Genomic DNA, 57,211 nt, shown 5'->3' on the forward strand with positions numbered 1-57,211 from the left:
TGATAGTGTGGGGCTTCCCCATGTGAAAGTAGGTCAACGCCAGGCTCCCCATTCGAAAAACCCCGTCTCGGCTCCCGCCGGACGGGGTTTTTCATTGTTCAATGCCTAAAGGTCCCGCGACGAGCGTGGGGCACATCGCTGGGTTGCGGTATTGGCATCTCCTCACGCAGCTGTTATACGAAGGGGCGTCCTTCGTTTCAGCATTTCTCAGGCGGTGTTGTGGTGGGACGTCTCCGGTACGGGCCCTGGCTGCGCGCTGGTAACTTGTAATCCGATTCCTACAAGAGAAACGGAATCGGCCTACAGCGCTTTCAGCATATTCCGATATGCGTATCCGGCCACCTTCCGTACAGTACGAAGCGTCCCACGTGTACAAGGAGGTAGGACGATGAAAGGACTCACCCTGTTTTCGCGTGCGGCTGCAATCGCGGCCGCACTCTGGATCGCGGCACCGCTCGCCATGGCGGCCGGGATGCTCAACGTGAATCAGGCTTCGGCCGACGAGCTGGTGTCGCTCAACGGGATTGGCCCGGTTTACGCGGAACGCATCGTCGAGTACCGGGCGGAGCATGGAAGCTTCGAGTCGGTACAGGAGCTCACCGAGATCCAGGGCATTGGTGACAAGACCGTCGCGGCAATCAAGGACCAGATCACCGTCGGCGAGTAATCTTCGAGTATCAATGAACGCAAAAGGCCCCGTGGCGACATTCGCCACAGGGCCTTTTTTTTTGATACATGTCGCCGACGGGCGGCGCGCCAAATGAGACAGGGCGTATCTGGTGGCCCGAATATTGCTACCATTCTGGAGCTGGCGATGTAGATCGTCGGCTCGGTTACGCGACAGGCCGTCAGCGCAAAGCTGTAAATTCCAATATCGAGTCAGACGTCCGCCAATCCGGGCGACTGAAAGTCACAGCAGGTAAGCGCAGTTGGGCATGGATGCCTACGCGTGAAGTTTTGTGCCCGTAGTGTCGGGGGCGCTTCGCGTGGTGGCTTTTCTCGAGTCGCGGGTTGTGAAACTGGACAGATCGTATAACCACGACCAGCGGAGCCCGTGTATGAGTGCAGTCAGCGCTTCTTCCCAGAAGGGATTCACCTTGATCGAACTGATGATCGTTGTCGCGATCATTGGCATCCTCGCCTCGATCGCAACCGCCGCCTACCGCGATTACGCCATACGGACTCAAGTGTCGGAAGGCATCACGCTCGCGACAAGTGCGCAACGTGCGCTCGCGGAGTTCTACATGCAATCCGGTCGCTTGCCGAGCTCCAATGCCTCAGCCGGGTTGCCTCAGCCCACGTCAATCGTGGGTAACTACGTCGTTCGGGTCGAGGTGCAAAACGCCGGTGGTGTGGCGGTGCGTTATGGCAATAATGCCAATGCTGCGATTGCGGGGCAGCCTAACGAGTGTCTGTTCTCCCCGATTACTTCGGCTTCAGGGGCCATTCGCTGGGATGCTGCCTGCGGCTTCCCCGACAAATTCTTGCCACAGGCATACCGCTAGGGCGTGTCCAAGTGTGACACTGCCCCGGCTGGATGTCGGCGGAATGTGACAGCCAGAGACCCAACCAGTCGCGCGATTTTGACAAGTTGCCGAGCCTTGTATGATCTGGACCATGCGGCCGGGCGCCGCACGTAAAGGTTGCATGCGATCTGTTTTCTTGTTGGCATGAGCATTGCAACCCTATTGGCGGCCAAGGGCCAGGAGGCCCGGTTGATCAACGCTCCAAAGGAGAAATCTCAATGATGATGAAGCAAATGAACAAGCAGGTTCAGAAGGGTTTCACCCTGATCGAATTGATGATCGTTGTTGCGATCATCGGTATCCTCGCCGCTATCGCCATCCCGGCGTACCAGGACTACACCGTCCGCGCTCAGGTGTCTGAGGGCATGAGTCTGGCGTCCGGTGCCAAGACTGCAATGGCCGAGTACTACAACTCCCGCGGTGTCTTCGCGACTGCTAACGCTTCGTATGGCCTGTCCGCTCCGGGTGACATCACTGGCTCCTACGTGACCTCGGTCGATACTTCGACTGGCGCGGCGGGCACCGTGACCGTGACTTACGGCAACGACGCCAACGCAGTTATCAACGGGGACACCATGGTGCTGTCGGCCATCACCAACACCGGCTCCGTCGCTTGGTCTTGCCAGGCTGGCACCATCGATCCCAAGTACCTGCCGACCAGCTGCCGTTAAGCGCTGATCCTAGGTATGTGGACACACCCCGCTCAGGCGGGGTGTTTTTTTTTGGGTAGGTCAAAGACATGTCCACTAGGTCATATTCATTTAATTTTGTTGCGTTCGCGCTGCTCGCGCTCGCGGTGCTTGTGTATTGGCCCGGGCTGACTGGTGGCTATGTCTTTGATGATTTCCCGAACCTGGTTAACAACGACCGCACAATCCTTGACGACCTGACCCTGCCGGAACTTTGGCAGGGGGCAATGGCGACCGATTCCGGACCGCTAAAGCGTCCGATCGCCATGTTGAGCCTGTCCGTGGAGCGCTACTTCTTCGGCCTTGATCCTGGGCCAATGAAGTTTACGAACCTGGTCATCCACTTGGTCAATGCCTTCGTGTTGTTTCTGCTGGCACGTTTGATCCTGACCCGCTTCGAGCAGCAACAGGGACGGCCATTCCTGATAGCTGCGCCGATGCTCGCGCTGCTGGTGTCTGTTGCTTGGGCCGTGTCTCCCATCAACCTGACCGCAGTGCTGTTCGTCATCCAGCGTATGGAGAGTCTGGCCACACTCTTCATGCTGTTGGGGCTGCTGGGATACTGGCGGGGGCGAGATCGCCTGGCCCAAGGACAACGGCAGGGTCTGCGCTGGATGTGGGGCAGTCTGGTGCTGGGCGGTGGCTTCGGCGTGCTGGCCAAGGAAAGCGCGGTGATGTTGCCTCTTTATGCCCTGCTCCTTGAATGGATGTTTTTCGGTTTCGGTCGCAAGGGCTCTGCCGAACGAGGTGCGGTCCTGCGACTGTACGGTCTGCTTCTCGTGATTCCGGCCGTAATGGGGCTCGCATGGTTGCTGCCCCGTGTCCTCGGTCACCCTGAGTTTCCCGGCCGCCCCTTTGACGTTTACGAGCGCTTATGGACAGAGGCGCGAGTGATCTGGCATTACCTGGCGTGGATCGTGGCGCCCAACCCGGGAGCTCTGAGTCTCTACCACGATGCCTTCCCCCTTTCGCGCGGTCCGTTGACGCCTTGGACGACGTTGATTTCCGTGTTCGGCCTGGTTCTCGTGGTGGTCGTCGCAGTCGCCGCTCGCAACAAGTGGCGACTCATCAGTTTCGGGATCCTGTGGTTCTTCGTCATGCACTTGCTGGTGTCGACGTTCCTGAACCTCGAGCTCGTCTACGAGCACCGCAATTACCTTGGGTCGTTCGGCATCCTGCTTGCCGTGTTCGCGTTCGTTCTGGACGGGCGGAGATGGGAGCTCGCCGGTGTCCGGCGCTTCTTCGTCGTGTCCTTGGTTGTCCTGTACGGCTTTCTTACCTTCCTCCGCGCAAACGAGTGGAGCGATTCGGTTCAACTGGCATATTTCGAGGCCAGCCGCCACCCCGACTCCCCCCGAGCCTCGTATGCTCTTGGGCAGATTCTGTTGGTAACTAACGAACCCGGGAGTCCAGGGTACAGTCTGGCGTTGGCGCAGATTCAGGACGCGGCGAATCTCCCCAACGCATCCTTGCTGCCGCTTCATGCGCTGATCTTCGAGGCAGCTAAACATGGTCGGTCGATCGATTCGGAATGGTGGGAGGCCATGAGGGATTATGCCGGCCAGCGAGTGCTTTCGGCACAAGACATCAATGCGCTTTTTTCTCTGGTGAACGCGCACGCGAAAGGGGTGATAAGACTGCCGGCCGAGCCCATGATTCGTGTGCTCGATGCTGGTTTGGAAAGAACTCCGGCCCACGCCCAACTGATCACCCTCAAGGCGAACTTCTTGTTGAATGTCCCTGGAAACCAGCAGGTGGCAGAAGTCCTGCTTCGGGAGGCGGTCGTGCTTCGTCCTTCAGACCCCGACAAGTGGCGTAACCTGATCGATTACCAGATCGCCAGTGGCCAGTTTGCGCAAGCGGCGGCTGGGTTGCGGATACTAAAAAATCTGGATTGGCTGGGAGAGCAGAGCGATATGATCGCTGACCTGGAGCGATCGCTCTCGGAAGCCGTGGCCTCCGCCGGTGGGATCTCGGGGCATGCGTATGACTGAGCGGGCGCACACGCCGTCAACGTTATCCGTCTCCCAGTTGCTGGTTGTCTTGTTGTTATGGGGGATGGCTTGGCTGGTCTACTGGCCCGGTCTGTCCGGCCCCTTCCTGTTCGATGACCACAGCAATCTATCGCTGCTCGGCCAGTTCGGTGAGATCGATAATTGGCAGAGCTTCTGGCTTTACCTGCTTTCTGGTTTCTCGGGGGCCAGTGGCCGGCCGGTTTCCTACCTTTCATTTCTCGTTGATGCTAATAATTGGCCTGCCGATCCATGGCCGTTTAAACGCACCAATCTCGTGATCCACCTGCTCAACGGCCTCTTGCTGTTGGGGTTGGGCCGGGCCATCTTGCTTTCTCTCGGTTATTCGGCCCGCCAGGCATTCTGGATGGCGTGCCTGGCCGCAGCTCTTTGGTTGTTGCACCCCTTCTGGGTCTCCACCACGTTGTACGTGGTCCAGCGGATGGCCCAACTGTCCGCGTTTTTCACGTTGGTCGGCTTGTGGGTATGGGTCGCCTGGCGCCGGCAGCACGTTCCCCGTGCCGATTGGCAAACCTGGGCGGTCGCCCTGTTCAGTGTCGGTGGGTGCGGGCTGCTTGCTGTGTTGTCCAAGGAAAATGGTGCCTTGCTGCCGGCTTTCGTGCTCGTTCTCGAGGCAACGATCCTTGCGACGCTGGATGCCAGGCGCGGTACGACCCCGACTCGCGGCTTCCGTCGGCTGCGTTGGATCGTCTTGGGTGTGCCCTTGTCGCTGTTGGTCGTGTATCTGTCTCGCGAGCTGCCCGCCCTTTTTTCAGGAGACATGGGGGGGAGAGCGTTCACCTCCTTCGAGCGGCTTCTGACCGAAGGGCGAATCCTCTGGGATTACATTGCTCATCTTGTCTTTCCCCGGCCCTACACCGGAGGGCTTTTCAACGACGGTATCGATGTGTCTCGTGGCTGGTTGACGCCATGGACGACCATCGTTGCCTGGCTGGCGCTGGGGGCGCTCGCATTCTTGGCCGTGCGGATGCGTCGTCGTTGGCCACTGCTTGCAGCGGCGATTCTGTTCTTTCTCGTCGGGCACGTGCTCGAGTCCAGCTTCCTTCAGCTGGAGCTCTATTTCGAACACCGGAATTACTTGCCCGCCATGTTGCTGGGGCTCCCGTTGGCTGCCTGGTGGGTTGGATGGAAGCGGGTGCCGAGCGATGTTCGTCTCGCCATCCCCGTCGGCGTGCTTCTCCTCTTGGCCGCCATGACGTTTCTCCGGGCCGACATATGGTCGAGTCCGTACCTCCAGGCATTGAAGTGGGCACAGGTGAATCCCGAGTCACCTCGGGCCCAGCACCATTTGGCCGGTTTCTGGTGGGAGATCGGGAACGTTGAGGAGGCGCGCCGGCTCAATGATCGAGCCATCAGCCTCGATCCGGACGGACTGCCGTGGCTCATGACCCGTGTCATGTACCAGTGCTCACTAGACGAGCGGCCCGCGGAGGCCCTGGCTGAAGTGGAGTCCGCGTTGAACGAGAAGGGGCGCATGGGCCCCGTGGGCACTTATCAGACCGGCAAATTGCTTGATTATCTGATGTCGGGCGGCTGCGGACGCCTGAGCAGGCCGAGCGAAATCCTGATGCTGATAGCACGTCTGGAAAGGGCGGCTGATGGTTCGGGCCGTCTGCAGGCGCTGCTTCTGCAGCGGCGTGCCGCATTGCTGTTGAGGGAAGGCGAGGGGCGCCCGGCGTACCGCAACCTTCGTGAGCTGGTTCAGACGACCGGGCGACCCGGAACACAGCTGCGAGCGGCGGCTATGCTTGCGAGTGCCAGCCATTATGAGTGGGCTCTCGAGCTGCTCGACGAGGACATTGTTACGCTTGGCGAGGCGAGCGGGTTCTCCATGCAGCGGCTGCGAGCCTGGTACCTGGACCAGACCGGATACTACGATCGCGAGCGAAGGTCTCTCAAGGAGGCCATCCGCCAGGATTTCAACGAGCAAGCGGAGCGAGGGGAGCGTGAGATCCTGCCCGCCTTGCCGTAGCGATCTCGATCGGCATTGCCACACGGCCACCCGAATCGCCCTCTGACGATCGGTTCCGGTATGCTAGCCCCACCTGCCACCCATGCTTTTCTCAATCGATGGAGTCCAACCCCGTGTCCGATGGAATGGATTCAGGCCTGAGTCTTTCAATTGTTCTGCCTGCCAAAGATGAGGCGGGTGCGGTCGGCCAGACCGTCTCCCGCATACGGGCGCATTTCCCCGACGCCGAAATTCTGGTCATCGATGATGGCTCGACCGATGCCACGGCAGAGTTGGCTCAGAGCGCCGGAGCGCGAGTGATAAGCCGGCCGTACAGCATGGGGAACGGTGCAGCGATCAAGGCCGGGGCGCGCGTGGCTGCAGGCGAAGTGATTGTCTTCATGGATGCGGACGGCCAGCATGATCCTGCGGATATCCCGCGCTTGCTTGCGCGTCTGGATGACGGCTATGACATGGTGGTTGGTGCACGGGACCGAGGATCGCAGGCGAATGCCGGGAGGGGGCTGGCAAATCGGTTTTACAACCAGCTGGCTTCCTGGATGGTGGGCCAACGAATCCAGGACCTGACCTCCGGTTTTCGCGCCGTCAGGGCCGACAAGTTTCGCGAGTTCTTGCACTTGTTGCCGAACGGGTTTTCCTACCCCACCACAACGACCATGGCCTTCTTCCGTGCCGGTTACCTTGTGGCATACGAGCCAATTTCTGCGGCTAAGCGCATCGGGAAAAGTCACATTCGGCTTGTGCGTGACGGGATCCGCTTCTTGTTAATCATATTCAAGATCGGGACGCTGTATTCGCCGCTCAAACTGTTCTTCCCCGTTGCTTTCGCGCACGCCTTGGTCGGGATTGGTTACTACCTCTTTACCTTTGTCGCATATGGCCGCCTTTCGATGGCTACAGTTTTCCTGCTTACCGCGGCAGTCACGATATTCCTAATCGGGCTCGTTTCCGAACAGATCACTCAACTGATGTACAAGGAGTGACTGTGGTCCGTTTCCTGAGGAGAAGCCGGCAACGACAGGTGAATGCCCTGTCGATTGCACGTCACGAAGCCGTTCGACTTTGGTGCCGGCCAGATAGAAATGGCGAGAAAGTATTTTGTATTGGTCGAAATAAGACAGGCACCACTACCTTGGCCGCGACGCTGCGAGAGCTTGGCTACCGTGTGGCGCCGCAGAGGCGTGCCGAGATAATCGCTGACAATGCATGCCTGCGAGGCGATTTCGATTCTCTTGTCGATTTTTGTGGCTATTATGAAGCATTTCAGGATGCTCCGTTCAGTTGGCCTGGAGCCTACAGAGTTCTCGACCGGGAGTTTCCAAACGCCAAATTCTTGCTTTCTGTTCGTGATTCGCCTGACCAATGGTATGAGTCGCTGTTAAGATTCCACGCCAAGATGTTCGGTCAAGGTGGGAACTTGCCAACGATGGAGGATCTGAAGAAGGCTGAATATGTCCACCCTGGTTTTATTTACAGATCACAGGCAGGTTGGGGGCACGCTTGCAGTCAGTCTCTTTATGATCGGGGTTGCTTGGTTCAGTCTTATGTTGATTACAACAGTAGTGTCGAAAGGTATTTTTCCGGCAGGCCAGGTAAGCTCCTAATCATCAACGTTGCAAGGCCGCAGGATTGTGAGCGTTTGTGCGTGTTTTTAGGCCGGGGCCCGAAATGTATCGACGGGTTTCCTTGGGAAAACAAAACATGAGTCCTGCCCTCCTCCTCCGTGCCCCCCCCCTCTCTCTCTTTTTTGATTGCTTGATGTTGATTTGCGAGCGAGTACGCGATGGCTAGTGATATTGAGAACGTGTCTGTTGGAAAGGGGCTTCGCTCTCAGGGTGAAATTGTTGATTCTTGGGGGGCGGGTGGATTATCTCCTATGGTCAGCGTGTGTTGCACTGCTTATAATCATGAGAAATATGTGGCTGATGCGATTCATGGTTTTCTAAACCAGGTCACTAACTTTCCCATAGAGATCTTGATTCATGACGATGCTTCCGTCGATGGTACTGTTGGCATCATTCGAGAGTACGCGGCTCTTTATCCCAATATAATCAAGCCCGTATTCCAGTCTGTTAACCAGTATAGCCGTGGAGTACAGACGCTAAGTTTTAATTTTCATCGTGCGAAGGGTAAGTATCTGGCTATATGTGAAGGTGACGACTTCTGGGTTGATCCGCTCAAGCTGCAAAAGCAGTTTGATTTTATGGAAGGCCACGAGGATGTGGTTATTTCTTACCACGATTGCGATGCAATATCGGAGGGGGGGGAGGTGTTAGAAAAGCCTGTGGCTGCGCGCTGTGATCTAAGCTCGTTTGCTTTGAAAAGAGCAACCCCTCTGTATACGCTGACCACATTTTTTAGGAATCACGTTTCGGATATGCCTCCGGAGTTCAATTGTGCGAGGTATGGAGATCTTTTTCTTTGGGCTTATCTTGGGCAGCATGGAAGCGGTGCTTACCTCGGCGATATCCGGCCGGCTAAGTATAGGGTTCACCAAGGGGGAATTCACTCATCTCAGACAAGTCGGCGTCGTTCAGAAATGAAGCTTTCAACTATGGCCGCTTTGCTCGCTTATTATAAAAGAGTTGGTAGCGCTGAGATGGCAGAGTTTTATAAAAACCGGGTTTTGGCGTCTTCGGTTTCGTCGTTAGGTACTCTGGGTGTTCTTCGGTCTATTTGGCTGGCATTGAAGAGAGTTGTATTTTTGCGGCATGTGTTCTTCGGTCGGGCTTCATGATGGAGTATGACTCGGTGTATTTTGTCATTGCTGTGCTTGACTAATGCAGTGGTGCGGTGCGTGATTTTGGTCAATCTCGTGATGAGGTGAACTGTTCGCACAGTTTTAATAGACCTTTTTTTCTCGGCCGAATGGCTTTCACGGGTATTCCGCCATACACAGTCCAAGGCCGCAAGTGATCCTTTATCAAGCTGAGAGAACCGATGGCGACCCCGTCGGGGATGGTGCTTCCAGGTAATACCACAGATCCACTGCCGATAATTACATGTTGGCCGATCGAAACTCGCTTGTGAGAAACGTCTTTGAATGTGTCAGGGATGGTTGGGTTGGTCATGGTTTCTCCACTGTAGTCATCATTGCTGCTGTAAATGGATACTCGGGATGATATGTTAGAGAAGTCATCGATTGATATTTTTTCGTGCCCAATGAGTGATGAAAATGCGGCAATGTGCACGTTGGCTCCTATGAGGATGCCCTCGCTGCCCGCTGAAATGATGCAAAAGTCATCTATTCTGGTGTAATCGCCGATGGACACTCGTGTGGCCCCATATATGCTGGCTTTGTCGGAAATCCGCACACCTTTCCCGTAGCGTGCGAGTCCTAGGTCCATTAATTGGCGTTCTGTTAAAAAAGCCACGTTTTTACCTTCAATTTCCCGTTCCGTTGGCCGTTATAATTCTAGTTGCTCGCTTAGTCATTTCCTCTGACATGTTGGGTGAAAGTGGCAGGCATATGACCTGCTTCGATGCTTTGTTTGCGTTCTTCCATTGGTCTCGCTTATTGCTAGGCAGGTTCCGATACATTGGGAATTCGGGAATCAAGGGATAGAAATACCTGCGACCATAGACTCCGTGTGCTTGGAGCTGCAGGTATAGGTCGTCCCGGCTCAGAGGGTAACCCTCTTCGACGAATATCGGGAAATATGCGTAATTGTAGCGGGCGGCTCGGCTGACCGGCGGACAGCGGATTCCTTTCACATCGGCTAGGGCCTCGCGGTAGGTTTGATCGAGTTGGGCGCGGCGGATGATGGCATCGTCAATGTGGTGTAACTGGGCCAAGCCAATCGCGGCCTGAAACTCATTCATCTTGGCGTTGATGCCGGCGGCGACCACTGTGGTCTCGTTGGCGAACCCGAAGTTCTTGAGGTAGTCCACCCGCTGCTTGGTTTTGGCGTCCGGGCTAACGATGGCGCCGCCCTCGAAAGTATTGAATACTTTGGTGGCGTGGAAGCTCAGGATCGACATGTCGCCGTGGCGCAAGATACTGCCGCCCTCGTCCTCCACTCCAAAGCAGTGAGCTGCGTCGTATATCAGTCGCAGGCCGTAAAGGTCGGCGACGTGCTGGAGACCGTCTACGTCAGCCGGCTGGCCGTAGACGTGTACCGGCAAGATCGCGCTGGTCTTCGGGGTGATAGCGGCCTCGACCTGTGCCGGGTCTAGGTTCAATGTCACCGGGTCGACATCAACGAAGACTGGGGTGAGGTCGTTCCATAGCAGGGCGTTCGCGGTTGCGACAAAGCTGTATGGCGTGGTGATGACCTCGCCGGTCAGACGCAGCGCCTGCATCGCTGTGACTAGAGCGAGCGTACCGTTGGCGAACAGCGAGATGTGCTGGACGCCAAGGTAGTCGCACAGCGCCACCTCAAGCTGTTCGTGGAAGGGCCCCTTGTTGGTGATGCGGTGGCTGTCCCAGATCTGCTCAAGGTAGGGGATTACCTCTTCGAGTGGAGGCAAGTGTGGCTGGGTGACGAAGATGGGGTCGTCGCTTTTATCCGATGGTGTCGTCATGATGTGCTCTTTGCCTTCCTTTGCTGCGGCCGTGAGCCGAATCACACGAAGTCAGTCTATCTGAGCTGTGTGGCTTGGTGCGCTAGCGTTTGTGTCGGAGTCCATAGCGATGATCAAGGTCGGTTCAAGCGGTTAGATGCGTGTTCTTTTGCGCCTTTAGCGGGTCAATCGTGGTAATCCGTGTCTGAAGAGCATCTGAAGTTTGCGAGGAAGCCAGAGAAAGCTCCGTGCGTATTCCGTTGCGGTTGCGGTTCTTGCTTGCTGGATGTGCTTTCGTTCCTCCATCAAGCGGCAGTGGTTGCGGTATACGCTGGAAAAAACGTTGCCGTAGATTTCTTTCCATACCGTCAGGTCCCGTTTGACCAGCGTGAGTGCTGCACCCTCGGCAGCTAATAGTGTGAGATGTGTCGGCAAGATAAACCAGATTCTCGAGAGAGGGGTGCAGAGGATCAAAGCGTATGTCTTGTTACGCTCGGAAAGACGGCGACGTCGGAATGTGGTGGAAAGGCGGCTTTCTCTTATCTTGTTTCCACCGAAGCTGATGCCTTGGTGATGGCGGTAGTGGCTGCTCGTGGTGACCTGAACTGTATTGCCTTGGAGTCGGGCCCGGCAGCATAACTGAAGGTCTTCTCCGATTGATTCAAACCATTCGGGAAAGCCGCCTACCTCATTCCATAGCCGCTTTGGCGCCCAAAGGCATGCGCCGATCACATAGGCTACGTCTTTCCGTCTTGGATCCAGGTTGGGTATCGGATTGTAGAAGGGGTCCAGTAGACAGCCTCGGTCAACGAGTTGCCCGCTCTCCCAGTCGATCTGGGGGAGGGTGAGGATGCCGGGAGGCGATTGTTGTTCTGCCGCGCGTAGAAGGGTGGATAGCGCGTCGGGTGCAAGCGCAGCATCGTTGTTGAGCAGAAGAATGTATTTGCCGCGTGCGTTTTCGACTAGCCTGTTGTTGCTAACGCAGAACCCCACATTCTGGTCGCTTTCTAACAGGCGAATTTCTGGGTGACGATCTCGCGGGTAGCGACTTGCGAGAAGCTCGATGGACGAGTCGGTCGATGCGTCGTCGTGAACGAGGATCTCTACGGCAATGTCTCCTTGTTGCTCGAGGACGGAGTCAATGCAGTCCGGGAGTACGCCCTCCCCGTTGAAGTTCGCGATGCAGACGGATACGAGTGGTGATGTCATGGCTGCCTCTGCCACCATTCCCAGGTGGCGGAAAGTCCATCAACTAGCCGTGTATCTGCTTGCCAGTTGAACTGTTGTCGGGCGCGAGACGCGTCGAGCTCCACTTTTGAAACATCTACTGTCTGCCCGGTGTCTCTTCGAACCGGTAGCGGCGACCCGGTCACGTCGCGAATGATGCCTAACAGGTGATCCAGGCTTACGGCATTCTCGCTCGCCGCATTGAAAGTGGAGACTCCGGGCGAGACGGGGGCGTCGAGTGCCGCACGGATCAATTGGATAAAGTCGTCAATGTACAAATAGTCCCGCACACTCATACCCCCTCCGCGGAGTGGCAAGGCTGCCTTGCGGTCCACGTGGTCGAATGCCGTCGGGATGATGCCGAACCCTTGCTTGGGACGTTGCCCCGGCCCGTAGAGGTTTGACGGGCGCAAAATGACGGCATCCAGATTGAACTGAATGCTTGTGGCTTGGATGAACTGCTCGATAGCGGCCTTGCCTGCCCCGTAGTAAGAGCGGGGACGAAGAGGCGCTGTTTCCGCCGCCGGCGTCCCGCTTGTTTCTCCATACAGCGTGCCGCCCGACGACAGGTAGATCAGGCGGCATTCCGGTACGCGTTGCAGCCCCTCCAGCAATGCCAGACTCGGCCGAAGATTTGTGAGTTCGGCGCGGGGGCGGCCCGCTGTCTGGAGGGGCGTGCTGCATGATGCGGCATGGACAACGGCTGTTGTGTCAGCAAGAACGTTGGCAAAGTCATCGGGGTGCTCGAAGTCCCCGGTTAATACCCTGGCTTCGTGCGGGATGTCCGGGGCTTCGTGGCGGGTCAGGGCAGTTACTCGTTTCCCATATTCCAGTAACTGTCTTACGAGACGCTGCCCGACAAAGCCGTTGGCACCAAGAACGACGATATGGTCAGCCATGGCGAGGCATTCCTAGCATGCTCCGGTAAATGCCCGCATATCGTTCGGCACAGTCATTCCATGTGCCAATTTCGTTCGCGGTCCACCGGTGCGCCGAGTCACTCATGTGCTTCCAGTTCGTTTTGGTTTCCATGTAAGAAAGTCCTTCCTGGACGTCTGTGGCGCTGTCGCACAGCCAGCCTGTTTCCTTGTGCTTGAGCATGTTTTCGTGTGCGGGGATGCGCGAGGCGATCACCGGTAAACCGGCCGCCATCGCTTCGAGCATGACTTGCGGGCGCCCTTCCGCGTGTTGGCTCAGTGTGATCAAGCCGCGTGACCCGGGGAACCACTTGTGAGCCAGTGCATCGGGAGAGGCCGGGCCATGGTAGTGAACCCACCCTGGCAAATCTATGGGCTCCTGCATCGGTCCGAACAAATGGAGCTCCCGACTCGTATTGTCGAAATGGGGGGCGCACCAGTCGAAGAGGGGGCCTAGTTTTGCACGGGTCAGGCGGGTGACTGCCAGCCAACGGGGCGGCGTGTCTGGACGGTGTTCTTGGTGCAGCTGGAACCATGCCGGATCTATGCCGAACGGCACGAACTGGATCGTTGCCAAGTGGCCGAACGCTTTTTTTAGCGGCGCTTCCATCCACTCGGCGTTGGGGCAGATTGTCGTTGGATGATGCTTGAGGGTTCGGCGAAGCAATTTCCGGATTAGGGGCGTGGCTAGCAACTTGATGTCGGTGCCCAGGGCGTTGATGACAACAGGCTTGCCGTCGTCAGGGAGAGGGAGGGCATTCTGCAGCCAGTTCACGTGGTATATGTCCGTATCGGGAGTGCGGCGATAGGCGCGTCTTAATCCGGCAAGCAGGCGCAGTGGTGCCGAGACTCTTTTGACACCGCCATGACGAAGAAGGTGCGCGATGCCCCCCTGGTCCATGAGGTCACCGAGAAAGCGCGCCTCTTTCGGCGTTTCTATTCGATTGACAGCAACATGGGCTTCGCCCGGTGGAGCCCATAGTGACAGGCTGATCTGGTTGTGATCAGCCAGCGACCAGACAAGGTGTCTAATGAACAACCCTTTCCAGTCCTCAAGACTGGCTGGGTATGAGGTGCTGGTCATCAGGACTCTGATCCGTTTGTCCCGCATGCCTCCTCCTGAGGTGGGAGTGCGCATTTGGCGTGTCCGTCCCTGTGGTGTGCGCGGTTAATCGTGAGCCGGCTTTAAAGCGTACAGAAAAGTGACGTGTTGAGCCCAAAGAGTGGCTCTCAGGGCGTCCGCGAGTACTCCATCCGCTCCAGCACCGCGTTGGTTCGAACCTGCAGGCCCCGCGCATTGGGATTGTCCTGGTAGAAGCGCGGATTGGGCAGCATGGCCGCCAAGTGGGCGGCTTCGCCACGAGTGAGCTGTCCGGCCGACTTGCCGTAATAGCTGCGGGCGGCCGCTTCGATGCCGTAGAGCAGATTGCCCCATTCGGCGTAGTTGAGATAGAGCTCGAGGATGCGTTCCTTGCCCAGGGCGGCCTCCAGCATCAGGGCGATCAGTGCCTCTTCGCCCTTGCGCCACAGGGATTGTTCCGCGGACAGGAACAGGTTCTTGGCGAGTTGCTGGGTGATGGTCGAGCCCCCCTCGACGATGCCACCGGCCTCGATGTTCCGTTCCATGGCGCGGCGCAGGCCTTTCAGGTCGAGCCCGAAGTGGTCCATGAAGCGGTCGTCCTCGGAGGCGACCACCGCGCGGCGGGCGGCCGGGCTGATGCTCTCGTAGGGCACGTAGATCTGCCGGGCCGTGATGTCGGGGCGGATGCCGCGGAGCAGTTCGAGGCGTTCGCGCATGAACGCGGTGGTCTCGGGGTTGTGATCCCGCAGGTGCCAGACCTGGACGAAGAACCAAAGCTGGGCAAGCAGGAAGGCAAGCAGCGCCAGGCCGATCAGCCGCCACAGCCAGCGGCGGATGGGGCGGTTCGGGCGCTGTGCGGTCTTGCGTCGGCTCATTGCTTTGGGGGAGGGGTGGCGGGCGGTTGTGCGCGTCACCCGTCTCGAGGGGGGTAGGGGTTACTTGACCCCGTCCTGGCCGAAGCGCTGCGCCAGGCGATCGAGCTTCTCTTCCATGCTCATGTTCTTGAGCGCCGGGTCCGGCTGGTTTTCCTTGCGCTGCTGGCTGCCCTTGTTGGACTTGCTGCCGCCACGCCCCTTGGCGCCTTCGCCGCGCGGTGCGGTCTTCGCGCCCTTGCGACCGGCGGGCTTGCCGGTCCCTTTCCGCGGGCGGCGCGGCTTCTTCTCGCCACCTTCCTCGCTCTCGCCCTGCTCGGCGCGCTTGGCATCACGCTGGGCGTGGATGGCCTTGATCTGCTCCTCGGCGTGCGAGCGGGCCTTGTCGTCGATGGGCTCGGCCGGCTCGCCCTTGAGGTCGACGCGATGCTCGGCATCCTTCATGGCGAAGTGATACGACAGGCGCGAGGTATAGAACTTCATCGCCGCCCGGATGGCCTTGGAGTTCAGGCCGTCGAGTTCCGGCGGGCGCTCGGCGAGAATCTGCTGCAGGATGCCGATCGCCAGCGGTTTGACCTGCTTGGGATTGGTGGAGAAGGCTTCCGGCCAGGCCGCCTCGAACTGCTTGACCGCATCGCGCGGGTGGACGCGCGGCTTCTTTGCCTGATGGCTGGCGCCCTTGTCGCCTTCGTCAGCCGAGGGTGTGGCCGCCGGCTCTGCCGACTTGGCTGTCTCCTCTGCGGCAGGCGTCGCGGGCGCGGCGCTGTCGGCCTGGGTCTCTTCCGTGATGGGCCCGGTGGCCTCGGTGGCGTTGGGATCGTCTGCGGTCATGTCTTGGTCGGCTTCGCAACAATAAAAAACAAGACCGGCGTAGGGGTTGCCTCGCCGGTCCCGGTCAATCCCAAATCTTAACGGTTTAGCACGCCGTAGACCACATCGCTGACCACTTCGCCTGCCATGTCGGCGATCACGACGTCCGTGCCGACGCGGTAATAGCGCATGTGATCGGGCAGGGGCGACAGGTCACGCACCAGTTCGCGCGGCAGCGGCTCGTACTCGACGCCGCGCGGCGGCCACGGCGATCCACGCTCGAGGCGCTTGGCATGGCCCGGCGGGATCTTGCCCTGCTTGGCCAGACCTGGCGGCAGGTTGCGGCTGTACCAGTCACGGATGTAGCTGCGCTCCCGTGTGGAGATGTGATAGCGCTCCCGCTGAGGGGCGTTACCCATGGCGCTCTGCCCTTGGTTTCCCTGAGCGTGCTGCCCCGGGTTGCCTTGCGCGTTCTGACCCGCGTGTTCCGGCGGTTGGGCCATGGCATTCGCCTGGCCGATCAGCAGCCCGGCGCTGGCGGCTATCAGCAGTTTTCCGAATCGACGCATCATTCCCTCCCGTGGAGTTGGCAACGTTTGGAGTGTAGTTGAGGAGACAGGTCGTGCAGGCTCGGGTTCCTGGCGAAAGGATAGAGCGTCACTGGTCCAGCGCGCGGATGGTGTGCCGCGCCCGCCATAGCAGCCACAGGCCGGGCAGAGCGGCGAAGAAGGTGAGAATGAAGAAGATGGTCCAGTCGACCGCCTCGACGATGAAGCCGGCCGTCGGGCCGAGATAGATGCGCCCCAGCGAAGCGATCGCCGAGAGCAGCGCGTACTGCGTCGCCGAGTACTTGCGGTCGCACAGGGACATCAGCAGTGCGACAAAGGCGGCCGTGCCCAGGCCGCCGGCAAAATGCTCCAGCGAGACCACCGCCACCATCAACCCATAGGCGTTCCACTCGTACAGCCAGGCGTAGCCGAGGTTGGTCACTGCCTGCAGCACGCCGAACAGCATCAGTGCCCGGTAGAGCCCCAGTCGCACCATCCACAGCCCGCCGAACAATCCGCCGATGATGGTCACGATCAGCCCGGCGCCGTTGTTGATCAGTCCCACGTCGGTCGCGGTGAAGCCCGCGCCGCGGATCAGGAACGCCGTGGTCAGCGTGCCGGCGAAGGCATCGCCGAATTTGTAGAGGATTACCAGCAGGATCAGCATCCACGCCTCGGGGCGGCTGAAGAAGGCCTTCATCGGCCCGACCACCGCCGCGCCCAGCGTTTGCGGCGCGAGGTCCCGCGTGTCGCGTTCCGGGGCGAACCAGGCGGTGATAAAGCCCACGCCCATCAGCGCGGCCATGATCGCGTAGGTAATCGGCCAGCCGATGTGATCGCCCATGATCAGGGCGAGCGAGCCGGCCACCAGCATGCCGATGCGGTAGGTCATGACGAACACCGCCGCGCCCAGGCCGCGCTCCGGCGCGTCCAGCGTGTCCGTTCGCCACGCGTCGATCGCGATGTCCTGTGTGGCGGAGAAGAACGCCACCAGCAGCGCGAAGATCGCGATCTGCCAGATCTGCGTCTGCGGGTCGCTCAACGCCAGCCCCAGCAACCCCGCGGCGATCAGCGACTGGGTCAGCAGCATCCAGCCGCGCCGGCGGGCGAAGTAAGCGACCGACCACCGGTCGAGGATCGGCGCCCACAAAAACTTCACCGTGTAGGGCAGGCCGACCAGCGCGAACAGGCCGATCGTCTTGAGATCGATGTCCTCCATCGTCAGCCACGCCTGCAGCGTGCCGGAGGTCAGCAGCAACGGCAGACCGGAGGAGAAGCCGAGGAATAGGACGGCCAGCTGCTTCGGCGAGGTGGCGACGGCGCGGATGCGTTGCAGTCGGGTCACGAATGGCCTCGGATGCGAAAGGTGGGTGTCGGTCCGGTTTCCGGGCAGTGGATCAGGTCGTGCCGTGCCAGCCAGTCGATGGCCCGGTCGGCATCGTCACGGAACCAGTCGGCCGGCGCGCCGACCCGGAAGACGTAGCCCCAGGCCTGCATATCGGCCAGCGCCCGCTCGCGATCGAACCCGTCGAGATGATCGGCCATCAGGATCTGCAGATAGCAGACCGCCTCCTCCTCGATGTCGTCGCTGCCCGCATCCGTGTGTGCCGTCGCCCGCCGCTCGGCATCCATGCACACCAAGTGCGCGAACTCATGCAGGGCCGAATGCACCGCCGTATCCGGGCGGACATACAACGTCTCGCCGATCAGTCCCGCCTCGTCGTCGCCCCAGAAACTCCCGGGAATCGACTCGCCGGCAGTCACCCAGACCAGGGCCAACCCGAATCGTTCCACCAGTGCTTCCAATGCCCCCTGCGGCAACTCGCCCACGCGCAGCACCGCCGTCTCGTCGACGACGAGATCCTCGGGCAGTGCGGTAAAGCCGGGCTTGATCGAATCGCTGACGGACATGGGCGGGCATTGTGCCACGAGTGTCGCCGCGTGCTTTCCGACGTTGGGGAAAGCCGTCGAACGTCAGGTCATGCCCATTTCCGTCAACGCCAGCTGGTAGCAGCGATCGACGATATCGTGAGCCGCTTCGTTGACCTGTGCGTAATCGTCCGCCCGCCACTGGTCGAGGGGCATCTTCCGGTCGAACGTGCCGGAGCAATCGATCGTCTTCAGGCGGCGAGCCTGTTCGTCCGTTTTCGTCGACTCGGTCACGTGAACGTCGATGTCGTAGTCAAGCCGGTAATCGCTGCTGGTAAGAAACGACTCGTAACCCAGCTCCCACTTCGCGGCATTCACCGCGATAGCGACTCCGCCGCTTTCGGATGGTGCCTCGTTCTGTGCGAAATATCGGGCCAGACGGTGGGCCAGTGCCCGATCGATGCCGGTGCCCGCCTGGATCAGTTCGGTCTCGGGCAGGGTGCGCGCCATTTGCGTGCCCAACTCGGATGCGATGGCGTGATTGGCCTGCATGCCCTGCATCGTATTGGCGCCGCCCATGTTGGCGGCAGCGGTCGCCGCCATGCTCGCGATGACGGTGTTGGCCACGGCCCGCCCCTTGGTGCGCTCGGCCAGCGCGACCGGTTGTTCCGGTGGCTTAACGTTGACCGCTTGGGAAAGCAGGGCCGAGCGCACCTCGGCGGTGGAGGCCTGCTGCTCGGGCATGCTGGCGCAGGCGGTCAGGGACAGCGCAGCCACTGCGATGGGAAAGGTCTTCCGTGTGTTCATGTTGTTCTCTTCCTGATTGAGAAACTGTGCGTTGGTGTTGGCAAGCACGCATCGGGTCCGGGTGAGAGCAGTGGTCCTTGCCGTGTGTCGTCCCGCGAATCAAGGGCTACAGCCGATACCGGAGCGAAAGTGAGAGCTCGTGAGTGCGAATGTCGGTATTCAGGGGGAAATTCAGCTGCAGGTCGCCATCACGCTCGGACGCATTGATGCTGGACTCCGCCTCGCCGTAGTCGGCATAGGCATAGGAGACATCCAGGGAGAGCTGCTCGCTGATCGGGTAGGTGGCACCCAAAAGCGCCTTCCAGGCGAATCCACCGCTGGTGTTGCTGTCGATCCGGGCGCTGTCGTTCGTGATGGTGAAGCGCCCCATGTCGTGTCGAGCGTAGCCAGCACCGACGCCGACGTACGGGTCGAGTGGCCAGGACGTATCCAGCACGGCGGCCAGGTCCACGAGGCCGAGGACCATGATCGCGGTCGTGTCCAGTTCGGTTCGCCCGACCTCGCCGGAAGGGCTGCCGTCGTCTTCGTAGGTGCCGCTGAGGTCGAGTCCTCCGATGTGGTTCAGGGAAAGCTCCGTATCAAGCCAGTCGGTCAGTCGATAGCCGATACCCAGCTGATAGGCGAGCGAGCCACTGGCATCGAACGCCACACGGTCGGGCGGATCGGCGAGGTCGCCGATGGTGGCCGTCTGTTCCTTGCTATGTGCCCAGCCGATACCGGCCTTGAGGTAGATGTCGTTCACCGCGAAGGCGGGATTGGCGGTGACGATTGCGATCGCCGTCAGTAGAGACAGTGGCAGTTTGTTCATCAATCACTCCTTGATCGATTGCTAGAGGGGAACACGCGCGCCTGACGCCCAGTTGCCTAAGGCATGGCTTGGCGCCGGGCTCGTGCCCGTGAAGAAGAGGGCGCGCCGCTTGTCGGGCGTGGTAGGGAGGGCGGCGTCAGCCGCCTGAGCGCGTGGGAACGAGCTCGAATCCGCGCGACGCGGCGAGGGTGCGCAGCTCGTCTGCCTTCGCGTCACTCGCGGCGAGGCAGACCTCGCGCCCAGCCGTCGCTTCGGGAAGAGGCTTCAGTGCCGCTCGCAGCAGGGCCGTGTTGTTGGCTTCATTCCTGCCGAAGACGAGCACAGGACGTCCCTGCCGATTGCTTAACGCCGCGATCAGTTGTTCCGCCGCCGGGGACTTGCCGGCGAGGCCGTTGACGATGGCGTTGGATAGCGGGTTGTTCGCCACCGGAGCCTCGACCAGCAATAGGTCTTTCTTGCTATCTACCTGGGCCAGGCAGGCCGACAGGTCGTCTTTCATCGAATGGCTGGGGTGAGTGGTGCCGGCGGTGGTGCAGCCGCTGGCGAGCGCGGCAAGTGCGAGGCAAGCAAGGGGCTTCTTCATCAGGTTCACTCCTTTGAACGATGGATTGTGCTGCCAGTCAACGACAGCGGTGCGGGCTCTCCGAGGGATGCTGTTCCCCGGTCTCGAGATCGATGGTGATCAGGGTGGCGTCCGGATGGGACATGCACAGGGCGTTGCGCACGGTGTAGACGTGACGGCCCTCCGCATACCAGACGATGTTCGGATCCAGTCGTTTGCCGGTCTGGTCCTAGGCCTGGATTTCGTAGTTGCCCGACATCGTCAGGCAGCCGGAAAGCAGTGCCCCGCCGCTCACCAGGAGGGCAAAGGTCAGTAGTCGTTTTGGCATGGTCGTTCGTTCCTTGAACGGGTTTGTGACTGAAATGCTCGGTGGGAAAGGCAAACGCCGAAGCGGCCGAAAGCGAGGCAGGGGTCTCTTAAGCTACGTTTCTCCTTGCTCTACAAATGTCATTTGTTTAGTGATTGGCATGATGGAAGGGGCTGGTAGGGCTTGTGATCACAACGACTCATTCCTTTCACTTCATCGATGAATTTATATCCTTTCTCAAGCATGCATTCGTCGACCCTGTGCTGCTGTTCGATGGTCCACGTGGCTTCTCTGTAGCCGCACGCTTTCAGGTCCTGTTTTGTCTGTGGGGTGGACGCGCCTGATTTGCTCCAACGCTCGTACTGGCTCGGTGATGGTTTGTCGATATTTTGCAGACCGCATCCGGCGCTCATTGCTAATGCAACTGTGCATGTGAGTGTGATTGTTGTTCCGGCTGACTGCATGCTAGTTCGCTCCTTGAACGGGTCTGTGACTGCAACCCTAGATGGTTAAGGAAAGGCGGAAGAGGAGGGTGAGGAAAATATTATTAGGACAATCGCTCCTGCTCTCCGGATGTCATTCATTCAGTGATTGGCATGACGGGAGTTTGATCATTCTCGGTGTGTCGCATTTGTGCCGACCTCGAACTGGGTCGATGAATTCGTATCCTTTGCGCAACATGCACTCATCTAAGTGGCGCAAATGCTCGAATGAGGCAATTGCCTCCGGGCTGCACTCACGCAGGTCTTGCTGTTTTGAGTAAACGGTTTCGTCTGGTTTATGCCAACGCTCATTTTCAGTGGGCGCTGGGTCGTCAATTTCGTGCCAACCGCACCCCGCGCAGGCTGCTGTAAAAACAAATATTGCTAACTTGTTCGCCGCCACGCGGGGTGTGTTATTTATTGTGTTTTTCTTTTTTTTGTTTGGCATTTTAGGTTGAGTCATGTGTTTCTAAGGGGGTGTTCGCATGAATTTGTCTGGATCGACCTTATGGTTGTTCCTCCAGATCAACTCTCCACTCTTCTTTTTGATTATATTTCCCCGATGGTAGTGGCAGGCAATTGTTTTCCAGAATGTCCCGCCTCTTGTGCACCAAGGCCGGCCGGATGGGTTGTTTTTGAATTCATATCCTTTTCTGAGCATGCAGTAGTCTGTATAGCTGAAGTAAAGAGAGAAGTTTGCGTTAGGGTGGAGCGACTGCCCTTTTTTGGAGCAGGATGTGATGTCTGATTTTGTCTTTGCGCTAGTTGAGGTCGGCTTTTCCCAAAGCTCGGTTCTTGATGGGAGCGGTTTGTCCATATAGGTTATTACGCAACCGGAAAGCCCTGCCGTAATGCTTACGGCAATAATAAATTTTCTGGGGTTTGGCATGCTAATCATCTCGGCTTGAGCTTGGATAGACGAGGATTGGTTGTCCGATTTGACCAGCCCCCCATACCCTGTCTGTCTGTCTTCTCATAGGGCTTTCGCTGCCATCGGTCAAAAATTTAGGAGGGAGGTCCTTGAAGTAGGCCCCATGTGCATCGCCTAGCGCGGCAGGCTTTCCGCCCGATGGTGGGTTGGCTCCAAAAATGATTCCTATGAGATCACTTTGATGGGTGTTTTGCCGGACCTCCCCCATGCCACGAGTGACGGTATCGATCCTATCTGCCATGCGCTGTGCGTTTGCGGCGGCTCCGTTGAAAAGAACGCTGCGCACGGGTGTGCTGGTCTCGCCGGCGGCTTCTTGCAGCCGGGTGGCATTGCTGGCCGTGAGACTGCCGCGGCTGTGATTGATCTCCACTATGTGGAGCAGCTGCTCACCAGTCCGAGCCGCTCTTTCATTATGCCGCTCGACGGCCTCCCTAATGTCCACGTTGGCATGAGAGGAATTGCTTGCGCCGAAAAGCCATGTCCAACCCGTGAATGCCCGGATCTTGTCGAGTGATGCATAGGCGGACTCGGCCAGCATGTTGGATGTTTCTGGGTTCATGATGGTGTAGATGCCGGTGTCCAGGGCCGCCTCACCGTGCTGTTTTACGGCGTTGCGTAATGCCTCTTCTTTGCTATTGAAGATGCCGTGGTTGAAGAGGTACACGGCTCCGTCCTCGTCATGGGCGAAGTCGTGATTGCTCAAGTCCGTAACAATTTCTGGTTCACAGCCCCTTTGAGACTCATCGCACGCTTTCTGCAGGGCGGCTTTCTTTTCGGCATCATCCGATGCGTAAACCCGATCGCCTATCGCATTCGTGGCTTGCTCGTAGAAGAGATTCTTGAGTTCGCTATTAGCTTTTGCAGCCTCATGCATGGCCTTGGCATCTTGTGGCGTGGCGGCAACATGGGTGTTTTCTGTCTGGTGCAAGAGCGAGGACGCGGTCTCGTCGGCACTGATGCCCGCTCGAGATTCTTGGGCCTGTTTGTCCGCAACAATCAGCAGCCCCTCCTCAATGGCGGAGCGTGTGTAGGCGTTTGACTCGCTTGAGTGGTGGGCATCTCGCGATGTGTTGGCGAGAAGAGCCTTGGCCAAACCATACCTTCCTTGCGTGACCATATCGCTCGAGAGTGAGGTCCCGCTGGCCTTGGCGTAGGCCGATGCCGTGTTCTTCAGGTCCCTCGTGGTGAGGGTGCCTGTGGTCAACCGGTTCTGCTGCGGGTCGGCGGTGCTGGCGATGACGCTGCCGACCAGGTCGGTGGTGCCGGCGACGTCGAGGTCGAAGCCGCCGTTACCGGCCCGGATGGCGCTTTGTTCGGTGACCGACCGGTAGTTCCCGCGGGCTTCGCTCTCTTCTCTCGAATACGAGCCCGAGATGTCCCAGCCACCGATCGGAATGCTCGCGCCGATGCTCTGGTTCTGCTGGTCGGCGAGGTAGTCGCTTTCGTCCTGGGCGCTCGCGATACGGAGCTCGCCGCCGACGTCTGATTGAACCTGTTGCCCGGTCACAACCGCACCCACCAAGGCGGTGTCGTGGCCCGATTGCAGACGAGCGTTCTGGCCGGCCGCGATGTGGGTCAGACGGTGGGAGCGTTTGCTGGCCCGTGTCTCGCCCTCGCCGCGCGCAGCCGACGCAGTGGCGGAAAAGCCCGCGCCGCCGGTGCCCAGGTTGACGTCGATGCCCAGGCTGGCCGACCGGCTGTCGTTTTCGCTTTTCTCGTCGCGCCGGGATTCGGCGGCGAGAAGCTTGATGTCGTCATCAGCCGAGAGGCTGGCGTTGCCCTCGGCGCGGATGTCGCTGCCGCGAACGACGATGTCGCTTTGCCGGTCCCGGCCCGTTGCCTCGATCCGGACATTCCCGCCCGCGGTAATCCGCGAGCCGCGGGCCGTGTCTGCGCGACTTTCGGCGAAGTAGCGATTTTCGCTGGTGCCCATGCTGACGGTGACGCTCACGCCGCCGGCCTGGTCGGCGAGGTTGGCGTCCTCTACGGCGCGACCGGTCTTGATATGGCTGTAGGCATCCATGCCGGCGAGCCCTGCACCGGCGGCCGCCAGTCGTTTCATGCGGCCGCTGTCGGTATCGTCGGCCGCGCGGGTGATCCGCTGGATGTCCTGCGCGGCGTCGATGACCGGGCTGGTCAGCGCGAGCGTCACGCCGCTTTGCTCCATCTCGTGCTCGTGACGGCTCCGCGCCGTCTCTCGCGCCTCATTGATCTCGACTCGCCCGGCATGGATGTCGACGTCGCCGGCCGGGGCCAGCAAGTCACTGCCGGTCTGGCGATAGGTCTCACCGGCCCGGACGTTCACGTCGCCGTCGATGCTGGCCAGCTGCGTCGGTGATGCCGTCTGCTGCATACTCTCGTCGGCGCGGCTGACGCGCTGATGGCCCAGGGTGACCGACAGGCCGCCATTGGAGAACAGCCCCGAGCGGCTTTTCTCGTGGAAGTGGCGGCGGGTCTGCCGGTCGCGCTTTGCGAGTAGCTGGATGTCGCCGCCGGCCTCGACCCGCGTGCCGCTATCCGAGATCACCCGGCTGGCCCGCACGGTCACGTCCTCGCCGGCGGTCAGCGTCACCCGGTCGGCGCCCACGGACGAGGCGATATGTCGCTCGACGGTCCGCGAGTCGAAGCTGCTGCTCACCGAACCGGAGACCAGGCCATCGTCCTCGATTCGGTGCGCTTCTTCCCACCGGCGGGTCAGGCGCCCGCTTGCTAGGCGGATGTCGTTTCCTGCGGTCATCGAGACATGGCCGGAGCGGCTGTCGACCTTGCCGGCGTGTATCGCGATGTCTTCCCCGGCGGTGAGGACAAGATTGTCCCGGGTGTCGATGGTCGTGCCGCGCTCGCGGCTCTGCCCTTGGGAAAGATGGTTGTCCGCGTTCCAGGCCAGGCGCTCGGTCTCACCTTCGGTCGCGGTGGTCAGGCGCAGGTCGCGGCCAGCGGACAACCTGGTGGTGCCATTGCCGTCATGCGCCACCTTGGTGGCTTGCAGAGTGAGGTCACGCCCGGCGGCAACGTCGAGTGCTCCTCGCGATCCGGCGACGGCGAGCTGGCCGGCGTCCACGATCTGGTCGCGGGTGAAGCGGCTCGTTCCGCTGCCCCGTTCGTCGTGGCGGGTGTTTGCCTGGATGGTGATATCCCGGCCGGCCGCCATCGACAGGACGGAGTCGGCGACAACCTCGCCGCCGCGCTGGTGGATGTCGCTGGCCGCGGCGAGATTGACGCGGTTCGCGCGCAGCGAGCCGCCGACGGTCTCGATGCGTTCGGCGGTCAGCTTGAGGACGTCGCTTGCCTGAAGTCGACCGCGGTTGGTAAAGGTCTCGCCGATAGCCAGCTTGATGTCGCGCGCGGCGAGCAGCCCGTGGCTGCTGACTGCGCCTTCGTTGTCGTCGGCAAGATGGAGGGTGGGGACAAGGACGCGCTGTGTCTCCCCATCGATGCGGACGGTCGATTCCTCAAGCCAGACGATATCGGTGGTCAGTTTATCGAGTTGCTTCTCGGACAGCCGCACGCCCGGCGCGATTTCGAGATCGCGGCCATAGGCGATGCCGGCGTCGATCAGTGCCCGGAACTGGGCGTCGTCATCGTTAAAGCCGTTGAGGTGGCGCTGGCCGGTGCGTTCGACCACCTGCTCTCGAACGAGTGCCTGTTCGTAGAAGGCATCGCCGAGCCGCTTCTGGGTATAGGCGGGGTCTCGGGCCAGGGCATCGAGCATCGCCTGTGATCCGTACCACTGGCGGTAGCCGGCAAACCGAGGATCGGTTGCGACCAGAGGGGCGCCAGGCGTGTCGAGCCGGAGGCGGAACAGGCTCGCTTGCGTGAGTTCGGGCAGTGGCGCTTGCCCACCCTCAGAAAGCGACGGCAGTGTATGGGGCGAGGATTTCGCGCCGACCCGGTCGATGTAGGTGACGGTCGGCAGGTCATAGGGGGCGCTGTAAAGCGGGGCGGGATCGTAGGCGGTGGTGCCGTGCCACTCTCGGCAGTGATCCGAGCCCAAAAAGCCGCAGGACTCCACGGTCGTGAAGCTGGCGGTGCCACTCCGCCGGGTAATGTCCTGGCCTTGAGTCGCTTGGTTATCGAGTTCACCGAGGTTTGCTCGCAGTGCATCGCCGGCGATGATTTGGCTGTCGGTGTTGACGAGCTTGTCGCCAACAAGGGTCATGTCATCACCAGACCGGATGGTGGCAGGATCGGTCTTGATCACCTCGGTGTGCGAGGTGACGGCGGTCGCGCGAAACCAAGTGAAATCGGAGATCTCGTGGGGATACCCCTGGCAGTAAACGTTCTCGTCGTAGAGGTTGCTGCAGGTGGCGGCATCGAAGGTGCGCTGGCTTCCTCTGAGCTGTATCCAGGATTCCTGGACCGGTGCCTCGTCTACTTGGGCCGTGACCAGTCCGCCGTTGCGGTTCTCGATCCGCTCGGCCTCGATGGTCAGGGCGCCCAACGCCTCGATGGTCGCGCCTTGGTTGAACAGGTGGCTGGCCGGGGCACCCTGGCGGCCCGTAATGCTCATATCGCCGGCGCTGAGGATCAGGGCGCCGTTGCGATTCTCTAGTTCGTCGATGGCAAGCCGCATCTGCTCTCGGGCGGCCAGGCTCGCGGCCTGCGTGTCGTCGCCGAGATTGCGTAGGGTTGTAGCGGTGACCGAGAGCCGGGTGCCGTAGAGGCGGGCGTCTGGACGGTTGACGACGTCGGTCGCTGTGAGGCTGACCTGTCCGCCGTCGATCAGGCCGCGATTGTCGAGACGGTTTCCGGTGGCGAGATCGAGTTGATCGGCCGTGATCTCGCTGCCGCTGCGATTTTCCACGCTCACGGCATCGATCGTGGAGCTGGCGGCACTCATCCGCCCGTCGTTGATGAGTTGGCCATCGGCGCTCAGGAGAAGATTCCCTCCGGCGATCGTCTCGCCCTCATGACGATAGCTGCCGTGGATTGTTGCCTCGATGTCGCCTTGCGAGAGCCATTGTCCGTCGCCTGCCATCGAGTCGGTCACCAAACTCAGGCCGTGGGTGCCGAAGAGCAGGCCGTCGTCGTTATCGATCTGCCCTGCTTGAACGTTTGCGACTTGGCCCGCGAGCAGTTGGCCGCCTCGGTTGTCGAATGAGCTTGCCGAGACAGTGGCTTCTCCCCCGGACTGAATGCGGCCCATCGTGTTGTCCAGGTCGGCGTCGAGCATCAGGTGAAGATCGTTCCCCGTGCGCAGCTCTCCACGGTTGAGGAAATCAGAGGCGCTCAGGTGCATCGAGTCGACGGCAGTCAGTATCGAGTGGTTGCTCAGTGTCGAGGCGGCTTGTATTTCGAGCGTGCCGTTCGCGTGGATTTCGCCCCGGTTGTCGAGGCGCTCGGCGGTCAGGGTGACATCGCGCTCCGCGAGGATTTGGCCTTGGTGGTTGTTCAGTCGACCGTCGCTAAAAAGCGTTATGTCTTCGCCGGCCTGGAGCGTGCCGCCGTTGTCGATTGAGCTGGCCGAGAGTGTCAGGTCGGCTTGGCTGCCAATATCACCATCGTGATTGGCAAGAGCGCCAGCGCTGGTCACCCTCAATCGGTCAATTGCCTGCAGGGTGCCGCGGTTGTCGATCGAGGTTGCGTTTACTCGAGCGCGCGACTCGGAATGCAAACTGCCTTGATTGACCAGCTGCCCCTCTGCCGTGAGGGCCAGGCCGGCGGAGCCTGCATGCACACTGCCCTGGTTGCGCACGCCGACCCCGTTTTCGTTGGCAACGAGCCGGATTTTGTTGGCATACATTCCACCCAGGAGGGCCGTGTCGATGCTCCACTCCGCGGGTGAGGAGTCGGAGGCCAGCGACTCGACCAGCTGGCCCTTCGGGTCGAACTGGCCGACACCGGTGGTGACGTTGATCTCGTCGGCCCAGATGCCGGCATTGATCTCGACGACCCGTGCGAGCAGGTCGGCCTGTGCCGTTCGACTGGCATCCATGCCGTCGCCCTCGATGCGGATCCGTCCGCCCCGAACTTCCAGGCCGTTCCATTGACCATCCGCGAATCGGGGCTTGCCCGTGGTGAGCATGGCGCGCTCGGCGTTGATGAAGCCGCAGCCGTTGCAGGTGATGCCGGCGGGGTTGGCGATCACGAGGTCGGCCGGGTCACCGCCGATTTCCAGATAGCCGGCCAACTGGCTGGGCTTTGTCGCGCGGACCTCGTTGAGGATCAGGTCGGCGGTGCCGCCTGCCAGAGCCGGGTTGGCACCGACTTGCCCGGCGAGGGTGGTGGCGCTGGTCTCACGACCGTTGTTGAACACCACGCCGGCGGCATCAACGTCGAGTTGCTCGTAGACGTTGTGGGACACGCCATCCGGTGCGGGGGTGGTGATATCAACCACCGCCGTGCCGGCATCGGAACGGTGAATGGTAGGACGATGTTCGCCGCGCGCCTCCGGGTGCGAGCGGATGTCGCTGGCTGCTAATGTCGGCGCGACGAGCATCGCCAGCATCACCGCACTTGACGCTCTATGAGGCGACCGGGTGTGAGGTTCGGGTGTCATGACGGGTCCTTGTCGCGCACGTATTCAGAAATGGATGCCGGCCTGGAAACCGGCTTGGAGCCCCGGATCCGGGTAGGCGGACGGCCGATCCATGGCACGTGCCGCCCAGGCGTCGATCCAGGTGTTTTTCCAGCGCCACTGCAGGCCAAACGCCGCTCCGACCAGGTGCTTGCCGGGCAGGTTTTTCGCCGACGGTCCGCCTACCCGGCCCCCGTCAATGGCGACAAAGGGATGCAGTGGTCCATTGACTTCGATGTGCAGTTCGTTGCGCCAGAAGGCGCCGCGCTCACCGCTGAGCAGTAGCTCGCCACCGAAGCCGCGCACCGAGTGGCGACTGCCGATCGCGAAACGGTCCTGTGGGATCAGGCGGTTGTGATTGAATTGACCGCGTATCCGGCCGCGGTAGCGCAGAGCTTGGTCCCCCAGCGCGAAGGGTGCATCCAGCCGGACGTCGAGCGTGGTGATGTGTGGCCGGGCGGTGCCTTCGCCAAAGCTTTCCTCGGGTGCCCGTCGCGCCCCAAGCATGCCGGTGCCCCAGCGGTGTGTCAGCAAGAGATTTAGAGTGGCCCGACCGAGGAAATGACGATGTTCGATGCCGGTCGAATAGCCCGCCATGCGGCGGTCCTGCACCGTAAGGCGGGTTTCGTTGATGGCGTTGGAATAGGTCTGTAGCCACCCTGTCGCCCTGAGGCGTGTGCGACCGGCCTGAGAACGATGCACCACCCGGGAGATCTCGATTTCTTTTCGCTCACCGTTGCCGCTGTAGCGGTAATCCCGGTCAAGGCCAGCAATGGTCTGGAAATAGGAAAACCGGCTGGCGGTGGCGCCGAAGCGCCAGTAGCCGAAGGGTGCAGAGTAGTGGATGGCGTAGGAGTCGGAGCTTCCCGGGTGGTCGCGGTCTGCCAGGCCCAAGTCGCGGGTGATGCTCGCATAGAACAGGCCGTTGAGGCCGAACAGGTGGTCACCGAACAGTGTCGCCGTGCCCAGGAATCGGCCCGTCGCATCGTTGCCCGAGTCGTCGATGGATAGCGAGACACGCAAGGGGAAGGCTTGTTGCCAGTCGACGACGATGTCGCTTGTACCCGCCGCTTCGCCGGGCTCGATAGCAATGTCGGCGGTGACGCTGTCGAGCCGCTCCAGGTTTTCCAGCCCCTGTTCGATATCGCGCAGGTTGAGGAGTGCCCCGGGGCGTGTCGGAAAGGCCGGGCGTGGTCGGGCACGTTCGCCGGCGGAGGCGCCTGGTCGAATGGCACCGACCCGACCAGGCACGATGATCAGCAGCAGCCGGCCGGTGTCGAGATCTTGGGGTGGAGTGCTCACGCGGCTGGTGATCAGTCCGGTGTCGATCAGTTGTTGCTGGACTTCGCGCTTGATCGCGCGAATGCCCTGCCGGCCTAGACAATCACCGCTGTGCCATCCCAGGCTGGTCAGGGCATTGTTGAGGGCTCGCTCGAAAACCGGTTGGGCATGACCGGACAACCGGATCCGGTCGATTTCGACACAGGGTGTCTCGTTGGCAGGGAGGGTGGGGCTGGGGCGCGTTTCGGGCCCCAGGCGGACGTCCGGGGCGGTTTCGAACCGCTCGCGCAGGTCTTGCTGGCGCTCCTGCTGGCGGAGCGACTCGTCGGTCGGATTGATCGCCTGCGCAGCGGCAGGCGGCGAGCAGGCTCCGGCCAGCGACACGGCGATCCATGCCATGCGCCGGCCGAAGCCGCCTCGGCGGCATCGGGGAAATTCCACGTCTCTCGTCCTTGAGATGGTGTGTGGATGTTCAGTTTGTGCAGGGCAAGCTAATCAATCTGTTCCGCTTTGGCAAGCGCTTGCCCGACAGGGTTTCTGGTCAGAAGCAAAATCGACATAATGCGAGGAGTTGCCGCACTGGCGCGGCATTCAGCCATTCAGACGTTCGCCTTGAACTCCCTGGGGCGGCGCGCAGCCGGGACTCTATGCCCATGCAGGACGGAGATGTCATCGCCTCGGTAGATCTGGGGTCCAACAGTTTTCACATGCTGGTCGCCCGGGTCGAGGCCGGGCAGTTGCAGGTGATCGACCGGATGAAGGAGATGGTCCGCCTGGCGGGCGGTCTCGACGAGCACGGCTATCTCTCGCAGGAGTCGATCGAGCGCGGGCTGGAGTGTCTGCGTCGCTTCGGTCAGCGGCTGGCGGGCATGCGCCGGGGGCGAGTGCGGATCGTGGGGACGAACACCCTGCGGGCTGCGAAAAACGGCTCGACCTTCATCCGCCGTGCCCAGCATGCGATCGGTCACCCGATCGAGATCATCGGCGGGCGCGAGGAGGCGCGACTGGTCTATCTGGGCGTGGCGCACAGCGACGTGCCGGTGGACGGCCGGCGGTTGGTGGTGGACATCGGTGGCGGCTCGACCGAGCTGATCATCGGCGAGCGGTTCGAACCGGTGCGCATGGAGAGTGCGCCGATCGGTTGCGTGCGGCTGACCGCCGACCATTTCAGCGACGGCAAGTACGACAAGACCGAACTGCTCAAGGCCGAGCGCCGCGCGGAGCTGGAGCTGATGAGCTACCAGCGTGCCTACCGCGAGATGGGCTGGGAGCGGGCCGTGGGCAGTAGCGGTACCGCGCGCTCGCTGGCCGCGGTGGCCGAGGCCAACGGCTGGGGCGACGGCGGTCTCACCCTCAAGGGCCTCGATGCCATCCGGGATGCGGTGCTCAAGGCGGGCAAGCTCGGCAAGCTGTCTCTCGACGGGCTTTCCGAGGACCGCAAGCCGGTGTTCGTCGGTGGGCTGGTTGCCATGCGCGCCGTGTTCGAGGCGCTCGGCATCGAGCGCATGGACATTTCCGATGGCGCGCTGCGCGAGGGGCTGATCTACGACTGGGTCGAGCGCCAGGGGTTCGATGACATCCGCGACCTGACGGTCAGCCGGTTGCAGCGCATGTTCAATGTCGACGCGACCCACGCCGACCGGGTGGCGCAGACGGCCGCCACCCTGTGGGAGCAGGTGGAGCCTGCCTGGGGAGCGAGTGGCGACGAGTCCAGCGAGGCGCTGCCGCTGTCGGCGTGGCTGGACGTTGCCGCGCGGCTGCACGAGGTGGGGCTCGCGATCTCGCATTCCGGTTATCACCATCACGGCGCCTACGTGCTGCAGCACGCCGACATGCCCGGCCTGACCCGACTGGCGCAGTCGGCCGTCTCGGCGCTGGTCCACGCGCACCGTCGCAAGTTCAAGCAGTCGCGCTTCGAGCCGCTCGACGAGGATCGCCGGCCCCTGATCATGCGGATGGCCGTGATTCTGCGGCTGGCGGTGCTGTTCCATCGCGATCGTGGCGAAAGCATCCTGCCCGCCGAGCTCAGTCTGTCGGCCAAGGGTGACCGGCTGACACTCAGCTTCGCCGATGGCTGGCTGCAGGAACATCCGCTGACCGCCGCGGATCTCGAGCGCGAGCAGGCCTATGTCGACAACTGCGGCTTCAAGCTGCGGTTTTCCTGAAGGGCTTCCGCCATGCGACTTGTCGTCCCGGTACTGTTTTCCCTGTTGCTTGCCGCCGTCAACGGTAGCGTCGCGGCCAAGAGCGTCGAGGGGCGCTTTGTTGCCTTCGGGCCGGGCAACTGGAGCTGCGAGGATGCCGTGGCCGTGGCCCAGGGGAATCACCCCGGCAGCCAGGGGCGGCTTGACGGGTTCATCGCCGGGTACCTCACGGCCACCAACGTGATCCTGCGCAACACCTACGATATCCAGGCCGGCAAGTCGGATGCGGCGGGCAAGCGTCAGGTGCTCGCATTCTGTCGCGACAATCCGTCGGTCAGGCTGTCCAATGCGCTGGCCGTGCACACCCAGCGGCAATACCCCGACCGCCACAGCGTGCCCAAGCAGGATTGACCATCTGTGGGCTATGCTCCGGGGACTGATTCAAACCCAGGAGCAATGGAATGATGCCCATGACTCGCATGGCGGCACTGCCCGCCTTTCTCGCTCGCCGGACGACTCGTTCGCTGGTAGGTCTGCTGACCGTCGTGGCCCTCTCCCTGAGCATGCTCGCGCCGGCGCAGGCCGACGATACCCAGCGGGTCGTCTACCACGTTGATTTCGCCGACCCGACCCGCTACTCGGCCACGCTGACCTCGATCAACAACCTGATCAACGATGCCGAGCAGACACTCCTGCCCTGGGACGTGCATCTGGTGCTGGTCGGCTACGGCATCCGCTTTGCCACCGATGATCCGCTCGAAGGCACACCCTATGCCGCCGACGAGGCACTCAACGAGCGTCGCGACGAGCTCAAGGGGCGGCTGCAGACGCTGATCGAGATCCGCAACGTCAAGGTGCATCTCTGTGACTTCACGCGACAGGAGATCAACCTGCCCAAGGACAAGCTCTACGAGGGCATCGGGCTGGTGAACTCGGGCGTGGCCAAGATCGCGGATCTGCAACGCGAAGGCTATGCCTACCTGAAGATCCAGTAGCGGCGTACGGCTCGCCACGACGCAAAAGCCCGGCTGGGATGCCGGGCTTTTTTTCGTATGCGGTTCAGTCCGAGTGGTATGCCGGGCGGGTATGCACCGGGCCGGGGGATATCTCGATGATCCCGGCATCCTCGTTGAAGTGCACGGTCACGACGCGGTCGTGTTCGATGGTCTCCGCCTCTTCGGGGGTAATGCCGAAGTGTTTGGCCAGTTGGCGGGTGTCGACGGGGGGCGGGGCGCGGCGGCGTTCGACGTTGTGGAAGCGGAACCAGTTGTAGCCGGCCCAGCTGATGAACACCAAGCCGGCAATGGCGATCACCCCGGCGTAGATCTGCACGGTCTTCAATGTGCCGAGCGGGTCGTCGAGGATGTGCTGCTCGAACAGTTGCACGCCCGTGGCCCAGCCGACCAGCGCAATCAATGGCGTGAACAGATAGATCCAGATCATCCATGCAATCAGGCTGATCACCTGGCCGATACGCCGCTTGCGCGGCGACTCGAGATCCGAGCGCTCGATGATGGTGGGAAGACGGGGGCGAGCATGGCGCATGACGTCAGCTGTCCTCCGGCGGTCGCAGGCCGCGGTCCGGGCTGATCCAGCGGGCGCGTTCGCCGCTGCGCTTGAGAATCGCGCGCGGGACGGCCGCGACCGTGGTGATCATCGACAGCAGCCAGAAGGCTAGCGGGTACCAGATCACCCAGAAGTAGTTGCGGAAGAACCGTCGGTCGGATTCGTAGCGGCGGTCGATCAGCAGGCTGACGAAGAATTGCAGCAGGGCTGTCACGCCCAGGATGACCCCGGCCCACTGCGGCAGCAGACCGGGCGTGCCCCAGCTCGGCGGCAGATCGACCACAAGCCCGATCAGGTAGATCACGATGATCGCGAACATCGCGTAGGCCCAGAGGATGCTGACGACATACTCCAGCGCCACTGCCCAGAGGCGGCGCTTGGTCCAGCGCAGCAGGCCGCCGGTGTGGCGCAGCACGGTCTCGACACCCCCCTGGGCCCAGCGCAGGCGCTGACGCCACAGGCCGACGATCGTCTCGGGCATGTAGATGTAGCAGAGCGCGTTGGGCTCGTAGCGGATGTCCCAGTGGTCGAGCTGCAGGCGCCAGGAGATGTCGATGTCTTCCGTGACCATGTCGCTGGCCCAGTAGCCGATCCGATCCAGCGCGGTGCGGCGGAAGCCGGCAATTACGCCGGAGACGGTGAAGATGCGCCCGTACACCCGCTGGGCGCGTTTGATCAGGCCGATGGTGGCGGAGAACTCGCCCACCTGGAGCTTGCCGAGCAGGCTGCTGCGGTTGAGGATGCGCGGGTTGCCGGTCACCGCCCCGACTCGCGGTCCGGAGCTCAGGTGGAACATCAGCCAGGACACGGCCCGGGGGTGGAGCAGGGCATCGCCGTCGATGCAGACCAGGAAATCGCTGGTTGCCGCAAGGGCGCCGGTGCGCAGGGCGATCGCCTTGCCCTGGTTGGTCGCCAGGTGCACCACGCGCAGCTTGGGGTAGTCGCCGGTGAGTTCCTCGAGGATGCGGCCGGTCTCGTCGCTGCTGCCGTCGTTGACCGCGATCACCTCGAAGTCGGGGTATTCGCTGGCGTGCGCGTAGTGGATCGTGTCGCGAATGTCCTCCGCCTCGTTGAAGCAGGGAATGATGATGCTGCAGCGCGGTGTCTTCTTCGCCGGGGGCGGGTGTTCCGGGTCCGTTCCGTGGTTTCCCTCCCAGTGGAAGTAGTACCAGATACCGCCGATGATCCACACCCACGCCATGATCAGCGGGTAGAAGAAGGCGAAGTCCAGCAGCCAGTTGACGATCATCCCGTTGGTCTCCTATCGCCGATGCGGGAAGGCATTGAGCGACATGCCCTCGTAGGTGGGCTCGAAGCGCGGCCGGTTGTTGAGGAAGTCATCCGGGTAGTAGGCGAGGTTGAGCGCCCCACGGCGGACGAGTTGCTGCATCCAGGCGCGCAGGGTCTCGGCCTCGATCCAGCGCCCCTCGCCGCGCCAGTCACGGGCCTGCAGCTCGAACACCACGTCATCGAAGCCACCAAGCTGGGCCTCGACGGCATCAGCGAGATCCCCCAGCCATTCATTGGCAGGACGGTCGGTGCCGTCCAGCCACGGCATGGCCATGATGGCGACCTCGTCATAGGCCGAGGCGAAGGCCGGCAACGATTGCGCGAAGCGTGCCTCGGCGGATGGGTCGAGCACCACCCGCGCGTAGAGGTTGCGGGCCGTGCGGAAATCGTTGGACTGGTTGACGTGATAACGCAGTCGCTCGATGACGGCGGTGCCGAAGTCGATCAGCGCGCGGGTCTTCTGCCCGGCGTCGAGACGACAGGTGTCCAGCGGTCGGGTGGTGCCCGGCCAGCGGGCCGTCTCGCGGCAGGCGGTCAGATCCTCGTCGGCCGCGAGGTAGGCATCGTCGTGGATCAGCACCCCGGCAATGCCGCTGGCGGCCTTGCCCAGATCGGCGTAGATCTCCCCGACGATCTCGACCGACTCCGGCAGGAACGGGCTCAGGCGTCGATAGTCCCGCTCGGCCGGCACCGGTTGGCCGTCGGCGCCGGGCCGGCTGACCGACAAGCGGCGCTTGCGCTCGGCCTCCGGCAGGTCGAAGGCCAGCAGCGGCATCCAGGCGTAGACACGCACCCCGGCACGCGTGCGCAGCTGCCACGAGACGCGGTTGAACAGATCCGCGCGCATGGGCAGGTGCCGGTTGGGGAAGTACAGCTCGGCGGCATTGCCGTCGCCATCGGGGTCGGCGAACGCCTGCAGGTAGACGCTTTTGACCTGCATGCGCTTGATGCGGTCGAGCAGCCGGCCGAGGTTGGCGTTGGTCTGCTCCGGGTCCGGGTCGTAGACGTAGTCGAGGTCGACATGCACGGCGCGTTGCGGGGCGGGGCCGGCAAGTGCCGGTGCCGTCTCGCGGGCGATCGACATCGCGGTGGGATCGTCGGTGATTAGCAGGCGGCCGTACGCCGGCTGGCCCGGTCGGTTCAGCGGCTCGCTGCCGAGCGAGAACGACCACGGCATGCCGACCTCGGCGGCGATCCGGTCGACTTCGGCGCTGTGGGCGCCATAGGGCCAGACGATCGCGCGCGGTGCCACGCCGGTGATCGCCTCGATGGCGTCGGCGCTGCGTTCGAGGTCGACGCGGATGCGGTTGCGGAACGCCTTGTCGCTCTCGTAGCTGTCGCTGGCCGGGTCGTAGCGGCGGGTGATCGCCGCCGGCTCCATGTTGCCCTGCGGGTTCGCCAGGATGCCGCGATGCAGGTCGTGGCTGTGGCTGGCGAACTCCACCAGGCCGGATGTCTGCATGCGGCGGATCTGCTCGGGCGAGACGAAGCCCGATGCCCCTCGCGGGCGGTCGTTGTAGACCACGGTGCTGGCGGGCGCTTCTTCCCCGGCGGCGGTTGCAGGAGCCTCGGCCGGCCGCTTGACCGCGCCGTAGTCGACCGACGCCCCGCTCCAGACCGTCTGCAGCCAGCCGGTCTGCAGGGCAAACAGGGCCGGGTAGTCGTAGGCCTGCAGCAACGGGAAGACGTGGCTGTAGAGGCTCGACAGGCCGTCGTCGAAGGTCAGCAGAACGGCGTTGTCGGGCAACGGCTCCCCGCCTTGGCGGGCATCGACGATCTGCTGCAGGGAGACCGGATGCCAGTCGTTGGCGGCCATCCAGTCGAACCACTCGGTCAGCCGGCGGGTGCTGACGGCGTAGGGGTCGGCATCGCGCCCGGCGGTCACCTCATCACGCACGTCGTGGTAGCACAGCGCCAGGAACTGGTCGTCAGGGACGCCGAACGGCGACGTCGCGGCGGGGGCCACCAGCGGGGCGAGCATCAAAAGCAGGAACGCGAGCCGGCGCATCAGAAGATTCCTCGGAAGCCGACGGTGCCGTAGAGCCGGCGTTCGCGCTCGCCGTCGTAGGCCGTGCTCTGCCAGCCCACTTGATATTCCACCGACCAGCGGCGGTCGAGTGCCCAGCGATGCCCGTAGCGGGCCTCCACCATCGGATGGCTGCCGTAATCGGCTTGAAGGCCCATGCCGGCTGCCGCGAAGAAGGTCTGCGTGAACGACCGTTCGTACTGCCGCCAGGTGATCCACTCGTGCTCGGCCCGCAAGGTGCCGCTCGCCGAGTAGCGTGGGTTGAAGTAGGGGCCGCCGGGCGAGCTGTTGTGCTGATAGAAGACGTCCGCGCCCACGTTGGTGAGGTGGTGGGCGGAGGCCTGCACCCGGCGCGTGGCGCCGGCCGCCGCCGACCAGCGGCGGTTGCCGTCGTCGATGGTCAGCAGTCCCGTCGTCACGTAGGCATTCAGTGATTCATGGGCTCGCCAGTAGAGCGTGGTCGAGGCGGACCAGCCGGAGAGGCCGGCGTCGTCCGCGCGCAGCGGTGTCTCGATCGAATGGCTGTCCGCCTCGGCCGACAGCTGCCAGTGGTCGTCGAGCCAGATGCTGCCGCCGGCGGCGACGCCTGGGTCCGTGTCACCCAGCCGTTCGCGATCGACGCGCAACCAGAGCTGGCGGCGTAGCGCGGCCCACTCGATGCCGATGCCGACGCGGTCGTGGCGCCCCTTGGTCTGGTCGAAGGTGGCGGTGGTGCGCCGGTGTTCGGCGAATACCCGCCAGTCCTCGCTCGTCCACGCCGAGTTCAGTCGTGCCCGCCAGTTCAGGTCGCGGTTGCCCGTGACCACGCCCGTGCCGCCGCGGGTGCGTCCCACGGTGAGCTCGCCTTCGATCGAGGGTCGGTCGCGATCGGCCAGCTCGTCGGCCTGGCGACGCACGCGGCTGTCGCGCGGGTAGTCGGATTGCAGTCCGGAGAGGATCGCCGCCCAGCGATCGTACTCGCCCAGGTCGCGCGCATTGGCAGCCTGGTTGAGGCGGGTGTCGAGTGCTTCGGGCGCCCAGCTGGCCGCGGTCTGGGTCAGTTGCCGCGAGCGTTCCGGCCAGCCACGCCAGCGGGCAACGCGTGCCTGGGTGTTTCGCAGCCCGGCGTGAGCCGGGGCCCGAGCGACCAGCGTGTCGGCACGGCTCCATGCCTGCGCCTCGTGTTGCCGGTAGGCAGGGTCGAGCGCCCCGAGCTGGTCGACGCCGATTCGTTCCCAGTTCGGTTGGGCTTCCCGTCCGGCCGGCGCAGGCAGCCAGGTCGGTGTGACGGCTTCGGCGTGGTCCAGCAGGTCGGTGGCAGTGGCGTAGTCCTCGTTGGCGAGGTGGGCGTAATAAAGGGCGAGCAACAGGTCGAGGTCCGCCGGTGTGTCGGCGCGGTTGAGGGACTGGTACAGCGGGATGGCCCGCTCTGGCTGGCGCTCGGCGAGATAGGCATCGGCCGCGGCGCGCCGTGCGAACGGCGGGAGGGCGGCGGTCTGGTCGGGCAGTTCCTCGTAGGCGGCAATGGCCTCCGGCATGCGTTCCAGTTGCCGCAGGACGACCAGTCGGTCAAGGCGGGCCCGGAGTCGCTGCGGGTGTCCCGCCGGGGCACGCTCGATAAAGCGATCGATTCGCAGCAGTGCGGCCTCCAGCGCCCGGTTGCGTCGTGCCGTGAGCGGCGTGTCGCTGAGCGCGTCCCGCTGGGCGATGGCGTGGCGGACTGCCGCGGCATTGGCATCCGCCTCGATCTGAAGGCGGGTCGAGGCGGCGAAGCGGTCGGGATGGCGGTTGACCTGGTCGAGGGCGTGCTCGGCGGCGCCGAGCTGCCAGAGTGCCAGGTTCTGTTGCTGGGCCGCGAGCGGGTGGCCGGCATCGATTTCGAGTGCGCGATTGGCGCGGAGCAGGGCTTGTCGTGGCTGGCCCGCGACTCGCAGCCCGTAGGCGATCATTGCCAGCTGCTGCGGCGAGTCCGGCAAGGGGGTGATCGAATCGAGCACCGCGGTGGCCGTGGCCGCGTCGCCGGCCTCGGCGGAAACCACGCCGTAGAGAATGCGCCCGGGAGTGCCCAGCTGGTCGTGCGAGCGGCGCAGGATGGTCGCGGCATCGGCGAAGCGTCGTTCGTCCCGCAGGGCGCCGGCCCAGGCGAGGTGTGCGTACCGTGGCACGGTCTCGGGCGGGATGCCCGCCATGCGCTCACGGATTGCCGGGTTGTCGCCGGCCTGACGGAGCAGGACGATCAGGTCGGCGAGCACCCGGCCGTTGCTCGGATGTTGTTCAGCCAGTCTGCGGAGTTGTTCGATGGCGCGGTCGAGCTGCCCCTGGCCGGCAAGCTCGACGGCTGCGTGCCGCTGTTCGGCAACCGTGGCGGCGCTGACCGGCTGGGCAACGCAGGCGAACAGGCAGACGGCGGTCAGCCATGGGGCGAGCGTGTTGCGCGCGTGCTCGCGAGTGCGGCGTGCATCGCCCTCCATCCTGAAAGTTCCTCTGCCAGATTCGATTCGCCGCATTCTACCGCAAATAAATGCACTTATCTTGCGATTAACATATTGGAATATGGTGATTTAGTGATGATGAGGTGGCTGGCCGTTGGCCGTCAGTGACGGCCAGCGCCAGTCGCGGATTTCCGGCATGTCCTCGCCGTGTTCGCGGATGTAGTGCTCGTGGTCGATGAGGCGCTGCTCGAGTTGCTGACGCAGGTGGGCGCCACGCACCTTGAGGCCGGGCACGCGCTCGATCACGTCGATGACCAGGTGGAACCGGTCGATCTCGTTCTGCACCGCCATGTCGAACGGCGTGGTGGTCGTGCCTTCCTCCTTGTAGCCGCGCACGTGCAGGTTGTGGTGGTTGGTCCGCCGATAGGTGAGGCGGTGAATCAGCCACGGATAGCCGTGATAGGCGAACACCACCGGCCGGTCGAGGGTGAAGATCGAGTCGAACGCCCGGTCGGACAGGCCATGCGGGTGCTCGCTGTCCGGCTGGAGTTTCATCAGGTCGACGACGTTGACCACCCGCACCCGCAGTTCGGGCAGGTGGCGGCGCAGCAGGTCGACGGCGGCCAGGGTCTCCTCGGTGGGTACATCGCCCGCGCAGGCCATGACCACGTCCGGTTCGACACCGTCGTCGTTGCTGGCCCACTCCCAGATCGAGATGCCTGCGGTGCAGTGCTTTATCGCCGCATCCATGTCGAGGTACTGGGGTTCGGGCTGTTTGCCGGCGACGATCACGTTGATGTAATCACGGCTTTTCAGGCAGTGGTCCGTCACCGACAGCAGGCAGTTCGCATCCGGTGGAAAGTAGACACGGACCACGCTCGCCTTCTTGTTGACCACGATATCGATGAAGCCGGGATCCTGGTGCGAAAAGCCGTTGTGGTCCTGGCGCCAGACGTGGCTGGTCAGGAGATAGTTGAGCGACGGCACGGGCGCACGCCAGGGAATCTCCCGGCTGGTGTCCAGCCACTTGGCGTGCTGGTTGAACATCGAGTCGATGATGTGGATGAAGGCCTCGTAGCAGGCGAACAGGCCATGGCGGCCGGTGAGCAGGTAGCCCTCCAGCCAGCCCTGGCAGGTGTGTTCCGAGAGGATCTCCATCACCCGCCCGTCGCGGGCGAGATGCTCGTCGGTGGGCAGGATCTCGCCGTGCCAGGCCCGGTCGGTGACGGAGAAGACGTCATCGAGCCGATTGGAGCTGGTCTCGTCGGGACCGAACAGGCGGAAATTGCGTGTCCCGCGGTTCTTCTCGATCAAGTCGCGCAGGAAGCGTCCCATGGCGCGAGTCGATTCGGCCTTGGCCTGACCCGGGGCCTCGACCGGGACGGCGTAGTCGCGGAAGTCGGGCAAGTCGAGCGGCCGGCACAGCAGCCCGCCGTTGGCATGCGGGTTGGCGGACAGGCGTCGGGCATCGACCGGGGTGCGCGCAGTGAGCCAGTCGAGGGGGCGACCCTGCTGGTCGAACAGTTCCTCGGGGCGGTAGCTCTTCATCCAGGATTCGAGGATCCGGAGGTAGGCAGGGTTTTCCCGGACGTGCTTCATCGGGACCTGGTGGGAGCGCCAGGTGCCTTCCACCGGCTCGCCGTCGATCTCCTCTGGGCCGGTCCAGCCCTTGGGCGTGCGCAGCACGATCATCGGCCAGCGGGGGCGGGTGGTGTCCCCGTCTTGGCGGGCACGTTGCTGGATGGCATGAATGTCGTCGAGGGCCCGGCCGAGTGTCTCGGCCATCGCCGGGTGCATCGTCTCGGGGTCGTCTCCGGAAACAAAGTGGGGCTCGTAGCCGTAGCCGCGCAGCAGCGCCTCGAGTTCGTCCTCCGGGATGCGGGCGAGCACGGTGGGGTTGGCGATCTTGTAGCCGTTGAGGTGCAGGATCGGCAGCACCGCGCCGTCGCGGGCCGGGTCGAGGAACTTGTTCGAATGCCACGAGGTGGCCAGCGGGCCGGTCTCGGCTTCGCCGTCACCGACCACCGCGCAGACCACCAGGTCCGGGTTGTCGAAGGCCGCGCCGAAGGCATGCGAGAGCACGTAGCCCAACTCGCCACCCTCGTGGATCGAGCCCGGGGTCTCCGGAGCGACGTGCGAGGGGATGCCGCCGGGAAAGGAGAACTGCCGGAACAGGCGGCGCATGCCGGGCTCGTCGCGGCTGATGCGCGGGTAGGTTTCCGAGTAGGTGCCGTCGAGCCAGGCGCTGGCCACCAGGCCCGGACCGCCGTGGCCGGGACCGGTCAGGTAGATGGCGTCGAGATCGCGCGCCACGATCTGGTGATTCATGTGCGCGTAGATGAAGTTGAGTCCCGGCGTGGTGCCCCAGTGTCCCAGCAGGCGTGGCTTGATGTGCTCGGGGGCCAGTCGCTCGCGCAGCAGTGGGTTGTCGAGCAGGTATATCTGCCCGACGGACAGGTAGTTGGCCGCTCGCCAGAAACCGTCGATCGATTCGATATCGCTTGGTTGCATGGCGTGTTTCTCCGTGGCTCGGGGCATGCGATGCCGTTGCGTGCTCTGAAGAACGAGAACAGACGGGTGTGTCGGTCCGGTGTCAGGCGAGCGCCCGGACCTGCTGGATCATTTCCCGTTCCTCGTCGGCGGGAACCACCCAGATGCCGGCCGGGCTGTGGGGCTGATGGAGGGCTCGCGGGCCACCGATGTTGCGGCGGTTGGCGCTGATGTCGAGCGCGAGGCCCATCACGCCCAGCCCCTCGCAGACCGATTCGCGCACCACCGGGTCGTGCTCGCCGACGCCGCCGGTGAAGACCAGCGCATCCAGACGGCCGAGATTGACCAGATACCCGCCCAGGTAGTGACGGATACGATGGATGTACATCGACAGGGCCGTGCTCGCCGCTTCGCTGCCCGAGTCGATCGCCGCATGGATTTCCCGCAGGTCGCGGGTGCCGCAGAGCCCTTGCAGGCCCGACTGGTGGTTGAGCAGGTGATCGACCTCGTCGCTGGACAGGCCGCCGCGCCGTTCGAGCACGCCGGGGATCGCCGGGTCGAGATCGCCGGCGCGGGTGCCCATGACCAGGCCCTCGAGCGGGGTCATTCCCATGGACGTGGCCATGCTGTGTCCGCCACGGATGGCCGTGACGCTTGCGCCGTTACCCAGGTGCATCACGATCAGGTTGAGCCGTTGCGGCGGGTGGTCGGTCGCGTCTGCCAATTGTCGCAGGGCGTTGGCCACCGACAGGCCATGGAAGCCGTAGCGACGGATGCCCAGCTCCTCCCGGCACCAGCCGGGCAGGGCGTAGTTGCGTGACGCGGGCGGCAGGTCCTTGTGGAACGCCGTGTCGAACAGCGCGTAGTGTGGCGTCTCGGGAAAGCGCTCGCGGGCTACCTCGATGCAGGCGGTGGCAATGGGGTTGTGCAGTGGGGCGAGCGGTTCGATCTCGTGCAGGGCCTCGATGACCGAGTCGTCGATGCGGGTCGGGGCGTGGAAGCGTTCGCCACCATGGACTACCCGATGCGTGATGGCCTCGAAGGGGCCGGCATCACTTGTTGGCAGGGCGGAGATCAGCTCGTCCAGGGCGCGCGCATGCGCCGAGCCCAAGGGCGCGTCTCCGTCGGCGAGCTCCTCGGCGGCACAACTGTGGCGGCAGTTGCCAGCCGCATCGAAGACCGCGAGCTTGAGTGAGGACGAACCGGCATTGATGGCCAGCCAGCGTCTCTGACCTTGTTCGTCTCCGGTCATCGGTTCGGTCCTCTTGATGTGCGCTTTTCCGGTGATCGGTGGTTGTCTCAGACCAATCGTAGTCCGGAATCTTGATATTTGTCAGTGGCTTGTCGGGCGCGTTCTGATAGGAACGCCGCGAACACAAAAAAGGCGCGCCGTTGGCGCGCCTTCGGGTTGCGTGAGGAGGGAGGCTTACTCGCTGTTGCCCTCGGCCACGGCTTTTTGGATCGCGTTGAGGATTTTCTCGCCGCGCGGGCCGGCCAGCTCGACGTACTGGTCGAATACCGGCTCGACACTAGCCCGGAACGATTCCACCTGGTCGGCGGTCAGGTCGATGAACTCGATGTCGCTCTTCGACTTGATCTCCTCGGTGGCGTTGGCGTTGAGCTCCTTCTGTACATCCCAGATGTACGGGTCCAGCTCCTTGATCGTCTCCTTGACGCTTGCCTGCATGTCTTCCGGCAGGCCCTCGAGGAAGCCCGGGCTGGTGATGACGGTGGAGACGAACTGGGCATTGCGCGCCTCGATCAGGTAGTCCTGCACCTCGTAGAAGCTCATGTCGCGGATGGCGAACATCGGCTGCGTCTGGGCGTCGATCTGGCCACGCTGCAGGCCGCCGTAGATCTCGGAGTACGCCATCGGCTTCGGGTTGGCCCCGTAGCCCTCGTAGGTGGCGATCAGCAGGTCGGACGGCTTGACGCGGATCTTCACGCCCTCGAAGTCGGACGGCTGGGTGATCGGCTTGTTGGCACTCCAGACCATCCAGCCCTCGGGGATGATCGACAGCAGCTCGAGGCCCTTCTCGTTGTAGGCCGCGCCCAGCTGTTCGTAGACCACCGGGTTGCTGGCGAAGATTTCCTTGTTGACCGAGTCATCCTGGGAGAACAGGAAGTGCAGGGTGAACACCTGGGCCTCCGGGATGGTCGAGCCGACATGGCCCGCCGAGGCGAAGGCGAACTGCATGGTGTTGTTCTGAATCTGCTGGGTGATGTCCTGCGAGCTGCCGAGCGTGCCGTAGGGGTAGATCTTGATGTCGACGTTTTCGTGCTCGCTTTCGATCAGTTCCTTGAACTTCTCGGCGTATTTCCATTGCACGCCGCCCTTGGTCTCCTCGAGGGCGAAACGCCAGACCTGCTCGCCTTCACCGGACTTGGCCTCGTCATCGGAGGACTGACCGCAGCCGGTCAAGGTCAGGCCAGCTGCCATCGCCATGGCGCCCATCCAGAGGGCGCCCTTGTGAAGGAATCGCTTGCTTTCCATCTGTCTCTCCCTGTTTTTGCTTTTCGTTCATGGGGGCGCTCGCCCCGGAGCAGTGGCGAGCGCCGCGATCCCTTGACCTTAGCACGTCGAGCGCGCGCCGCCGTTGGACAGCCGGATGAACGCGCGACTACACTCCGACGGCATGTTGCGTCACGCGAATCGTTCGGGACGATCGCCGCCGCCGATCGGCGGACACCCCGCTGTCCCGTCTCGCCGACCGCCGGAACGGAAACAATAAGAACGTCAGCCGGATCGTCCGTGCAAGGTCGGCCCGGCCGGGAGAAATCTAATGTCGCAAGCGCAGGGAAAGCTGTCCCGGTCGTTGCCGGGGCGGATGCTGATCCGCCTGGACTGGCTGATCGGCTGGATCGAGAACATTGTCCTCTCCGGGGCGATTCTGCTGATGGCCGCCCTGAACATCGCCAACGTCCTGGGCGACAACCTCCTCAAGCAAGGGCTGCCGTTCGCCGGCGAGATCAACCAGGCGCTGCTGGTGATGATCACCTTCGTCGGCGTGGCCAAGGCCGCGCGGCACGGGCGCAATATCCGCATGTCGGCCATCTACGACCAGCTCAAGGGGCGCTGGCGCAAGGGCCTGAACATGCTGATCACCACCGGTTCGGCGGTGGTGATGTTCTATCTCGCCTACTACGCGGTGCTCTACGAAGTGCAGGTGCGCTCCATCGGCCAGGCGACGCCGTCGCTCGGCATCCCGCTCTGGACCTTGTATGTGCTGGTGCCGGTCGGCCTGTTCATGGCCGGCCTGCAGTACACGCTGACCACGGTGCGCAACCTCGTCTCCAAGGAGCTGTATCGCTCCTTTCTGGAGAAGGAGGCCTACGAGGACGCCGACCTGTACGCCGAAGAGGAGGGCAAACTCCTCGACGAGGATGACGCCGATAAGACCGGCCAGTCGGACAAGGAGGCCCGCTGATGCTTACCGTGATGTTCGTCCTGATGTTCCTGCTGCTCCTGATGGGCTTCCCCATGATGGTGCCGCTGATCGTCGGGGCATTGGCGCTGCTGCTGGTCTCCTTCCCCGGCGTCGACCCGACCCAGATCGTCCAGCAGATGATCGGCGGGGTGCGCCCGTCGGTGCTGGTCGCCGTGCCGATGTTCATTCTTGCCGCCGACATCATGACCAAGGGGCACACGGCCGACCGCCTGCTGGACCTGGTGCGTGCGTTCATTGGCCACCGTCGCGGTGGCCTGCCGATCACCACGGCGGTGACCTGCACCCTGTTCGGTGCCGTTTCCGGCTCGACCCAGGCTACCGTGGTCGCCATCGGTAGCGCGCTGCGACCGAAGATGCTCAAGGCCGGCTACAAGGACAGCTTCACCTTGGCCCTGCTGGTCAATTCCTCTGACATCGCGCTGCTGATCCCGCCATCGATCGCGGCGATCATCTACGGCGTGGCGGCGAACGTCTCGGTGGGTGAGCTGTTCATCGCCGGTATCGGCCCGGGCGTGGTGATCATGCTGATGTTCTCGCTCTACAGCTGGTTCGTCGCCCGTCGCTGGGGCATCGAGCCGGAGGAGCGGGTCGGCTGGATGGGGCGGCTGCGTGCCTTCCGTGGCGCGGTGCTGCCGATGGGCTTCCCGGTGGTGGTGCTTGGCGGGATCTACTCGGGGCTGTTCAGCCCCACCGAGGCGGCCGCGATGTCGGTGTTCTACGCCTTGATCCTCGAGATGGTGATCTACCGCTCGATCAAGATTTCCGACCTGCCGGGCATCGCCTTGTCGACCGGCCTGATCACCGCGGTGGTCTTTATCCTCGTCGGCGCGGGCCAGGCCTTTTCCTGGGTGATTTCGCTGGCGCAGATCCCCTCCGAGGTGCTCGGCCCGATCCTCGACCAGGTGTCGGCCAATCCGACCATGCTGCTGGTGCTGATCGCCGTGTCGTACTTCGTCGCCTGCATGTTCGTCGACCCGATCGTGGCGATCTTCGTGCTGACGCCGATCTTCATGCCGGCGATCCAGGCCTCGGGGGTCGACCCGGTGCTGGTGGGTACGCTGGTGGTGCTGCAGTCGGCGATCGGCTCGGCCACGCCGCCGTTCGGCTACGATATATTCACCGCCATGGCGGTGTTCCGACGACCGTACATGGACATCGTCAGGGGCACGCCGCCGTTCATCATCATGCTGATCACGATGACGGTGCTGCTGATCTCCTTCCCGCAGATCGCGCTGTTCCTTAGGGACCTGGCCTTCCGCTGACGAGGGACAGGCATCCCGGATCGGGACGTTGTCAGTCGACCTGCATGCGACGCCTGGCCTCGGCCAGGCGTTCTTTCGTTCCCACGTCCAGCCAGTCGCCGTGGTGGTGCTCGCCGGTGACCTGTCCGGCCTCGATCGCCTCGCGCAGCACCGGGCCGAGTGCTTGCCGACCGGGCGGCAGGTCGGCAAACAGTTCCCGCCGGAACAGTCCGATGCCGGCGTACGTCAGCGGATCGTCGCCCTGCGTTTCCAGGCGGTCGCGGCCCAGGACAAAGTCGCCCGACGGGTTGTGCGGCGGGTTGTCGACCAGCAACAGGTGGGCGAGGGAATCGCCCGGCAGGTCGCGGCGCAGGAGGTCGGCATAGTCGACGTCGGTGAGCACGTCGCCATTGATCAGCAGGAAGCGCGAGCCCAGCCGGTCGAGCGCCTGACGGATGCCGCCGGCGGTCTCGAGCGCCTGTTCGGCCCGCTCGCCCTCCTGCGAGTATTCGATCGTCAGCCCCCAGCGCTCGCCGCTACCGAGGTGCCGGCGGATCTGCTCGCCGAGATGGGCGAGGTTGATCACCACCCGGGTAATGCCGGCGGCGGCCAGTCGTTCGAGGTGATGCTCGATCAGCGGCCTGTCGCCGACCTCGATCAACGGCTTCGGCGTGTGATCGGTCAGCGGGCGCAGTCGCTCGCCGCGGCCGGCCGCCAGGATCATCGCGGTGGTCGTCGTGCTTGTGTCAGTCACGTGCGTTCTCCGGTTCCAGGCCGGTGAGCAGCTCGCGCAGCGCGGCGAGTTCCGGTGCGCGGTCGAGCGCCCACTGCAGGTGACGCCAGGTCAGCGGCAGGTCGTCGAGATAGCCGTGCTTGCCGTCGCGTCGGCTCAGGCGGGCGAAAATGCCCAGCACCTTGAGATGGCGCTGCACCGCGACCCAGGCGAAATCCTCGACGAAGGCCTCCCGACTGGCGTCGGTCAGTCCGGCGGCGCGCGCCTGTCCCCAGAATGCGTCGATTTCGCGCTCGACCCACTCGCCCGGCCAGTCGATGTAGCTGTCGCGCAGCAGCGAGACCAGGTCGTAGGCCAGGGGGCCGCTCACGGCATCCTGAAAGTCGATGATCGCCCACTCGCCCGCGTGGTGCATCAGGTTGCGGCTGTGATAGTCACGGTGGACGAATACCGGCGGCATGGCGGCCAGGCGTGCGGCGATCCGGTCGCGCAGGACCTGCCACTCCGCGTGTTGCGTCTTCGACCAGCTCGCCTCCAGATGGCCGGTCCGATACCACTCGTCGAACAGCTGCATCTCGGTGGTCAGTCGGGAGGTATCGAAGGCGGGCAGGCCGTCCGTTTCGACGCGGGCGAGCGAGACCAGTTGGGTGCGGCAGTCGGCGAGAGCGGTCGCCCGCTCGGCCGGCTTGGCCTCTGCCTGCCAGGCAAACAGGGTCTCGCTGCCGAGGTCGTCGAGCAGCAGGAAGCCGCGGTCGAGGTCACGGGCATGGATGTGCGGCACCGGCAGATCGGCGGATTCCAGTCGGGCATGGACATCGAGAAACGGTGCGACCGGCTCCTTCTCCGGCGGCGAGTCCATCACGATGCGGGTTTGCCCGTCCGGGTACGCCGCTCGCCAGTAGCGGCGGTTGCTGGCATCGCTGGAAGCGGCTCGCAGGGTGTCGTAACCGGGCGCGTGCCGGTCGAGAAAGGCGTGGGCCAGCTCGCGGCGCGGGTCGGCAACAGTGTCGGACATCGGGTGGCGGTTCCTGAAAAACGTGAATCGGTCGTGGTCGGGGCGCCCTTCTGCAAGGCGAAACCTTTACGTCGATACTCGGGTCTTACGAAAACGGGTGACGGTCGGGATTCTACCCGTCTGGCCGCGCCCCAGGCATTCAGCATCCCAGAGGCCTGCTATGCGACACCGTATCCGATCTCCGCACGAACCAAGCGAATGCGAGGTCACCGATCCCCGCCTCGCCATGGACCGCAACGCGCGGCGGACGTTCCTGCGCTCGATGGTCGGGGCCGGCGCGGCCCTCGCGCTGCCGGGCTGCGGACGCGCCGAGGAAAGCAAGCCGCTGTCGGCGCAGCTGACCGAGTTCGATGCCATCACCGGCTACAACAACTACTACGAACTCGGCACCGGCAAGACCGATCCACGACGCAACGCCGACGCTCTTGCCGCCCTGATCGACCGCCTTTCGCCATGGGAGTTCGAGGTCGACGGCGAGGTCGCCAGACCGGGGCGCTTTTCCATCGACGACCTGGTCGGTCTTCATGCCCCCGAGGAACGCATCTATCGCATGCGCTGCGTCGAGGGCTGGTCGATGGTGATCCCCTGGGACGGGGTGCCGCTCAAGGCGCTGCTCGATCGCGTCGAGCCGACTTCCGCGGCGCGCTTCGTGCGCTTCGAGACCGTCTACCGCCCGGAAAATCCGCTGCCCGGGCAGAAACGGGCGGTGCTGGAGTGGCCCTATGTCGAGGGACTGCGTCTGGACGAGGCGCGGCATCCGCTCACGCTCCTGGCCACCGGCGTTTACGGCAAGCCGCTGACTCCGCAGAACGGTGCGCCGGTCCGGCTGGTGGTGCCGTGGAAATACGGTTTCAAGGGCGGCAAGTCACTGGTGCGCATCAGCCTGGTGCGCGAGATGCCCGTCTCGACCTGGATGGAGGCCGCACCCCGTGAATACGGTTTTTACGCCAACGTGAACCCCAATGTCGATCATCCGCGCTGGTCGCAGGCCACCGAGCGGCGCATCGGCGAATGGGGGCGGCGCGACACCCTGATGTTCAACGGCTACGCCGATCAGGTCGCGCACCTCTACCAGGGCATGGATCTCGAGAAGAACTTCTGATGGTGCGCCGTCCCTGGCTGGCCAACCGACCCGCCTGGTGGCTGCTCTTCCTGGCGCAGCTCGCACCCCTTGCGTATCTCGCCTGGGCGATACCCACCCACCAGCTCGGCTACGAGCCGGTGGTCGACAGCCTGCGCTTTCTCGGTGATACCGCGCTCTATCTGCTGCTGATCGGGTTGGCCATTACCCCCTTGCAGCGCCTGGTGCCGCGTGCCGGGCTGATCGACTACCGGCGCATGGTGGGGCTGTATGCCTTCTTCTATGCCGCACTGCATTTCCTGCTCTGGCTGGTGATCGACCGTCAGCTGGCGCTGACGGCCATCTGGGAGGACGTGATCGAGCGCGAGCACATCACCTTCGGCGTGATCGCCTTCCTGATGCTCGTGGCGCTGGCGGTCACCTCGACCCGCGGCTGGATGCGTCGGCTGGGCCGGCGCTGGAAGACGCTGCACCGGTTGGTCTACCCCGCCACGGCACTGGTCGTGCTGCACTACTTCCTGTCGGTGAAATTCGATACACGAACACCGATCGTCCTCGGCGTCGTGCTGGTGCTGCTGTTGCTGGCCCGTCCTCTCACTCGGCCCCGGGCGGTACGGCGTCGACGCGATTGAGCATAAGAAAGCCCTTATGCCAAGATAAGGCGCATCACCGAGTCGCATTCGAATTACGTCCTGCGGAGGGCACGGCATGAAGTTGACGGTCATTGGTGCGGGGTTCGGGGCACTGACGGCGATACGGCGCCTGCGGCGGGAGAGCCCGCAGGCGGAAATCACCCTGATCGCGCCCGAGCCCACCTTTCAGTACTACCCCAGCCTGATCTGGGTGCCGGCGGGACTGCGCAGCCGTGAAGACATCCTCCACGACATCCGTCCCCTGCTCGAACGGCTGGACGTGCACTTCCATGCCGGGCGCGTGACGGGGGTCAGTGACGACGGCCGTCGGGTCATTACCGACAACGGCGAGGTCGAGAACGACGGTCTGATCATCGCCAGTGGCGGGCGTTTCCTCAAGAAGCTGCCCGGGATCGAGCACGCGATCACGCTGTGCGAGGGCATCGATGCCGCCGAGCAGATCCGCGACCGGCTGGCCGATATGAAGGGCGGCACGATTGCCATCGGCTTTGGCGGCAATCCCAAGGAGCCGGCCGCGGTGCGCGGCGGTCCGATGTTGGAGCTGCTGTTCGGCATCGATCGGCTCCTGCGCAAGCAGGGGCGCCGTGACCGATTCAAGCTGGTGTTCGTCAATCCCTCGCCGCGGCCGGGCAACCGCCTGGGCGAAAAGGCGGTCGATCGCCTGCTCGACCGCATGGCCAAGTACGACATCGAGGCGCATATCGGCGCCAAGCCCAAGCAGTTCGAGGCCAACCGGGTCATTACCGAGAAAGGCGAGTTCGAGGCCGACCTGATCCTGTTCATGCCCGGCATGACCGGTCCGGCCTGGCTGGAGAACGCCCCGTTTCCCACCTCGCCGGGCGGGATGATCGAGGCCGACGAGCATGCGCGGGTCAAGGGCGTCGAGCGGGTCTACGTCGCCGGTGACTCGGGCAGCTACCCGGCGCCCGACTGGGCGCCGAAGCAGGCGCACATGGCAGACCTGCAGGCGGCAGCGGCGGCGAAGAACCTCGTCGCCGAGATCGACGGCCAGCCGGCCGGGCAGACCTTCAAGTGGGAGCTGGTCTGCGTCATGGACATGCTCGATCGGGCCACGCTGGTGTTCCGCAACGACAAGCGTCAGCTGGTGACTCCACCGTGTCGATTGCTCCACTGGGCCAAGCGCCTGTTCGAGTGGTGGTACCTGCGCGACCTGCGTCGCTGACGGGGTGGCGGATACCGTGGACGCGCAGACGCGGCGACCGGTTATGCGCTAGGCTTGCACCCGTTTGCAGGCCGCGGGACGGCCTGCGGTAATACGCTGCCGGGGACACCGCCTTGTCACTGATTCGCCTGTTCTTCCAGTTGCTCTTCCTGCGCGTCGGCCCGGAGGACATGCCGGCCGGCCAGCAGCCGTTGCTGGTGGCCGTCGCGTTGTATCTCGTCGTCGGCGTGCTGCTCGATATCGCGGTGACCGGCGAAGGCGCCGGTGGCGTGGGCGGCGGACTGCTGCTTCTGGCGGCCGATGCGCTGGTGCTGGCGGGCTATTCCGCGGGTCTCGCCGTGTTGCGCGATCACCGGCCGCGCATCCCGCAGATGCTCACGGCGCTGTTCGGCGCCACTGCGATGCTGGGGCTGGTCGCCTGGCCGCTGGTCGTGATGCAGCCGTCGGCGAGCGAGGTGAGCGACGGGCCGATCGGCTGGTGGTCGCTGGCGATGATCGCCCTGTTCGCGTGGAACCTCGTGGTATTGGGCCAGATCTACCGACGTACCCTGGACTTCGGCGCGGCACTCGGTGTGCTGACTGCCCTGGGCTACTTCATCCTCAGCTCGCTGGTCTACACGGGGCTGGCGATGCAACTGCTTCCCGGCGAGAGCGGACTGCCGACATGACCGATCATTCCCGCAAGCTACACATTCTCGGCATTGCCGGCACCTTCATGGGCTCGCTGGCGCTGCTGGCCCGCGAGATGGGCTACGAGGTCTCCGGGCGGGACCATGCCATCTACCCGCCGATGAGCGACCAGCTCGCCAACGCGGGGATCGCGGTCGAGACCGACATGGATGCGCCGTTGCCGGATGATGCCGAGATCATCGTCGGCAACGTCATGCGCCGCGACATGCCGGTGATCGACCAGATGCTCGAGGGGTTCCACCGTTACCGTTCCGGGCCGCAGTGGCTGGGCGAGGAGGTGTTGCGTGACCGCTTCGTGCTGGCGGTTTCCGGTACCCACGGCAAGACCACCACCACCTCGATGGTGGCGCACATCCTCGAGCGCGTCGGCATGAGCCCGGGATTCCTGATCGGCGGGGTGCCGGGCGGATTCGGCGTCAGCTCCCGCCTGGGCGAGGCACCGTTCTTCGTCATCGAGGCCGACGAGTACGACACCGCCTTTTTCGACAAGCGTTCCAAGTTCCTCCATTACCGGCCGCGCGGGCTGGTGATCAACAATCTCGAGTTCGACCACGCCGATATCTTCGAAAATCTCGCGGCGATCGAGCGGCAGTTCGCGCACCTGCTGCGTCTGGTGCCGGGGCGGGGCAAGGTGATCGCTCCTCTGGGTGAACCGGCGATCGAGCGAGTGCTGGGGCAGGGGGTTTGGTCGCCGGTCGAGCGCTTCGGCGAGCATTGCCAGGCCGAGACCGCCTGGTGCCTGGAGAATGGCGAGGTGGTTTGCGAGGGCGAAGCGCTCGGCCCGATGCCGGCCTCGATCCGCGGCGATCACAATCGTCACAACGCGCTTGCCGCCCTGGCGCTGGCCCGTTTTGCCGGCGTGCCGGCAGCCGAGGCGCTCGCCGCGCTGGCCGACTTCGGCGGTGTGGCGCGGCGCCTCGAGCTCAAGGGCGAGGCCGACGGGGTGCGCGTGATCGACGACTTCGCCCACCACCCGACCGCGATCGCGGCGACACTGGCAGCGGTGCGCGAGCAGATGCCCGCCGGGGCGCGGCTGGTGGCGGTGCTCGATCCGCGCTCGAATTCCATGCGCGCCGGTGTGCATGCCGCCGGGCTGGCCGGCTCGCTCGCGCCGGCCGACCGCGTGTTCCTGCACGCCCCCGAGGGGCTGGGCTTCGACCCGGCCGAGACGCTGGATTCCCTGGGTGACCGATTGACGGTCGAGGGCTCGGTGGATGCCTTGCTCGAGGCGGTGGCCGGTGAGTGTCGATCCGGCGACTGGGTGGTCTCGATGAGCAACGGCGGTTTCGGCGGCTTCCCGGTCCGGCTGGTCGAGATGCTGCGCTCGGAGGCGGCATGAGGCGGGGCGCGGCAACCGAACACGTCGTGCTTGCGATGACCGGCGCCTCGGGGTTGCCGTACGCGCTGCGCCTGCTCGAATGCCTGATCGCGGCCGACTGCCGGGTGAGCCTGATCGCTTCCAAGGCGGCCCACGCCGTGGCCGCGCTCGAACTCGACGACCCGTTCCCCGCCCGCCACGACGCGCTCGCCGCCGAGCTGGGCGGGCGTTTCGGTGCAAGGCCGGAGCAGGTGACCGGCTTTGCCCGCGAGGACTGGACCGCGCCGTTCGCCTCCGGCTCCAACCCGCCCGATGCCATGGTGGTCTGCCCCTGTACCACCGGCACGCTCGGGGCGATTGCCAACGGCCTGTCCGACTCGCTGATCGAGCGCACCGCCGATGTCTGTCTCAAGGAGCGCCGCGATCTGGTGATCGTGCCGCGCGAGGCGCCGCTGACGGCCATCGCGCTCTCGCAGATGACGCGACTGGCCGAGCTCGGCGTGGTGATCCTGCCGCCGGCCCCGGCCTTCTACCACCGACCGCGGACGATCGAGGATCTGATCGACTTCACCGTGGCACGCATCCTCGACCAGATCGGCGTGCCACACCAGTTGCATGCCCGCTGGGGCGACCGGGATGGCGACTGACGAGACGCAGCTGCCGCTGTTTCCCCTGCGGGCGGTGCTGTACCCCGGCGGCGAGTTGCCGCTGCGCATCTTCGAGGCGCGCTACCTTGACCTGGTGCGCGATTGCCTGCGCCACGATCGTCCGTTCGGCGTGGTGCTGATCACCGCCGGGCGCGAGGTGGGCCTGGCGGACGGGCCGCCGCGGGTGGCCGGGATCGGCACGGCGGCGCGCCTGGTCGATGTCAATCTTCTCGCCGGCGGGCTGCTCGGCGTGCGGGCGATGGGCGAGTCACGTTTTCGCGTGCTCTCGCATCAGACCGATGCCAGCGGACTGGTGCAGGCGCGGGTTGAAAACCTCGCCGTCGACCCCAATTCGAATGATCTGATCGCCGCCGAACGGCGCGAGCGACTGCGTGTCGCCCTCAAGCGCCTCGAGCCGTCGCTGCGCCCGGAAGAGCGCGACGATGTGCCGTGGTTGTGCCGCCGGCTTGCCGAGCGCCTGCCGCTGGGACTGCCGGCGCGCCAGTCGCTGCTCGAATGCGACGACGTCGAGGCGATGGTCTCGCAGGTCGAGGGCTGGCTGGCCGGCGCACGACGGTAGCGACAACAAGTTTCGTGGCCCGGTGTCGACCGGGCCGACATGCGGCCGACGCTGTCGGCAAGACCCAAAGGTGTCTATATGACCGTTCATACCGCCACTGCGGACAATCTCGAGGGCCTTCTCAAGGACAACGACATCCTGCTGCTGGATTTCTGGGCGCCGTGGTGCGGCCCCTGCCAGTCCTTCGGCCCGATCTTCGAGCAGGCCGCCGAGGCGAACCCGGACGTCGGCTTTGCCAAGGTGAACACCGAGGAAGAGCAGGCAATCGCCGGTCACTTCCAGATCCGTTCGATCCCGACCCTGATGGTGTTCCGCGAGCAGATCCTGCTGTTCAACCAGGCCGGTGCCCTGCCGCGCAACGCGCTCGACGAGCTGATCACCAAGGTCAAGGATCTCGACATGGACGAGGTGCGTGCCGAGGTCGAGAAGGCCGAAGCGGAGGCCAAGGGCCAGTGATCCGGGGTGCCACTGCGGTGGCGCCACGATTCCGGACGGAGGCCGGCCGATGATCTCGGTCATCCTGCAGATGGCCGGAACCATCGCGCTGGGGCACATCTGGCGCTATCTGCCGCTGGGCGGCTGGACGGCCGACCGGGCGCGCGGGGCGCTGACCTCGTCGGTCTACTACCTGTTCCTGCCGGCGCTGGTGTTTTCGGTGTTGTGGCGGGCGCCGCTCGGGGTCGACACCCTGCGCATCGCCGGCACGGCCGCCGTGGCCGTGCTCAGCTCGATGGCGCTGATGGCGCTGGTCGGGCGCGCGATGCGTCTCGGCCGGCTGCAGTTCGGCGCCTTGCTGCTGGCGGCGAGCTTCCCCAATGCCACCTACATGGGGCTGCCGCTGCTGGGCAGCCTGTTCGGCGATGCCGGCAAGGCGATCGCCATCCAGTACGACCTGTTCGCCTGCACGCCGCTGCTGCTGTCGGTGGGCATCCTGCTCGCCGCCCGTTTCGGCGACAGCGAGGAGGAGGTCCATCCGGTCAAGACGTTGCTCAAGGTGCCGCCGCTATGGGCCGCGGTCGCCGGGGCGGGACTGAATCTCGCTGGCGTGCCGCAGCCGGACTGGGCCGCCGAGTGGCTCGACCGGATCGGCGCGGCGGTGGTGCCGGTGATGCTGGTCGCCCTGGGCATGAGCCTGCGCCTGGAGACCCTCACCGGGCGGAATCTCCTGACGGTAAGCCCGGCGATCGCGATCCAGCTGCTGTGGATGCCGCTGGCCGCGCTGGGCTTCGCGCTGGCGGTCGGCACCCAGGGGCTGCCGCTGACGGCGACGGTGCTCGAGGCGGCCATGCCGGTGATGGTGCTGGGGCTGGTGATCTGCGACCGTTTCGGTCTCGACACCAGCTTGTATGCGACCACCGCGAGCGCCTCGACGTTGCTCGCGCTGCTGACCCTGCCGTTCTGGCACGGGCTGGCGAGTTGAACCTTCGAGAGGACGATGAGAGATGAGTGACACCCAACAGAGCCAGGGCGCAACGATGCCGGTCGAGAAGGACAAGGTGGTGCGTGTCTACCACGTGATGCGCGACGATGACGGGGCGATCCTCGCCGACACCCTCGTCGACGGCTTCGAGTACATCCACGGCCACGGCAACCTGATCCCGGGGCTCGAGGAAGCGCTCGAAGGGCATGCCGAGGGCGACGAGGTCGAGGTGAGCGTCGAGCCCGAGCAGGCCTACGGGCTGCACGACCCCGAGGGCGTGGTCGAGGTGCCGCGCGACCGTATCGAGGGGGAAGCCGAGCTGGAAGCGGGGAACATGGTCGAGGCGCACGGCCCCGAGGGGCGGATCGAGATGCTGATCCTCGAGGTGGGGGAGAAGACCGTCAAGGTGGATCTCAACCACCCGCTGGCCGGGTTCCGTCTGCACTTCACCGCACGGATCGGGCCGGTGCGCGACGCCCACCCGGACGAGGTCAAGCACGGTCGCGTCCACCCGGGCGGCCATCACCTGATGACCAGCGACTCCTCGGTGCCCGACCTGCCGGGCGAGGAGTCCTGATGGTTGCGCCGGAGCCAGTGACCTCGGTCGAGCCGCGCTACCGGCTTGCCTTTGCCGGCCACCGCAGTCGCTACATCGATGTCGAGCTGAGCCTGCCGGCCAGCCCCGAGGGCTACCGGTTGAGCCTGCCGGCGTGGATACCGGGCAGTTACCTGGTGCGTGACTTCGCCCGTCACCTGGTCGGCAAGCGGGCGCACGATGCCCGCGGCGAGGCGGTGGCCATCACGCCGGTCGACCAGCAGACCTGGGATCTGGCCGGCAGCGACCATGAGCTGACGATCCGGTACCGCGTCTACTGCGCGGACTTTTCGGTGCGCAGTGCGCACGCCGACTCCAGCCACGTGTTCTTCAACGGCACCAGTGTGTTCCTGCGTGTTCACGGCGCCGAGCATGCCCGCCACGAGGTGGCGCTGGCGGGCGAGGACCTGCCGACGGACTGGCGCGTGGCCACCACGCTGCCCGACATCGCGGTCGACGAGCGCGGCTTCGGTGAATATGCCGCGACGGACTACGAGGCCCTGATCGATTACCCGGTCGAGATCGCCGATTTCGTCGAACGCCGCTTCACCGCTGGGGGCGTGCTGCACCGGATGGTGTTCACCGGCGCGCTGCCGGAGACCGATTTCGACCGGATCGCCGCGGACGTCACGCAGATATGCGAGACCGAGATCGGCCTGTTCGACGGTGCGCCGTTCGACGAGTACCTGTTCCTGGTCGCCCTCGACGAGTCGGGCTTCGGCGGGCTCGAGCACCACGACTCCACCGCCCTGATCTTCCCGCGTTCGCACCTGCCCTCGGTGACCGCCGGCGGGGTGAGCAAGGAATACCAGCGGTTTCTGAGCCTCTGTGCCCACGAGTACTTCCACAACTGGAACGTCAAGCGCATCCGTCCGGCCGCCTTTGCCGGGCTGCCGCTCGACCGCCCGGCGCACACGCGCCTGTTGTGGGTCTTCGA

49 protein-coding genes (1 of these 49 cut by a window edge) are annotated in these 57,211 nt (G+C 63.6%); 24 read left to right on the top strand and 25 right to left on the bottom strand.

Annotated elements, in window-relative coordinates; all coding sequences use genetic code 11:
• Positions 1 to 388: 388 nt before the first annotated feature.
• The 8 genes from AWR35_RS04215 (at position 389) to AWR35_RS10580 (ending at position 8,957) form a co-directional block, all read left to right on the top strand.
• Positions 389 to 667, top strand: coding sequence for a helix-hairpin-helix domain-containing protein (locus AWR35_RS04215; protein WP_058574722.1), 279 nt, complete (start codon positions 389 to 391; stop codon positions 665 to 667).
• 391 nt (positions 668 to 1,058) lie between these two features.
• Entirely contained in the window at positions 1,059 to 1,505 is a 447-nt protein-coding gene (locus AWR35_RS04220) for a pilin (protein WP_058574723.1), read from the top strand.
• 254 nt (positions 1,506 to 1,759) lie between these two features.
• Complete coding sequence (locus AWR35_RS04225) at positions 1,760 to 2,197, top strand: pilin (RefSeq protein WP_058574764.1); 438 nt, start codon at positions 1,760 to 1,762, stop codon at positions 2,195 to 2,197.
• Positions 2,198 to 2,265: 68 nt separating this feature from the next.
• Positions 2,266 to 4,209 carry a hypothetical protein gene (locus AWR35_RS04230; protein WP_058574724.1) on the top strand — a complete coding sequence of 648 codons (1,944 nt, stop codon included), beginning with the start codon at positions 2,266 to 2,268 and terminating at the stop codon, positions 4,207 to 4,209.
• Positions 4,196 to 6,220 (top strand): hypothetical protein, encoded by a 2,025-nt coding sequence (locus tag AWR35_RS04235; RefSeq protein WP_231723553.1) that lies wholly within the window; start codon positions 4,196 to 4,198, stop codon positions 6,218 to 6,220. The genes AWR35_RS04230 and AWR35_RS04235 overlap by 14 nt, the downstream gene beginning before the upstream one ends.
• A gap of 125 nt (positions 6,221 to 6,345) precedes the next feature.
• A complete protein-coding gene (locus AWR35_RS04240) occupies positions 6,346 to 7,203 on the top strand; it encodes a glycosyltransferase family 2 protein (RefSeq protein WP_058574726.1) in 858 nt (285 codons plus the stop codon).
• 38 nt (positions 7,204 to 7,241) lie between these two features.
• On the top strand, positions 7,242 to 7,925 hold the full coding sequence (locus AWR35_RS10725; RefSeq protein ID WP_156413930.1) for a sulfotransferase: 684 nt from the start codon (positions 7,242 to 7,244) through the stop codon (positions 7,923 to 7,925).
• 78 nt (positions 7,926 to 8,003) lie between these two features.
• On the top strand, positions 8,004 to 8,957 hold the full coding sequence (locus tag AWR35_RS10580; protein WP_082663901.1) for a glycosyltransferase: 954 nt from the start codon (positions 8,004 to 8,006) through the stop codon (positions 8,955 to 8,957).
• Positions 8,958 to 9,027: 70 nt separating this feature from the next.
• Here AWR35_RS10580 and AWR35_RS10585 read toward each other — a convergent pair whose 3' ends face one another.
• From AWR35_RS10585 to AWR35_RS04310, 16 genes are all read right to left on the bottom strand, one after another.
• Positions 9,028 to 9,594, bottom strand: a complete 567-nt coding sequence (locus AWR35_RS10585; protein ID WP_082663902.1) for an acyltransferase — start codon at positions 9,592 to 9,594, stop codon at positions 9,028 to 9,030.
• A gap of 10 nt (positions 9,595 to 9,604) precedes the next feature.
• A complete protein-coding gene (locus AWR35_RS04245; protein WP_058574727.1) occupies positions 9,605 to 10,744 on the bottom strand; it encodes a DegT/DnrJ/EryC1/StrS family aminotransferase in 1,140 nt (379 codons plus the stop codon).
• 156 nt (positions 10,745 to 10,900) lie between these two features.
• On the bottom strand, positions 10,901 to 11,932 hold the full coding sequence (locus AWR35_RS10590; protein WP_197408129.1) for a glycosyltransferase: 1,032 nt from the start codon (positions 11,930 to 11,932) through the stop codon (positions 10,901 to 10,903).
• Positions 11,929 to 12,849: an NAD-dependent epimerase/dehydratase family protein gene (locus tag AWR35_RS04250; RefSeq protein WP_058574728.1), complete on the bottom strand. Its 921-nt coding sequence runs from the start codon at positions 12,847 to 12,849 to the stop codon at positions 11,929 to 11,931. The genes AWR35_RS10590 and AWR35_RS04250 overlap by 4 nt, the downstream gene beginning before the upstream one ends.
• Entirely contained in the window at positions 12,842 to 13,951 is a 1,110-nt protein-coding gene (locus tag AWR35_RS04255; protein ID WP_082663910.1) for a glycosyltransferase family 4 protein, read from the bottom strand. Before AWR35_RS04255 ends, AWR35_RS04250 begins: the two co-directional genes overlap by 8 nt.
• A gap of 146 nt (positions 13,952 to 14,097) precedes the next feature.
• Positions 14,098 to 14,823 carry a monofunctional biosynthetic peptidoglycan transglycosylase gene (gene mtgA / locus AWR35_RS04260; RefSeq protein ID WP_058574729.1) on the bottom strand — a complete coding sequence of 242 codons (726 nt, stop codon included), beginning with the start codon at positions 14,821 to 14,823 and terminating at the stop codon, positions 14,098 to 14,100.
• A 60-nt stretch (positions 14,824 to 14,883) separates the two neighbouring features.
• Positions 14,884 to 15,651: a ProQ/FinO family protein gene (locus tag AWR35_RS04265; protein WP_058574730.1), complete on the bottom strand. Its 768-nt coding sequence runs from the start codon at positions 15,649 to 15,651 to the stop codon at positions 14,884 to 14,886.
• Between the two features lie 77 nt (positions 15,652 to 15,728).
• Positions 15,729 to 16,199: a hypothetical protein gene (locus tag AWR35_RS04270; RefSeq protein ID WP_058574731.1), complete on the bottom strand. Its 471-nt coding sequence runs from the start codon at positions 16,197 to 16,199 to the stop codon at positions 15,729 to 15,731.
• An 88-nt stretch (positions 16,200 to 16,287) separates the two neighbouring features.
• Positions 16,288 to 17,523, bottom strand: a complete 1,236-nt coding sequence (locus AWR35_RS04275) for an MFS transporter (protein ID WP_197408130.1) — start codon at positions 17,521 to 17,523, stop codon at positions 16,288 to 16,290.
• A complete protein-coding gene (locus tag AWR35_RS04280; RefSeq protein ID WP_231723554.1) occupies positions 17,520 to 18,089 on the bottom strand; it encodes a hypothetical protein in 570 nt (189 codons plus the stop codon). Before AWR35_RS04280 ends, AWR35_RS04275 begins: the two co-directional genes overlap by 4 nt.
• Positions 18,090 to 18,152: 63 nt before the next feature.
• Entirely contained in the window at positions 18,153 to 18,854 is a 702-nt protein-coding gene (locus AWR35_RS04285; RefSeq protein ID WP_156413931.1) for a hypothetical protein, read from the bottom strand.
• Between the two features lie 106 nt (positions 18,855 to 18,960).
• Positions 18,961 to 19,662, bottom strand: coding sequence for an outer membrane beta-barrel protein (locus AWR35_RS04290; RefSeq protein ID WP_058574733.1), 702 nt, complete (start codon positions 19,660 to 19,662; stop codon positions 18,961 to 18,963).
• Positions 19,663 to 19,798: 136 nt separating this feature from the next.
• The gene (locus AWR35_RS04295; RefSeq protein WP_058574734.1) at positions 19,799 to 20,245 is read right to left on the bottom strand and encodes a hypothetical protein; all 447 of its coding nucleotides are present in this window, start codon (positions 20,243 to 20,245) and stop codon (positions 19,799 to 19,801) included.
• 426 nt (positions 20,246 to 20,671) lie between these two features.
• Positions 20,672 to 20,995, bottom strand: coding sequence for a hypothetical protein (locus tag AWR35_RS10735; protein WP_156413932.1), 324 nt, complete (start codon positions 20,993 to 20,995; stop codon positions 20,672 to 20,674).
• A 908-nt stretch (positions 20,996 to 21,903) separates the two neighbouring features.
• Positions 21,904 to 28,392 carry a hemagglutinin repeat-containing protein gene (locus AWR35_RS04305; RefSeq protein WP_058574735.1) on the bottom strand — a complete coding sequence of 2,163 codons (6,489 nt, stop codon included), beginning with the start codon at positions 28,390 to 28,392 and terminating at the stop codon, positions 21,904 to 21,906.
• Positions 28,393 to 28,467: 75 nt separating this feature from the next.
• Positions 28,468 to 30,183: a ShlB/FhaC/HecB family hemolysin secretion/activation protein gene (locus AWR35_RS04310; RefSeq protein WP_156413933.1), complete on the bottom strand. Its 1,716-nt coding sequence runs from the start codon at positions 30,181 to 30,183 to the stop codon at positions 28,468 to 28,470.
• A gap of 212 nt (positions 30,184 to 30,395) precedes the next feature.
• Here AWR35_RS04310 and ppx point away from each other — a divergent pair, with 212 nt between their 5' ends.
• Genes ppx through AWR35_RS04325 form a run of 3 tightly spaced genes read left to right on the top strand, consistent with a single transcriptional unit; the run spans position 30,396 to position 32,881 of the window.
• On the top strand, positions 30,396 to 31,907 hold the full coding sequence (gene ppx / locus AWR35_RS04315) for an exopolyphosphatase (RefSeq protein WP_066185070.1): 1,512 nt from the start codon (positions 30,396 to 30,398) through the stop codon (positions 31,905 to 31,907).
• Positions 31,908 to 31,919: 12 nt separating this feature from the next.
• Positions 31,920 to 32,297 (top strand): hypothetical protein, encoded by a 378-nt coding sequence (locus AWR35_RS04320; RefSeq protein ID WP_058574738.1) that lies wholly within the window; start codon positions 31,920 to 31,922, stop codon positions 32,295 to 32,297.
• 50 nt (positions 32,298 to 32,347) lie between these two features.
• Positions 32,348 to 32,881: a DsrE family protein gene (locus AWR35_RS04325; RefSeq protein WP_231723555.1), complete on the top strand. Its 534-nt coding sequence runs from the start codon at positions 32,348 to 32,350 to the stop codon at positions 32,879 to 32,881.
• Between the two features lie 64 nt (positions 32,882 to 32,945).
• Here AWR35_RS04325 and pgaD read toward each other — a convergent pair whose 3' ends face one another.
• From pgaD to dctP, 7 genes are all read right to left on the bottom strand, one after another.
• Positions 32,946 to 33,431: a poly-beta-1,6-N-acetyl-D-glucosamine biosynthesis protein PgaD gene (gene pgaD / locus AWR35_RS04330; protein ID WP_058574739.1), complete on the bottom strand. Its 486-nt coding sequence runs from the start codon at positions 33,429 to 33,431 to the stop codon at positions 32,946 to 32,948.
• 4 nt (positions 33,432 to 33,435) lie between these two features.
• The gene (gene pgaC / locus AWR35_RS04335; protein WP_058574740.1) at positions 33,436 to 34,701 is read right to left on the bottom strand and encodes a poly-beta-1,6-N-acetyl-D-glucosamine synthase; all 1,266 of its coding nucleotides are present in this window, start codon (positions 34,699 to 34,701) and stop codon (positions 33,436 to 33,438) included.
• 12 nt (positions 34,702 to 34,713) lie between these two features.
• Complete coding sequence (pgaB, locus tag AWR35_RS04340; protein ID WP_058574741.1) at positions 34,714 to 36,750, bottom strand: poly-beta-1,6-N-acetyl-D-glucosamine N-deacetylase PgaB; 2,037 nt, start codon at positions 36,748 to 36,750, stop codon at positions 34,714 to 34,716.
• Positions 36,750 to 39,218 carry a poly-beta-1,6 N-acetyl-D-glucosamine export porin PgaA gene (gene pgaA, locus AWR35_RS04345; RefSeq protein ID WP_082663905.1) on the bottom strand — a complete coding sequence of 823 codons (2,469 nt, stop codon included), beginning with the start codon at positions 39,216 to 39,218 and terminating at the stop codon, positions 36,750 to 36,752. Before pgaA ends, pgaB begins: the two co-directional genes overlap by 1 nt.
• 90 nt (positions 39,219 to 39,308) lie before the next feature.
• Positions 39,309 to 41,717 carry a phosphoketolase family protein gene (locus tag AWR35_RS04350; RefSeq protein WP_058574742.1) on the bottom strand — a complete coding sequence of 803 codons (2,409 nt, stop codon included), beginning with the start codon at positions 41,715 to 41,717 and terminating at the stop codon, positions 39,309 to 39,311.
• Positions 41,718 to 41,772: 55 nt separating this feature from the next.
• Complete coding sequence (locus AWR35_RS04355) at positions 41,773 to 42,921, bottom strand: acetate/propionate family kinase (protein WP_058574743.1); 1,149 nt, start codon at positions 42,919 to 42,921, stop codon at positions 41,773 to 41,775.
• 174 nt (positions 42,922 to 43,095) lie between these two features.
• Positions 43,096 to 44,163, bottom strand: coding sequence for a TRAP transporter substrate-binding protein DctP (gene dctP, locus AWR35_RS04360; protein WP_058574744.1), 1,068 nt, complete (start codon positions 44,161 to 44,163; stop codon positions 43,096 to 43,098).
• Positions 44,164 to 44,452: 289 nt separating this feature from the next.
• Here dctP and AWR35_RS04365 point away from each other — a divergent pair, with 289 nt between their 5' ends.
• On the top strand, positions 44,453 to 45,097 hold the full coding sequence (locus tag AWR35_RS04365; protein WP_082663906.1) for a TRAP transporter small permease: 645 nt from the start codon (positions 44,453 to 44,455) through the stop codon (positions 45,095 to 45,097).
• Positions 45,097 to 46,380 (top strand): TRAP transporter large permease, encoded by a 1,284-nt coding sequence (locus AWR35_RS04370; protein ID WP_058574746.1) that lies wholly within the window; start codon positions 45,097 to 45,099, stop codon positions 46,378 to 46,380. The genes AWR35_RS04365 and AWR35_RS04370 overlap by 1 nt, the downstream gene beginning before the upstream one ends.
• 31 nt (positions 46,381 to 46,411) lie before the next feature.
• Here AWR35_RS04370 and murU read toward each other — a convergent pair whose 3' ends face one another.
• Positions 46,412 to 47,083: an N-acetylmuramate alpha-1-phosphate uridylyltransferase MurU gene (murU, locus tag AWR35_RS04375; RefSeq protein WP_058574747.1), complete on the bottom strand. Its 672-nt coding sequence runs from the start codon at positions 47,081 to 47,083 to the stop codon at positions 46,412 to 46,414.
• 22 nt (positions 47,084 to 47,105) lie between these two features.
• Positions 47,106 to 48,107, bottom strand: a complete 1,002-nt coding sequence (locus tag AWR35_RS04380; protein ID WP_058574748.1) for a phosphotransferase — start codon at positions 48,105 to 48,107, stop codon at positions 47,106 to 47,108.
• A gap of 160 nt (positions 48,108 to 48,267) precedes the next feature.
• Between AWR35_RS04380 and msrP the strand changes: the two genes are divergently transcribed.
• From msrP to AWR35_RS04435, 11 genes are all read left to right on the top strand, one after another.
• Positions 48,268 to 49,209 (top strand): protein-methionine-sulfoxide reductase catalytic subunit MsrP, encoded by a 942-nt coding sequence (gene msrP / locus AWR35_RS04385; protein ID WP_058574749.1) that lies wholly within the window; start codon positions 48,268 to 48,270, stop codon positions 49,207 to 49,209.
• Positions 49,209 to 49,820, top strand: coding sequence for a protein-methionine-sulfoxide reductase heme-binding subunit MsrQ (locus tag AWR35_RS04390; protein WP_058574750.1), 612 nt, complete (start codon positions 49,209 to 49,211; stop codon positions 49,818 to 49,820). Before msrP ends, AWR35_RS04390 begins: the two co-directional genes overlap by 1 nt.
• A 76-nt stretch (positions 49,821 to 49,896) precedes the next feature.
• Positions 49,897 to 51,024, top strand: a complete 1,128-nt coding sequence (locus AWR35_RS04395; RefSeq protein WP_058574751.1) for an FAD-dependent oxidoreductase — start codon at positions 49,897 to 49,899, stop codon at positions 51,022 to 51,024.
• Positions 51,025 to 51,137: 113 nt separating this feature from the next.
• A complete protein-coding gene (locus AWR35_RS04400; protein WP_058574752.1) occupies positions 51,138 to 51,692 on the top strand; it encodes a hypothetical protein in 555 nt (184 codons plus the stop codon).
• Positions 51,689 to 53,053 carry a UDP-N-acetylmuramate:L-alanyl-gamma-D-glutamyl-meso-diaminopimelate ligase gene (mpl, locus tag AWR35_RS04405; RefSeq protein ID WP_058574753.1) on the top strand — a complete coding sequence of 455 codons (1,365 nt, stop codon included), beginning with the start codon at positions 51,689 to 51,691 and terminating at the stop codon, positions 53,051 to 53,053. The genes AWR35_RS04400 and mpl overlap by 4 nt, the downstream gene beginning before the upstream one ends.
• Positions 53,050 to 53,679 (top strand): flavin prenyltransferase UbiX, encoded by a 630-nt coding sequence (locus tag AWR35_RS04410; protein WP_058574754.1) that lies wholly within the window; start codon positions 53,050 to 53,052, stop codon positions 53,677 to 53,679. The genes mpl and AWR35_RS04410 overlap by 4 nt, the downstream gene beginning before the upstream one ends.
• On the top strand, positions 53,669 to 54,259 hold the full coding sequence (locus AWR35_RS04415; RefSeq protein WP_058574755.1) for an LON peptidase substrate-binding domain-containing protein: 591 nt from the start codon (positions 53,669 to 53,671) through the stop codon (positions 54,257 to 54,259). Before AWR35_RS04410 ends, AWR35_RS04415 begins: the two co-directional genes overlap by 11 nt.
• Positions 54,260 to 54,337: 78 nt before the next feature.
• Positions 54,338 to 54,715 carry a thioredoxin gene (trxA, locus tag AWR35_RS04420; RefSeq protein WP_058574756.1) on the top strand — a complete coding sequence of 126 codons (378 nt, stop codon included), beginning with the start codon at positions 54,338 to 54,340 and terminating at the stop codon, positions 54,713 to 54,715.
• Between the two features lie 49 nt (positions 54,716 to 54,764).
• Positions 54,765 to 55,679 (top strand): AEC family transporter, encoded by a 915-nt coding sequence (locus AWR35_RS04425; protein ID WP_058574757.1) that lies wholly within the window; start codon positions 54,765 to 54,767, stop codon positions 55,677 to 55,679.
• Positions 55,680 to 55,701: 22 nt separating this feature from the next.
• A complete protein-coding gene (locus tag AWR35_RS04430) occupies positions 55,702 to 56,256 on the top strand; it encodes a peptidylprolyl isomerase (protein WP_058574758.1) in 555 nt (184 codons plus the stop codon).
• Positions 56,256 to 57,211, top strand: the 5' portion of a protein-coding gene (locus AWR35_RS04435) for a PDZ domain-containing protein (RefSeq protein ID WP_058574759.1). The gene runs 817 nt beyond the window's last position; only the first 956 of its 1,773 coding nucleotides appear in the window; it begins with the start codon at positions 56,256 to 56,258; its stop codon lies beyond the right edge, outside the window. Before AWR35_RS04430 ends, AWR35_RS04435 begins: the two co-directional genes overlap by 1 nt.

The sequence above is a fragment of the Guyparkeria sp. WRN-7 genome (assembly GCF_001641825.1).
Lineage (GTDB): Bacteria > Pseudomonadota > Gammaproteobacteria > Halothiobacillales > Halothiobacillaceae > Guyparkeria.

What these genes read in the sequence shown, in the direction of transcription:
- dctP (WP_058574744.1), bottom strand. Translation starts at nt 44,163, where the DNA reads ATGGAAAGCAAGCGATTCCTTCACAAGGGCGCCCTCTGGATGGGCGCC.
- AWR35_RS10735 (WP_156413932.1), bottom strand. Translation starts at nt 20,995, where the DNA reads ATGCAGTCAGCCGGAACAACAATCACACTCACATGCACAGTTGCATTA.
- AWR35_RS04380 (WP_058574748.1), bottom strand. Translation starts at nt 48,107, where the DNA reads ATGTCCGACACTGTTGCCGACCCGCGCCGCGAGCTGGCCCACGCCTTT.
- AWR35_RS10580 (WP_082663901.1), top strand. Translation starts at nt 8,004, where the DNA reads ATGGCTAGTGATATTGAGAACGTGTCTGTTGGAAAGGGGCTTCGCTCT.
- AWR35_RS04415 (WP_058574755.1), top strand. Translation starts at nt 53,669, where the DNA reads ATGGCGACTGACGAGACGCAGCTGCCGCTGTTTCCCCTGCGGGCGGTG.
- ppx (WP_066185070.1), top strand. Translation starts at nt 30,396, where the DNA reads ATGCAGGACGGAGATGTCATCGCCTCGGTAGATCTGGGGTCCAACAGT.
- AWR35_RS04215 (WP_058574722.1), top strand. Translation starts at nt 389, where the DNA reads ATGAAAGGACTCACCCTGTTTTCGCGTGCGGCTGCAATCGCGGCCGCA.
- AWR35_RS04295 (WP_058574734.1), bottom strand. Translation starts at nt 20,245, where the DNA reads ATGAAGAAGCCCCTTGCTTGCCTCGCACTTGCCGCGCTCGCCAGCGGC.
- AWR35_RS04290 (WP_058574733.1), bottom strand. Translation starts at nt 19,662, where the DNA reads ATGAACAAACTGCCACTGTCTCTACTGACGGCGATCGCAATCGTCACC.
- AWR35_RS04320 (WP_058574738.1), top strand. Translation starts at nt 31,920, where the DNA reads ATGCGACTTGTCGTCCCGGTACTGTTTTCCCTGTTGCTTGCCGCCGTC.
- AWR35_RS04245 (WP_058574727.1), bottom strand. Translation starts at nt 10,744, where the DNA reads ATGACGACACCATCGGATAAAAGCGACGACCCCATCTTCGTCACCCAG.
- AWR35_RS04265 (WP_058574730.1), bottom strand. Translation starts at nt 15,651, where the DNA reads ATGACCGCAGACGATCCCAACGCCACCGAGGCCACCGGGCCCATCACG.
- murU (WP_058574747.1), bottom strand. Translation starts at nt 47,083, where the DNA reads ATGATCCTGGCGGCCGGCCGCGGCGAGCGACTGCGCCCGCTGACCGAT.
- pgaD (WP_058574739.1), bottom strand. Translation starts at nt 33,431, where the DNA reads ATGCGCCATGCTCGCCCCCGTCTTCCCACCATCATCGAGCGCTCGGAT.
- pgaC (WP_058574740.1), bottom strand. Translation starts at nt 34,701, where the DNA reads ATGATCGTCAACTGGCTGCTGGACTTCGCCTTCTTCTACCCGCTGATC.
- trxA (WP_058574756.1), top strand. Translation starts at nt 54,338, where the DNA reads ATGACCGTTCATACCGCCACTGCGGACAATCTCGAGGGCCTTCTCAAG.
- AWR35_RS04285 (WP_156413931.1), bottom strand. Translation starts at nt 18,854, where the DNA reads ATGAACACACGGAAGACCTTTCCCATCGCAGTGGCTGCGCTGTCCCTG.
- AWR35_RS04225 (WP_058574764.1), top strand. Translation starts at nt 1,760, where the DNA reads ATGAACAAGCAGGTTCAGAAGGGTTTCACCCTGATCGAATTGATGATC.
- AWR35_RS04355 (WP_058574743.1), bottom strand. Translation starts at nt 42,921, where the DNA reads ATGACCGGAGACGAACAAGGTCAGAGACGCTGGCTGGCCATCAATGCC.
- AWR35_RS04350 (WP_058574742.1), bottom strand. Translation starts at nt 41,717, where the DNA reads ATGCCCCGAGCCACGGAGAAACACGCCATGCAACCAAGCGATATCGAA.
- AWR35_RS04410 (WP_058574754.1), top strand. Translation starts at nt 53,050, where the DNA reads ATGAGGCGGGGCGCGGCAACCGAACACGTCGTGCTTGCGATGACCGGC.
- AWR35_RS04365 (WP_082663906.1), top strand. Translation starts at nt 44,453, where the DNA reads ATGTCGCAAGCGCAGGGAAAGCTGTCCCGGTCGTTGCCGGGGCGGATG.
- mtgA (WP_058574729.1), bottom strand. Translation starts at nt 14,823, where the DNA reads ATGAGCCGACGCAAGACCGCACAGCGCCCGAACCGCCCCATCCGCCGC.
- AWR35_RS04230 (WP_058574724.1), top strand. Translation starts at nt 2,266, where the DNA reads ATGTCCACTAGGTCATATTCATTTAATTTTGTTGCGTTCGCGCTGCTC.
- AWR35_RS04280 (WP_231723554.1), bottom strand. Translation starts at nt 18,089, where the DNA reads ATGTCCGTCAGCGATTCGATCAAGCCCGGCTTTACCGCACTGCCCGAG.
- AWR35_RS10590 (WP_197408129.1), bottom strand. Translation starts at nt 11,932, where the DNA reads ATGACATCACCACTCGTATCCGTCTGCATCGCGAACTTCAACGGGGAG.
- AWR35_RS04395 (WP_058574751.1), top strand. Translation starts at nt 49,897, where the DNA reads ATGAAGTTGACGGTCATTGGTGCGGGGTTCGGGGCACTGACGGCGATA.
- AWR35_RS04255 (WP_082663910.1), bottom strand. Translation starts at nt 13,951, where the DNA reads ATGACCAGCACCTCATACCCAGCCAGTCTTGAGGACTGGAAAGGGTTG.
- AWR35_RS04425 (WP_058574757.1), top strand. Translation starts at nt 54,765, where the DNA reads ATGATCTCGGTCATCCTGCAGATGGCCGGAACCATCGCGCTGGGGCAC.
- AWR35_RS04220 (WP_058574723.1), top strand. Translation starts at nt 1,059, where the DNA reads ATGAGTGCAGTCAGCGCTTCTTCCCAGAAGGGATTCACCTTGATCGAA.
- pgaB (WP_058574741.1), bottom strand. Translation starts at nt 36,750, where the DNA reads ATGCGCCGGCTCGCGTTCCTGCTTTTGATGCTCGCCCCGCTGGTGGCC.
- AWR35_RS04235 (WP_231723553.1), top strand. Translation starts at nt 4,196, where the DNA reads ATGCGTATGACTGAGCGGGCGCACACGCCGTCAACGTTATCCGTCTCC.
- AWR35_RS04390 (WP_058574750.1), top strand. Translation starts at nt 49,209, where the DNA reads ATGGTGCGCCGTCCCTGGCTGGCCAACCGACCCGCCTGGTGGCTGCTC.
- AWR35_RS04250 (WP_058574728.1), bottom strand. Translation starts at nt 12,849, where the DNA reads ATGGCTGACCATATCGTCGTTCTTGGTGCCAACGGCTTTGTCGGGCAG.
- AWR35_RS04270 (WP_058574731.1), bottom strand. Translation starts at nt 16,199, where the DNA reads ATGCGTCGATTCGGAAAACTGCTGATAGCCGCCAGCGCCGGGCTGCTG.
- AWR35_RS04240 (WP_058574726.1), top strand. Translation starts at nt 6,346, where the DNA reads ATGGATTCAGGCCTGAGTCTTTCAATTGTTCTGCCTGCCAAAGATGAG.
- AWR35_RS04305 (WP_058574735.1), bottom strand. Translation starts at nt 28,392, where the DNA reads ATGCTGGCGATGCTCGTCGCGCCGACATTAGCAGCCAGCGACATCCGC.
- AWR35_RS04370 (WP_058574746.1), top strand. Translation starts at nt 45,097, where the DNA reads ATGCTTACCGTGATGTTCGTCCTGATGTTCCTGCTGCTCCTGATGGGC.
- mpl (WP_058574753.1), top strand. Translation starts at nt 51,689, where the DNA reads ATGACCGATCATTCCCGCAAGCTACACATTCTCGGCATTGCCGGCACC.
- AWR35_RS04325 (WP_231723555.1), top strand. Translation starts at nt 32,348, where the DNA reads ATGATGCCCATGACTCGCATGGCGGCACTGCCCGCCTTTCTCGCTCGC.
- AWR35_RS04430 (WP_058574758.1), top strand. Translation starts at nt 55,702, where the DNA reads ATGAGTGACACCCAACAGAGCCAGGGCGCAACGATGCCGGTCGAGAAG.
- msrP (WP_058574749.1), top strand. Translation starts at nt 48,268, where the DNA reads ATGCGACACCGTATCCGATCTCCGCACGAACCAAGCGAATGCGAGGTC.
- pgaA (WP_082663905.1), bottom strand. Translation starts at nt 39,218, where the DNA reads ATGGAGGGCGATGCACGCCGCACTCGCGAGCACGCGCGCAACACGCTC.